This is a genomic window from Bradyrhizobium sp. ERR14, from assembly GCF_014198235.1.
Classification (GTDB): domain Bacteria; phylum Pseudomonadota; class Alphaproteobacteria; order Rhizobiales; family Xanthobacteraceae; genus Bradyrhizobium.
This window is the reverse complement of sequence record NZ_JACIHD010000009.1, coordinates 1-55370: the sequence shown is the minus strand read 5'-3', so window position 1 is coordinate 55370 and position 55370 is coordinate 1. Positions and strand designations below refer to the sequence as shown.

The following is a 55370-nucleotide window of genomic DNA, read 5'->3' as shown; positions in this document are numbered from 1 at the left end:
GTCATGCGAGGTGCGGACAAGGTGATTTGCCAGGCGGCCGCCGTGCTGCTGCTGTTTTCCGTCGCGAGCTCGCCGGCGAAGGCGCAGTTCTTCGGCGGCGGAGGTGCCGGCGGCGAGGACATGATGACCCAGATGGCCCCGATGCTGGAGATGATGAAGGCGAAGATGGGCAAGCGCCGCTTCGCCATGATGATGCAGACCATGGGCCCAATGATGAGCCGCATGATGGACAATGGCGGCGGAGGGCTTGGTGGCATGATGGGCAGTGGCCTCGGCGGCCATCTCGGCGGCGGCTTTGGCGCACCTAATTACGGCGGCTACACCCCGATGGCTGGCGGCACCATGCCGGCCGGTTATGGCGGCGTTGGTGGCGGCGACGTCATGGGCATGCTCGGTGGTGCCGGAGGCGGCGACATGATGGCGATGATCCCGCAACTGATGCGGCTCGCCAATGTCGGCGGCGGCGGCCATCGCCGCCACAGGCATCGCTAATCGGCGACGCCCGAGAGAGCCGGCCTGATCGCAGCCTTGCTCGCGCGCGGTCCCCAGCGCGTCAGCACCACGCTGGAGAATGAGAGCAGGCCGAGCACGACCATCGAGCTTGCGGCCAGCCAGAAAAAGCTCTGTGCAGTCGCATCGTGCGTCGATAGCCACCAGCCGGCCGCCGAGATGTAGATCAGCCGCGCCGTCTGCGCCAGCACCGGCCCGATCACCTTGGCCGCGCCTTGCGATGAGAAATACATCGTCGTGGCAATGCCGAAAAAGGCGTAGAACGGTCCGACCGTCGAGAGATATTGATGGCTCGCCGCGCGCACGGCCGCGCTATCGGTGAAGATGTTGATCCAGAGATCGGGGAACATCGCAACGACGCATGCCGGCGCGCCGACGGCCACGAAGGCGGCAGCACTGGCGATCCAGGCGACGCGCCGTGCACGCGCGATGTTGCCTGCGCCGATTGCCATGCCCACCATCGGCACGCAGGCGATGCCGAACGAGAACGCGATCGAGGTCAGCAGGAATTCCAGCCGCGCGCCGATGCCGTAGCCGGCGAGGATCGTGGTGCCGAATGTTGCCAGCATGTGGGTGAAGATCGAGATCGTCAGCACCGATTGCAGCGGCGAGAAGCAGGCGATCGCGCCGACCTTCAGGATGTCGAAAAACATCGCCCACTGAATGCGCAGGCCACGCAGCTTTGGTGTAACCCGGGCGCGGCCGGAGAACAGGTACCAGCCCATGATGCAGATATTCATGGAATAGGCGATCAGCGCGCCGGCCGCGACGCCGCGCATGCCGAACTGCGGCACCGGCCCGAGCCCAAGGCCCAGCGTGCCACCGAGCACGATCTGCCAGGCCGCCGAGTTGAGGATCAGGAACGACGGCAGCTTCATGTTGCCGGTGCCACGCAGCACGCCGGCCATGGTGTTGAGCAGCCAGGGCAGCACGGCGCCGCCGAAAAATACCTGCGTGTAGGCGACCGCATGAGTCAGCACATCGCCGCGGCCGCCGAGCATTTCCAGCACCCGCGGCCCGAAGATCAGCATGCCCAGCATGAAGACGAGACCGAAGCTGATGCCGATCAGGATCGCATGCATGGCAAGCGTGCCGGCGCGCTCGCGATCGCCGGCACCGAGCGCGCGTGCAATGGCGGACGCCACCGCCCCGCCCATGGCGCCGCCCGACATCGTCATGGTCAGAATGATTGTTGGAAACACCAGCGCCATCGCCGCCAAAGCCTCGACGCCGAGCCGGCCGATATAGGAGGTCTCCGCGATTACCGTACAGGTGCCGGCAGAGAGCGCGATCACGTTTGGCCATGCGAGGGAGAGCAGCGTGCGCAGAATCGGCCCGTCTACAAGCGCGCTTCGCACCGGCCGCGGGGGCGGCGGCAGCGGACGCTCTTGCTCATCGACCGGGATTTCGGCGATGTCGGACATGTCCTCTCCGGGGCACGGGGCGCCATTTGCGGCGCGGCAATGCGTAGCTGTGCCAATTATTTTCTTCGCGCAGAAGGCGCGGCGAGAGGCTTGTTAGCACGGCCCGCAGCGATTTCTCCTGCGCCAGTTGCAGGCGTGCCCTGCGGCAGCGCATTTCAGCCCGTGAATAGCGGCTGTTGTTCTCCCTCTCCCCGCACGCGGGGAGAGGCGAAGCGCGCGGCGGCGCCATCGCCTATTCCACGACCCAAACCAGCGGAGGACGGCCGCCAGCAGCAGTGCGCATGTGCACGCCGATGTGCCGCCCGCATCCCGCAGCCAGGCCTTCGAACAATCCCTCCAGGACCTTGGCGCAGGCGCCGTGATAGTCGGCAACGTCGTCCATCAGCTTCCAGCTCTGCTGGCGGATTTCGAACGTGCCCTCGGATTGCGAGGTCTCGGCCGTGTCATCCTGCGCCGCGAACAGCGCGTTCAGGAACGACGCGAATTCGCTCGCGCCGCCGCGGCTCATCGCCAGTGCCGTCGCGACCTCTTCGAAATATTGCATGCCGATCAGCTTGCCGGTGAGGCGCAGCAGATAGCCGGCGTCTTCCGGGCCAAACAGCTGCACCATCACGGGCGCGGCGGTGCGGACGTATTCCATCGCGTAATTGCGATAGGCTTTTTCCAGGCGCGGTTTCGGCCAGCTCGCAACCGGCAAAGCCGGCGCAGTCTTCGCATCGAACAGCGGCGCTTCGAGGTGGCGCGCGAACACCATGCGCTGATCAAGTTCTAGCGGATGATCGTATTGGCAATAATAGCCTTCCAGCCCATCCTGGCCGTCGACGCTCTGCTTGGTGCAGACGAAGCCGAGCCTGAGATCGCCGAGCGCAACGCCATTATTGGCGTGCCATCCCCGCAGCATCGCGCGGGAGACCTCGCCCGGCACGCCGCAGATCGCCGTGCCTTTCCAGATCCAGCGCGGCGGCGGATAGCGGATCCAGGCCTTAGCGTCGCTCTCATACATGTATTCGACGTGCACGCCGCCGATCCAGTTGGAGAGATAGTGATATTGCGCGGCCGCCACCGCCGGCGGCAGATGATCGATCCCGAGCTTCCTAAGCCCCGGCAGGAAGCGCTCCTGCTGCTGGCGGCGGAATACGCGGAAGACGAACTCCGCTGCATCCGCAGTGCCGCGCCGCGTGACGACGGTGAGGATGAGGCCGGTGAAATAGGCGTGGTAGAGGTCGGCGACCGCCCGCCAGCGCTTCCATTGGGCTTCCTGCGCTGCGTCAGCTGCGGCGGTCATTCGTTTCGCTCCCGATCGTTGTTGCGATCGAGTGTGTCACCGCGCCTTCCGGCAGGCAACACGACGCCCGTGCAGAGCGCCCTGCGCGGCCACCCGTCAATTCCGCATCACGAAGTTTACTGCGGTGGCGTCTTGGCCGCGCGCTCTCGCTCGACCCGTTCGGTGACATCGCGCGCCATCGCGACCGATCCCAGGACGGTGCCGCCGAAATCCCGCACCAGTGCGAACGTCATCTCGATGTAGAGCTTGCGCCCGCTCTTGTGCAGCGCGCGGGTCAGGGTCGGCCTGCCCGCAAGCTTCATGCTGCCGCTGGCCAGCGCAGCTTCAAAGCCCTTCCAGTGCGCGGCGCGCAGATGCTCGGGAATGATCAGGTCGAGATTCTGGCCGAGCGCTTCCGTCGCAGAGAAGCCGAACAGCGCCGCCGCTGCACGGTTCCACCGCATGATCGTGCCGGAGCGATCCGAATAGATCAGCGCATCCGCGACGTCGTTGAGGATGTTTGCGTCGAGCTGGGATTGATCGGTCATGTCACCACCTCGTGTGGACTGTAGCCCGGATGGAGCGAAGCGTAATCCGGGATCGTGCCACAAGCGAGGGTGTCCCGGATTGCGCTTCGCTCCATCCGGGCTACGGAATTACACCCGAAAATGCTTGCTCAGCTTCAGGCCCTGGGCCTGGTAGTTCGAGCCGATGCGCTGGCCGTACATCGCGTCGGGACGGGCTAGCATCTTCTCGTAGACGAGGCGGCCGACGATCTGGCCGTGCTCGAGGATGAACGGCACTTCGCGCGAGCGCACTTCCAGCACGGCCCGCGCGCCTTGCCCGCCGGCGCCGGCATAGCCGAAGCCGGGATCGAAGAATCCGGCATAGTGCACGCGGAATTCGCCGACCAGCGGATCGAACGGCACCATCTCCGCGGCGTAATCGGGCGGCACCTGCACGGCTTCCTTCGACGCCAGGATGTAGAACTCGCCGGGATCGAGGATCAGGCTGCCGTCGGGACGGGCCGAGATCGGCTCCCAGAAATCTTCCACCGCGTAGCCGGAGCGACGATCGACGTCGACGACGCCGGTGTGGCGCTTGGCGCGGTAGCCGACGAAGCCGTTTGCCTTCTCGCCGGAGAGATCGACGGAGACGGCGACGCCGCCCGAGAGATCAGCATCGTCGATGTCGACGAGGCGCTCGGCGGCATGCAAGCCATCGAGCTCGTCGGCGTTGAGGATGGCGTCGCCGGTGCGGAAGCGCACCTGCGACAGACGCGAGCCCTCGCTGACCAGCACCGGAAACGTCTTCGGGCTGATCTCGGCATAGAGCGGGCCGTGATAGCCGGCGCCGATCATGTCGAAGCGGCGGGTGCCGTCGGCGATGACGCGGGTGAAGACGTCGAGCCGGCCGGTCGAGCTCTTCGGGTTCGCCGCCGCGACGATCTCCGGCGGCAGCGCGAGGCTCTCCAGCAGCGGCACGATGTAGACGCAGTTGGTCTCCAGCACGGCGCCGTCGGCGAGGCTGAACTCGTGCAGCTTCAATTCGTCGATGCGCTCGGCGACGGTGGCGCCGGGACCGGGCAGGAAGCTGGCGCGGACGCGATAGGCAATGTCGCCGAGACGCAGATCAAGGCTCGCCGGCTGGATCTGGCTCTCGACGAAGTCATAGGCGGGCAGGATGAGCCCCGCCGCCGCCATCGCCGCGATCATGCGGTCGGGCAGGATACCATTGGCGTCGGGCGCAACCGTGAACGTCAACCGGGGGTCCTCATCAGGGGTCAGATGCATCCAGACATGCCGGAAATACAAGTCTTTTACGGCTATCCGATGGACGCCTTGACGGAAAGGGCATTGCGGAATATGAGCATCACTTATCCCGTGGTGATTTGAGCCGGCCGGCTTGCAGCCACGTTAAATAAGTCGCTAAACAGGCCGGGGACCTCTGTGATCCCGGCCCGTGGATATATCCAGGCCGGTTTTTTTGTGACCGTTTTCGACGAGACGGTCATGTCGGAGGTACTTATGTCGAAGTCGACCACCAACTACCGTCCCGAAACCCGCCTGGTCCATTCCGGCACCCTGCGCTCGCAATATGGCGAGACGTCGGAGGCGCTGTTCCTGACCCAGGGCTACGTCTACAACAGCGCCGAGGAGTGCGAGGCGCGGTTCAAGGGCGAGGATCCCGGTTTCATCTATTCGCGCTACTCCAATCCCACCATCGCGATGTTCGAGCGCCGCATGATCGAGCTCGAGGGCGCCGAGGCTGCGCGCTCGGCGGCGACCGGCATGGCCGCGGTGACGACGGCGATCCTGGCACCACTCAAGGCCGGCGACCACGTGGTGGCCTCGCGCGCCCTGTTCGGCTCGTGCCTCTACGTCGTCCAGGACCTGCTGCCGCGCTACGGCATCGAGACCACGCTGGTCGACGGAGCCAATCTCGATGAATGGCAACGCGCGGTGAGGCCCAACACCAAGACGTTCTTCCTGGAGAGCCCGACCAACCCGACGTTAGATGTGCTCGACATTCCCGGGATTGCCGAGATCGCGCACAAGGGCGGCGCGCGGCTCGTCGTCGACAACGTGTTCGCGACCCCGATCTGGCAGAGCCCGCTCGCGCTCGGGGCCGACGTCGTGGTCTATTCCGCGACCAAGCATATCGACGGCCAGGGGCGCTGTCTCGGCGGCATCATCCTGTCATCGGAAGCCTTCATCGCCGAGCACATCCACAATTTCATGCGCCAGACCGGCCCGTCGATCTCGCCGTTCAACGCCTGGGTCCTGCTCAAGGGCCTGGAGACGCTGGGCGTGCGCGTGCGCGCGCAGACCGAAACGGCCGCGCGCATCGCCGACGTGCTGGCGAGCCATCCGAAGATCTCGCGACTGGTTTTCCCGGGCCGCGCCGATCATCCGCAGGCAGCGCTGGTGAAAAAGCAGATGCGCGGCGGCTCGACGCTGGTCGGCTTCGAGGTGAAGGGCGGCAAGGCCGCGGCGTTCCGCGTGCTCAATGAATTGAAGCTGGCGAAGATCTCCAACAATCTCGGCGACGCCAAGAGCCTCGTCACGCATCCGGCGACCACGACGCATCAGCGCCTGAAGCCGGAGGACCGCGCCGCGCTCGGCATCAGCGAAGGGTTCATCCGCTTCTCGGCGGGGCTCGAGCATGCCGACGACCTGATCGAGGATCTGACTGCGGCGCTGGAGAAGGCGTGAGGCGAAGCGAGATCTCGTAGGGTGGGCAAAGCGAAGCGTGCCCACGCCTTCTTCCTTCGTATCACTGAGCGATGGTGGGCACGGCGCTTTGCGCCTTTGCCCACCCTACGGCAGCGTGCCTACATCGGCCGATACGTTCTTACGTCCGCGGGCACGTTCACGCCCAGCTTGATCTGCCCCACCGAGCGGATGATGTCGTCGCCGAGCAGCTGGGCGAAGCAGGCATAGCCCCAATCGTTCATGTGCAGACCGTCGGCGATGACGAAGCTCTCGACCGGAATCGACTGGTTCTCGTGCCAGTCGCGCATCACCTCGAAGCGCGGGAAGATGCCGACGTGACGAAGCTCGGCGACCTTGCCGAGCAGCTTCACCATCTTGCCGGCGCTTTCGCCGCGCTGGTTGACGGCCGGCGAATATTGCGGATCGACCAGCACGATGTCGGCGCCGCCGGCGGCCTGGATGCGGCTGATGCCGTCCTCGACCAGTTTGGCGGTGTCGCCGGGATCGAGATTGCGCAGCACCGCGTTGGTGCCGACCTGCCAGATCACGAGATCCGGATGCACGTCGATCACCTGGGTCTGGAGGCGCTTCATCATCTCGGGCGCATCCTCGCCGCCGACGCCGGCATTGACGACGGTGATGTCGGCGGTCGGATAGTGTCGGCGCAGCTGGGCGGCGAGACGGTTCGGATAGTTGAACTCCGGCGAGCTCGCGCCGAATCCTGCGGTCGACGACGAGCCGAACGCGACGATGAGGACGGGCTGGCCGGCGACGAGCTTGCCCGCGACATGCGGCAGCGAGCCCATCGCCTTCGAGCCGCCCTTCGGCGGCAGGCAGGGCACGCGGTTGAAGACGTCGCCGGCGGATTTGGCGACCTGCTTCACCTTGTCGATGGCGCGCGCGGTGATGCCGCGCTGCTCGGGCGAGGTCACGGCAACGGTGGTCTGGGACGGCGAAGCGGGAGCGGGATCAGCCGACTGCGCCGGTGCTTGTGTCGCCTGCGCGGCTTGGGTCTGCGCATGGGACTGCGGGGCCGGCGCCAGCAACAACAGCACTGCTGCTGCAGGCGCGGCCAGCCATGCCGTCAGGCAAAAAGGGCGGAGAGAACTCATTAACGCTAGACCTCAATTTTGCTGCTGGGCCGGCTCCAGATGGGCTGCGTCGATCACGAACTGTGCCAACGCCCGGCCAAGGCAATCATGAACCTGCTTCGCCAGTTCGGGCCCGCGGGACGGGCTGAACAGGTCGAACTGACCCTGATCATTCCACTGCCGCATGATCGTGAAACGATCGAACAGCGGAATATCATGCTCCTGCGCCACGACGCGCATATTATCGAGAAACGGTTGGGCCGAGATCATCGTTTCGGTACGCGGGCTGTACTGCAAATTCATCAAGACGACGTCGGCCCCTGCCTTTTGCAACGCAACAACCCCCTCGGTGACGGCGCTGCGAAATTCGTCGGGATCGATGGATCGGATGGCATCCACGGTCCCGGTCTGCCAGACGACCAAAGTAGGCGTTTTTGCTTCCATCAGCTTAACGAAGGTCGAGGCGGCCTCCTCCGCCGTTCGCTTGCTCTGTATTTCTACGGAGACGTGCACCGCTTCCGACGGCGGCAGCTTTTCCTTCAGAATCGCTTCCATGCGCGCCGGATAGGAGCTGCCCTCCGAGGATGGAATCGTGGTCGAGCGGCTGCCGATGACCAGGATCTCGAGCGGCTTGCCGGCCTTGACGGCCTCGGCGACCTTGGGAAGCTGGCTTTCGCTGGTAAGCAGATAAGACGGCAATTCGCACGCGGGCGCGGTGGCAGCGCCAGACGCAGCATCGCCCGCGCGCGCCACAGGCGCGGCGAGGCTACCGCATAGCAGGACCAGGCTCAGGAGAACCTTCGCCTTCATCAGCCCCCTCCCGCCAGATCGGCGTTGCCGACGGCGTTTTTGGTTTTCGAACCGCTCTTGTCAGCCACCCGCTTGTACCACGAAATCACCCAGGCCACGCCCCACATGATCAGGACCCCGGAGAGACTAATCAGCGCATGCATGGCTGCGCCGCCGGAGACTTCGGCGAGAATGAAATGCCCGGCGAAGGCCAGGAAGACGCCGAGGCAGAAGATCTCGAGAGAATGCTGGCCACATAGAATCAATGGTCGTAGCCAGCGCGATTTCAAGCCCGGCCAATCCCGGGGTAGGAAGCGTACGGTGAGCGCGGCCAGCGCCAGGAAATGCGTGAAGCGCAGCACGTCGAGATCGGTCTTGTCGATCGGATACATCCACTTCTCGACCCGCTTCGGCATGAATTGGGAGAGCTGCGGCACGTACCAGGTCAGCGTCACGTAGAACGCCGCGGCGAGGTATGCGATCGCGATCCACATTGTCACGGGCGAAGCCAGGATACGCGACATCCGTCGCGCACCTCCGAGCGCGCACCATGCACCGAAGACGAACAGCAATTGCCAGGCGAAGGGATTGAAGGCCCAGAAGCCGTTAGGATAGGCCGACAGGTAAAGATCGTATTCCCAGGTGACCGCGTAGAGCGCGACCGAGAGGCCGAGCGTGACGTCGGGACGCCATTTCATCGACCACAGGATCAGCGGCAGCGCCAGCATCAGCACGATGTAGAGCGGCAGCACGTCCATATTGACGGGGCGGAAACGCAGCAGCAGCGCCTGCACGATCGTGACGTCGGGCTGCTTGAGGAAATCCATGATGCCCATCTCTTCGGTGTAGAGCGGGTTCTCGAACCTGGTCGCGACATAGGAGATTTCGGCGAGGAAGATCGTGAACAGGAAGACGTGGGCGACGTAGATCTGCCAGACCCGGCGCAGGATGCGCGCGGTGGCGATGACGACGCCGCTCTCCAGCATCGCCCTTCCGTAAACGAAAGCGGCGGTGTAGCCGGAGATGAAGATGAAGATCTCGGTGGCGTCGCTGAAGCCGTAATTGCGGATCGTGAACCAGGTCAGCAGGCTCGGCGGCAGATGGTCGATGAAGATCAGCCACAGCGCCAGCCCGCGAAACAGGTCGAGCCGGAGCTCGCGCTCGCCGATGGCAGGCAGCGTGATGGCCGGCGCGGTCGCGCGCGGCTTCGCCCCCGCGGGCTTGCTGTCCCCAGGCGTGCAATCTACAGGCTTACTGTCTACAGGCTTGGCGTCTGCAGGCTTGGCGGTTCCCGCGATCGTCGATCCCGTCACATGGTCGGCAATGGTCATCGGGGCCTAGAAACCCTTCCGCAAATCGCGACGTTGAGGAGTGTACCGGTCCGGTCGTCATCTCGCAAAGCGGCCGGATCACGTCCGGGTGTCATTCCCCTCGAATTCTGGCGGGACGATGTCGCCAAAGCCGTCTCCGGCGTTTGGTTCCAGCGCCGGATTTCGGTATGATAGCAACCATGTACCGCGCCGTGACCCGCCAGATCGAAGTGACCGTCGAGCCGAACTTTGTTCCGGAGCAGTCGTCGGCCGACCGCTCCCGCTACTTCTGGTCCTACACCATCGTCATCGTCAATTCGGGCGAGGAGACCGTGCAGCTCAAGACGCGGCACTGGATCATCACGGATGCCTCCGGTCGCCAGCAGGAGGTGAAGGGCGAGGGCGTGGTCGGCGAGCAGCCGATCCTGGCCCCCGGCGAGCGCTTCGAATACACCTCCGGCGTCCCGCTCTCGACCGCCTCCGGCTTCATGACCGGCCGCTACCAGATGGTCACCGAAAGCGGCGAGCGCTTCGAGATCGACGTGCCGGCGTTTTCGCTGGATAGCCCGGACAATAAGAGGGTGTTGAATTAGGGCTTCGCTCTCGTGTCCCGGACGCGCTGCGGCACGTAGTGGCGCTGCGCAGAGCCGGGACAAAGGGGCGCCACGGCACGCGGCGAGATGGGCCCCGGCTCTGCAGCGCATCACTTCGTGCTGCGCAGCGTCCGGGGCACGAGATCGGAGAGGGCGCATGCATTGCGATGCTCCCCTGCACATCCCAGCGGCGGTGCCGTAGGGTGGGCAAAGGCGCATAGCGCCGTGCCCACGATCTCCGTCCATGAGCAACAAGGCGTGGGCACGCTGCGCTTTGCCCACCCTACGAGATCGAGATTGTGGCACGCAGCTCAGCTTGCAGACACGCCTTGGCGGCCTCGCGGCTTGAATCGCCCGAGCTTTGCTTCGTCGCTTCACCCTCTAAAGCCAAGAGGGCGCAGGGAAGGCCGGGTGCCGGCTGGCACCCGCGGTCTGCTGCGCGAAAAGCGCACGCAAGAAGACCGCACAGCAGCATACAGGTGTCGCCGATCACTCGGCCTTCCCTGCGCGATGGTTGGACGGCTTATGCCGTGATCTCCCGGGAGCCGAACTTTCCCTCTGGCCTCCCTCGCCGTTCGAATTGACGATGCCGTCTGCCCGGTTGGGCTCGCGCGCATCTTCGAACGGCTTGACCGTAGCAACGACGGCCAGGACCACACGGTTTTGCCGTACGCGCATTCGCTGGTCACCACATTATCTCCCGGCCTTGTCGACGTTGCCGAAAGAATGTGGCGAGACGAACTGAACAGCGCCGCTCGTCCGCACGAAGCCTCGGGCTCACAGGGACTACCCGCCCTGCCCGCACCTCTCGTGCCGACGCTGCCGCGTCCACCGCAAGCCCGGCTCGCGACAGTGACGACCACATAGTCGCCCCTCTTGGGTGAGCCGGGATGGGCAACACATACGCCGAAACCGAATTTCGGTAAAGTGGAATATTTTTAGCGAAGCGGATTGACAGAGCGCGACACAGGGCAGGCGCCGTAGGGTGGGCAAAGCGAAGCGTGCCCACGTCTTTCGCCGCCGTCGAGCGCTCGTGGCCACGGCGCAAATGCGCCTTTGCCCACCCTACGAGAGCTCGCTACGCGCCTTCGACGCCCGCCTCGTCCGGTGTGAAATCATACACCGAGCTGCAGAACTCGCAGGTGACGACGACCTTGTCGTCCTTGACCATGGCGGCGCGGTCGTCGGGTGAGAAGCTCTTCAGCATCGCGGCGACCGCATCGCGCGAGCAGGAGCATTGCGCCTTGAGGACCATCGGATTGAACACGCGCACGCCGCGCTCGTGAAACAGGCGGAACAGCAGCCGCTCGCCGGAGAGCTCGGGATCGATCAGCTCGACGTCCTCGACGGTCTCGATCAGCGAACGCGCCTCGACCCAGGCGTCGTCCTCCGCGACGCTGTGCACCTCGACGCCATCAGGGGCATCGCCGGGATGCAGATCGGCCTGCCGCGCGCGCTCCGCCGCCTTGGGCAGAAACTGCATCAGCATGCCGCCGGCGCGCCAGCGATGCTTGCCGCCGTCGTTGGAGCGCCATTCCTCGCCAACCGCGAGGCGCACGCGCGTCGGGATCTGCTCGGAGCGCAGGAAATATTCGTGGGCGGCGTCTTCGAGGCTGCCGCCGTCGAGCGCGACCAGACCCTGGTAGCGACTCATGTCGGGGCCCTGGTCGATGGTCATGGCGAGATGGCCGCGGCCGAGCAGCGTGCCGGAATCTTTGGTATCGCCGAGACGCGCGGCATCGAAGCGCGCATAGGCCCGCAGGCGATCCGGCGCCATGTAGTCGACGACCAGGAACGACACCGGGCCGTCGGTCTGGGCCTGCAGGATGAAGCGCCCCTCGAATTTCAGCGCCGAGCCGAGCAGCGTCGTCAGCACGATGGCCTCGCCGAGCAGCTTGCCGACCGGCGCGGGGTAATCGTGCTTGGTCAGGATCTCGTCGAGCGCCGGGCCAAGCCGCACCAGGCGCCCGCGCACGTCGAGCGCGTCGACCTCGTAGGGCAACACGGCGTCATCGATCGGAACCGCTGATGGCGCGCGAACCGGGCCTTCGGGGCCGGCTTTCATCTGAGGGGATTGGGAAACCATGGGTCGTTATCTGGGGTCGGTCGGTGGGAAATGGAAGGGGCGCGGGGTGGTGGGTTCGGGGGCGATAAGGTTGCACAACGTTGCGGCAAATTCGATGTCGTCCCCGACAAGCGTAAGCGCAGCTCCGGGGCCCATAACCACAGGATGCGGTTTGGCGAAGACCGCTCGCCTCCGCCAGCCCGCCACAAGAGAGATTCCGCGGTATGGGTCCCTGCGTTCGCAGGGACGACAGTTGTGTGTGAGGCGGCCGTCGGGCTTGCAGCGCCCTTACTTCACCGCATCGAAGCACCAGGCCAGAATGCCCTTCTGCGCGTGCAGGCGGTTTTCGGCCTCGTCGAACACGACCGATTGCGGACCGTCGATCACGTCGTCGGTGACCTCCTCGCCGCGATGGGCGGGCAGGCAGTGCATGAACAGCGCATCGGGCTTGGCCAGCGACATCAGCTTGCCGTTGACCTGATAGGGCTTGAGCACGTTGTGGCGGTGCTCGCCTTCCTTGTCGCCCATCGACACCCAGGTGTCGGTGACGACACAGTCGGCGCCGCGCACGGCGGCTTCCGGATCGGTGCCGAGCATGATCGGCGCGCCGGTCGCCTTGATGAAGTCGCGCATCACTTTTTTCGGCGCGAGCTCCGGCGGCGTTGCGACATTGAGCTGGAACTTGAAGCGCTCGGCGGCGTGAGCCCAGGACGCCAGCACATTATTGTCGTCGCCGGTCCAGGCCACCGTCTTGCCCTCGATCGGGCCGCGATGCTCCTCATAGGTCATGAGATCGGCCATCACCTGGCAGGGGTGCGAGCGCCGCGTCAGGCCGTTGATGACGGGCACCGTCGCGTTGGCCGCAAGCTCCAGCAGCGCGTCATGGTTGAGGATACGGATCATGATGGCATCGACATAGCGCGACAGCACGCGCGCGGTGTCGGCGATGGTCTCACCGCGGCCGAGCTGCATCTCGGCACCGGTGAGCATGATGGGCTCGCCGCCGAGCTGACGCATCGCGACGTCGAACGACACGCGTGTCCGGGTCGACGGGCGCTCGAAGATCATTGCCAGTGTCTTGCCTTCGAGCGGCCGCACCGGCTGCTGCGCCTTCTGCTTCGCCTTCATGGCGGAGGACGCCGCGAGCATGGTCTTGAGCTCCGACAGCGGCAGCTCGTTGATATCCAGGAAGTGCTTCGGGGACTTGCTCATCAGCTTGCCGCCCGCTTGGTCTGGCTGGACGAGATCGCGGCGCAGGCGCGCTCTAACCGCCCGACGCTGTCCTCGATCTCGGCTTCGGTCACGATCAGCGGTGGCAGGAAACGCACGACATTGTCGCCGGCCCCGACCGTGAGCAGTTTTTCATTGCGCAGCGCCGCGACGAGATCGCCGGAGGGCACCACGGCCTTGATGCCGATCAGGAGGCCCTCGCCGCGCACTTCGCTGACGACATCGCCATGACGGTCGATCACGGCGGCGAGCTTCTGCTTCAGCAGCAGCGACATCTTCTGCACGTGGTCGAAGAAGCCGGGCTTGAGCATGACGTCGAGCACCGCATTGGCCGCGGAGATCGCCAGCGGATTGCCGCCGAAGGTCGAGCCATGCGAGCCGGGCCCCATGCCGGCTGCCGCATCCGCGGTCGCCAGCACAGCGCCGATCGGGAAGCCGCCGCCGAGCGCCTTTGCCAGCGACATCACGTCAGGCGTGACGCCGGTGCGCCGATAGGCGAACAGATCGCCGCTGCGGCCCATGCCGGTCTGCACCTCGTCGAAGGCGAGCAGCAGGCCCTTCTCGTCGCAGAGCTGGCGCAACGCCTTGAGGAAGGTCGGCGTTGCCGAGCGCACGCCGCCCTCGCCCTGGATCGGCTCGATCAGGATGCCGGCGGTGTGCGGGCCGATCGCCTTCTTGACGGCCTCGATATCGCCATGCGGCACCTGGTCGAAGCCTTCCATGGGCGGACCGAAGCCTTCGAGATATTTTGCAGAGCCGGTCGCGGCCAGCGTTGCCAGCGTGCGGCCGTGGAAGGCGCCTTCGAAGGTGATGATGCGATAACGTTCCGGATGCCCCTTGGAGAAGTGATGATGGCGGACCAGCTTGATCACACCTTCCAGCGCTTCGGCGCCCGAATTGCAGAAGAACACGAAGTCGGCAAAGCTTTCGTTGCAAAGCCGGCTCGCGAGCTTCTCGCCGTCCGGGCTCTGGAACAGGTTCGACATGTGCGAGAGCTTGGTCGCCTGCTCCTGCAGCGCCTTGATCAGATGCGGGTGGCAATGGCCGAGCGCATTCACTGCCACGCCCGAGGTGAAATCGAGATAGCGATCGCCATTGGTCGCGATCAGCCAGCAGCCTTCGCCGCGCTCGAAGCCGAGGTCGGCTCTGGCGAAAACGGGGAGCAAATGCGGCGCTGCGCTGTTAGTCATGATGTCACTTGAATGTTGCGGACGGTGTGACGCGTGCATTGCGCAACGCACCATCGACCGGCCCGGAAAACGAAACGTGCCGCCTTTTAAGGGCGGCACGCGGGACTATCTTATGCTTGGCAAGACGGGTGTCAATGCCGCCCGGAAAGCCTCAGGAAACGCTGAATCCGTAGTCTTGCGGTGCCGATTTTGCGGGTTTTCACCACGGAACATGTGGAAGCGAGTCGGCGGACTCTTGCGCGGGAGTCACGCCATATTGTAGCGTTTGGATTGTCAGATACGACATCTCGTGCAGCGGTTCTGATCCCAAGAGTCCTCTTGTACCGGCGTAAACGTTCGGGCGTCAGTCACGCGCCCGGCGAGCCTTAAGGGATTCTGACGGCACGGGTTTTTGAAGGCTTAGGCAATCGCTGCGAGGCCCCAGGATGGCTGGCGCGTAGCGAGGGAAAGGGTGCAATGACGGTTTTGACCTGGTCCGACGATCGCGTCGAGCAGCTGAAAAAGCTCTGGGAGGCCGGACTTTCGGCCAGCCAGATCGCAGCTGAGCTCGGCAATGTGACCCGCAATGCCGTGATCGGCAAAGTGCACAGGCTGGGTCTGTCCGGCCGCGCCAAGAGCCCTTCATCGGCAGCGCCCCGGCCGCGCAAGGCGCGTCCCGCGCAGCACATGATGCGGGTGACCCGCCCCATCGCGCGCGGCAACACCGCGCTGGCGCAGGCCTTCGAGGTCGAGGTGGAGGCTGAACCCGTCACCTACGACAACGTGGTGCCGATGGGCCAGCGGCTGTCGCTGCTTGAGCTGAACGAGGCGACCTGCCACTGGCCGGTCGGCGATCCCTCGAGCCCGGATTTCTTCTTCTGCGGCGGCAAGGCACTGTCCGGCCTGCCCTACTGCGCCCAGCACTCGCGCGTGGCGTATCAGCCGGCGGCGGATCGCCGGCGCGCGCCGGCGAAGCCGGGTCCGCGCTGAGTTCGCGGAATTCTCTGATCGCCAAGACGGCAGCCGTCACACGATGACGGCTCAACCAACTCGGTGTCATCCCCGCGAACGCGGGGATCCATAACCACAAGGCGCAGTTGTCGCGCGAGATGGTCACTCCGGGTATTCGCCAAACCACTGCCTGTGGTTATGGGTCCCTGCTTTCGCAGGGACGACGCCGGAGAATGCGGCGGCAGCCCGCCAAAGCCAACGCCAGCAAACCTTACGTCTGCTCCGCCTTCGCGAAGCGGTCGTCGAGCGCGTAGCCGGCGCCGCGGACGGTGCGGATCGGGTCCTGCTCGCGGCCGAGATTGAGCAGCTTGCGCAAGCGGCCGATATGGACGTCGACAGTGCGCTCGTCGATGTAGATGTCGCGACCCCAGACGCTGTCGAGCAGCTGCTCGCGCGAGAACACGCGGCCGGGATGCTCCAGGAAGAACTCCAGCAGGCGATATTCGGTCGGGCCGAGATCGATCGGCCGGCCCGAGCGCGCCACGCGGCGCTTGTCGCGGTCGAGCTCGATGTCGCCATAGGCCAGCACCGTCGCGAGCCGCTCAGGACTGGCGCGCCGCAGCAGGCCCTTCACGCGCGCCAAAAGCTCCGGCACCGAGAACGGCTTGACGATGTAGTCGTCGGCGCCGGTCGCAAGTCCCCGCACCCGCTCGCTCTCCTCGCCGCGCGCGGTGAGCATGATGATCGGGAGCTGCTTGGTGTCGGGCCGGGTGCGCAGGCGGCGGCACAGCTCGATGCCCGACAGGCCCGGCAGCATCCAGTCGAGCACGATCAGGTCCGGGATGTGCTCCTTGAGGCGGGTGTCGGCGTCGTCGCCGCGCATGACCGTCTCGACGTCATAGCCGTCGCCTTCGAGGTTGTAGCGAAGCAGCTCGGTTAGAGCTTCCTCGTCCTCAACCACCATAATGCGTGCGCCCATCGGGTCGTCGCTCCTTCAAGTCTTCAGGTATTCGGGACCGTCGTGGCGAAGGTGGTCATGTCGCCCTTCGGCCGCTTGTCGGTGATCGCCTGGCCTTCGATCATGTAGAACACGGTCTCGGCGATGTTGGTGGCGTGGTCGCCGATCCGCTCGATGTTCTTGGCGCAGAACATCAGATGGATGCAGAACGAGATGTTGCGCGGATCCTCCATCATGTAGGTGAGGAGCTCGCGGAACAGCGAGGTGCAGATCGCGTCGACCTCCTCGTCGCCCTTCCACACCGCCATCGCCGCCGGCAGGTCATGCGCGGCATAGGCGTCCAGCACCGACTTGACCTGCTGCTGCACGAGGTCGGTCATGTGCTCCAGGCCGCGGAACAGCTTCAGCGGATGGAAGTCGGTCTCCAGCGCGGCGACGCGCTTGCCCATGTTCTTGGCGAGATCGCCGATGCGCTCGAGGTCGGTCGCAACGCGCATGGCGCCGACGATCTCGCGCAGATCCACCGCCATCGGCTGCCGGCGGGCGATGGTGAGCACCGCGCGTTCCTCGATGCGCTTCTGCAGCGCGTCGAGCTCGGCGTCGATGGTGACGACGCGCTGGCCGAGCGCGACGTCGCGGCGGATCAGCGCGTCGACGGAATCGACGATCATGCGCTCGGCGATGCCGCCCATCTCGGCGACCAGGCGGGTGAGCTCCTGGAGGTCGGTGTCGAAAGCCTTTGCGGTATGTTCAGTACCCATGTCGCGTCTCCTCAGCCGAACCGGCCGGTGATGTAATCCTGCGTGCGCCGGTCGCTCGGCGACGTGAAGATCTTGCTGGTGTCGTCGAACTCGATCAGCTCGCCGAGATACATGAAGGCGGTCTTGTCGGAGACGCGCGCCGCCTGCTGCATGTTGTGGGTGACGATCGCGATCGTGTAGTTCTCGGACAGTTCCTGGATCAGCTCCTCGACCTTGGCGGTCGAGATCGGATCGAGCGCCGAGCAGGGCTCGTCGAACAAAATCACTTCAGGACGCACCGCGACGGTGCGGGCGATGCACAGGCGCTGCTGCTGGCCGCCGGAGAGCGACAGGCCGGAGGCGTTGAGCTTGTCCTTGACCTCGTTCCACAGCGCGCCGCCGCGCAGTGCCTTCTCGACGCGGTCGTCCATCTCGGACTTCGAGATCTTCTCGTAGAGGCGGATGCCGAAGGCGATGTTCTCGTAGATCGTCATCGGGAACGGCGTCGGCTTCTGGAACACCATGCCGACCCGGGCGCGCAGCAGATTGAGGTCGAGCCTGGGGTCGAGGACGTTGGTCTGGTCCAGCATGAGCTGGCCGGTGGCGCGCTGGCCCGGATAGAGGTCGTACATCCGGTTGAAGATGCGCAGCAGGGTCGACTTGCCGCAGCCCGACGGGCCGATGAAGGCCGTGACCCGGTTGGCACCCAGCGTCAGGTTGATGTTCTTCAGCGCATGGTGCTCGCCGTAATAGAAATTGAGATTGCGCACCGTCACCTTGGCCGGGGCTTCCGGCAGCGGCTGCGAGGCCAGATGAGCGTTGGAACTCATGGATACGGACAGGTCGGTCATTTTGCAGTCCTCTCGGCGCCGAGGATGCGCGCGCCAATGTTCAGGGCAAGCACGGTGAGCGTGATCAGCAGCGCGCCGCTCCAGGCGAGCTGCTTCCAATAGGCGTAGGGGCTCTGGACGAAGTTGTTGATGGTAACCGGCAGGTTGGCCATCGTCTTGTTCAGGCCGAGGCTGAAGAACTGGTTCGACAGCGCGGTGAAGAGCAGCGGCGCGGTCTCGCCGGCGACGCGGGCGGTGGCGAGCAGCACGCCGGTGATGAGGCCCGACCGGGCCGCACGATAGGCGATACGCTTGATCACCAGCGAGCGCGGCAGGCCGAGCGCCGAGGCCGCCTCGCGCAGGGGATTCGGCACCAGCAGCAGCATGTCCTCGGTGGTGCGCAGCACGACCGGGATCACGATGACGGCGAGCGCGAGCGCGCCCGCGATCGCGGAGAAGCCACGCATCGGCACCACCACCGCGCCATAGATGAACAGGCCGATGATGATCGAGGGCGCCGAGAGCAGGATGTCGTTGATGAAGCGGATCACCGAGGTCAGCTTGTCGTTGCGGCCGTATTCGGCAAGGTAGGTGCCGGCGAACAGGCCGAGCGGCGCGCCGATGCCGACGCCGATCAACGTCATGATGATCGAACCGACGATCGCGTTGCGCAGGCCGCCTTCGGTCGAACCGGGAGGCGGCGTATCCGCGACGAATATCTGAAGATTGAGGCCGGCCAGGCCGTTGAAGAGCAGCGTGACCAGGATCAGCGCGAGCCAGGTGACGCCGAAGGCGGCCGCGGCGAAGCAGAGCCCGCGGATGACGATGTCCTTGCGGCGACGACGCGAATAGATCGGATTGAGCGCCATGACGTTACTTCCCCGCCTTCTTGTCCAGCCGCATCAGCATCAGCCGCGCTGCGGCCAGCACGAAGAACGTCAGCACGAACAGCAAGAGGCCGAGCAGGATCAGGCCGGACTGGTGCAGGCCGTCGCTCTCGGCGAACTCGGATGCGATCGCCGCCGAGATCGTGGTGCCCGGCGCGAAGATCGATGAGGAGATGCGGAACGAATTGCCGATGATGAAGGTCACCGCCATGGTCTCGCCGAGCGCGCGGCCCAGCGCCAGCATGACGCCGCCGATGATGCCGACGCGGGTGTAGGGGATCACCACGCTGCGGACGACTTCCCAGGTGGTGCAGCCGACGCCGTAGGCGGCCTCCTTCAGCACCGGCGGCACCGTCTTGAACACGTCGACCGAGATCGAGGTGATGAAGGGCAGCACCATGATGGCGAGGATCAGCGCGGCGTTGAACGTGCTGAGATAGGACGGCGGACCTGCGAAGATCGCACCCAGCACGGGCACGCCGTCGAAGATCCTGATCATGAAGGGCTGGAAGGTGTTGGCCAGGAACGGGCCCAGCACGAAGAAGCCCCACATGCCGTAGATGATCGAGGGAATGCCGGCGAGCAGCTCGATCGCCATGCCGATCGGGCGGCGCAGCCATTGCGGGCAGAGCTCGGTGAGGAAGATCGCGATGCCGAGACCGACGGGAATGGCGATCAGCATCGCGATGAAGGAGGTGACGAGCGTGCCATACATCGGCCCGAGCGCGCCGAGCACGGGCGGATCGGCCGACGGCGCCCAGCGCTGCGTCCACAGGAAGGAGAAGCCGTATTCCTTCATCGCCGGGAACGCGCCGACGATCAGCGAGACGATGATGCCACCGAGAATGAGGAGCACCGAGATCGCGGACAGCCGCGTGATCCAGTAGAAGGTGACGTCGCCGAGCTTGAACGCGCTCAAGGCCTTGGCGCGGTCATACGGTCCGGCGTCGTCGATTACATCGCTCTGAACGGCCATTTCTGCCACGCCGATCCCCTGTGCCCGATAATATACGCTTGTTGTCAGTCTTTTTGTCGGTCTCGCGCTCCGGACACGGCGCGCGCCGATCCGGAGCGGAAGTCTTGTAGTCCCGGCCCTCGCGGAGCGGCACACTGGACGATGCTTCGTATCGCCAGGGCCGCGCCGCGTCCGGGACGCGAGAGCCCTACTTAGCTCTTGATCTCGGCAGCCCAGGTCTTCTCGATCAGGGTCACGACGCCTTCGGGCATCGGGATGTAGTCGAGCTCTTCAGCCGCCTTGCCGCCGCTCTTGAAGGCCCAGCGGAAGAACTTGATGGCTTCCTGCGAGGCCGCCTTGTCGGTGGCGTCCTTGTGCATGAGGATGAAGGTCGCCGCCGTGATCGGCCAGGACTTCTCGCCGGGCTGGTCGGTCAGGATGACGTAGTAGCCGGGCGCCTTGGCCCAGTCGGCGTTGGAGGCGGCCGCCTGGAAGGCTTCGACGGTCGGCTGCACCGGCTTGCCGGCCTTGTTGACGAGACCGGTGTAGGTCAGCTTGTTCTGCTTGGCATAGGCGTACTCGACATAGCCGATCGAGTTCTTGGTCTGGCTGATGTTGCCCGACACGCCTTCATTGCCCTTGGCGCCGACGCCGACCGGCCACTCGACCGCGGTGCCCTCACCGACCTTGCTCTTCCAGTCCGCGCTGGCCTTGGAGAGGTAGTTGGTGAAGTTGAAGGTGGTGCCCGAACCGTCCGAGCGGCGCACCACGGTGATGGCGTCCGAGGGCAGCTTCACGTTCGGATTGAGCTTCTTGATCGCGGCGTCGTCCCACTTGGTGATCTTGCCGAGATAGATGCTGGCGAGCGTCTCGCCGTCGAACACCATCTCGCCGGGCTTCACGCCCTCGAGGTTGACGACGGGGACGATGGCGCCCATCACCATCGGCCACTGGACGAGGCCGTCCTTCTCGAGCTGCTCGGCCTTGAGCGGCGCGTCGCTGGCGCCGAAGGTCACGGTCTTGGCCTGGATCTGCTTGATGCCGCCGCCGGAGCCGATCGACTGGTAGTTCAGACCGTTGCCGGTCTCCTTCTTGTAGGCGTCAGCCCATTTGGAATAGATCGGGAACGGGAAGGTGGCACCGGCACCCGTGATGTCGGCAGCGAAGGCCACCGTCGTCGATGCGGCGAGCAAGCCGGCAGCGACCATGGTTTTGATGAAATTCATGCTGGTCTCCATACAGGGGAGCGAAGCGCCAACCGCGCCCGATCGCGCTCCCCGCGCCGCCCCTTTAGGAGCGGTCGGCTGTGCTTTTACGAAGGTTTCGTGACAGTCGGATGACACACTCAAGCGATTGAAATCGCTGGAGTTTCAGGCTTAAACTAAAGTCTTAGCCTGGGGAAAACAGGCGGTGAAAGTGGCACCCTGACGGGGCACGCTTTCGATCAAAAGCCGGCCGCGATGGCGGTTAAGAATATGTTTCACCAGCGATAATCCGAGCCCGGTGCCGCCCTGCGAGCGACTGTCGCCGACGTCGACCCGGTAGAACCGCTCGGTCAGCCGCGGCAGGTGCTCGGGCGCGATGCCTGGGCCGAAATCGCGGACCATGATCCGGATTTCCTGAGTTCCATCAGTGGCTGCGGCTGAGGTCAGCGACACGATGACGCGTCCGCCGGAGGCACCGTATTTAAGCGCGTTCTCGATCAAATTCTCGAACAGGCGGAGCAGCTCCTCGCGGTCGCCCGCGATCATCACCGGTCCCTCGGGCAGATGGATCTCGACCTCGACCTGACGCTCGCGCGCCAGCGGCTCGAGCCCGTCGGCGACCTGGCGGATGATCGGCAGCAGGTCGACCAGGGTGTCGGGCCGCACATGGGCCGACAGCTCGACCCGCGACAGCGACAGCAGATCGTCGATCAGGCGCGCCATGCGGGTGGCCTGGTTGTGCATGATGCCGAGGAAGCGCTCGCGCGCCTTGGGATCGTCCTTGGCCTGGCCCTGCAGCGTGTCGATGAAGCCCGACAGCGCGGCCAGCGGCGTGCGCAGCTCGTGGCTGGCATTGGCGACGAAGTCGGCCCGCATCTCCTCGACCCGGCGCAGCGGCGTCTGGTCGTGGAAGGTCATCAGCATGCATTTGTCGGCGCCGCCGAAGCTGGTCGGCACCGGCACCGGCGTGATCATGAGCTCCAGCCAGCGGTCGACCGGGACGTGGTCGAGATAGGTGGCGCGCCGCGGCTCGGTGGTCGCGATCGCCTCGCGCAGCGCGGTGATGATCTCCGGCGAGCGCAGCGCGAACTGGGCCAGCTCGTTCCGGCGCAGCGCCGGTGCGAGCTGGGCGGCGGCGGCATTGAGGTGGATGACGCGGCCGGCGCGGTCGAGCAGCACCGCGGGATCCGGCATGCCGGCGACGACGGCGGCCACCGCCGCGCTCTCGACCGGGTTGATGCGCCTGACGTCGTCGCGCGAGGCGGCTGGATCGTGCAGCCGCCACGGGATCAGCGCGGCCGCCGCGATACAGAGGAACACGATCGCGGCGTGCAGCGCCGACAAGTCGCCGAGCGAGACGACGACGGACAGCGCCAGCGCCGCGGCGATCAGGATCACGGTCGAATGCCGCAGCCGGTCGGACCAGGGCTGCGCGGAGGGAGAAGATGGGGCGTCGATCGCCATCGGGGCGGACTTCTCCTGGGGCTTGTCTGAAGGCCTGTCAAATAAGGCTTGGCGCCGTCAGGCACCGCTGTCGCTGCGCTCTCTCACATAAGCGGCTTCACGCGCCGGGCCGGGGTCGAGCTTGAGCGCCGCCTGCTGCAAGCGCTTCGATCGTGCGCCGATGATAACTTCGCGAAACGTCAGCAAGATTACAGATATGACGAAGGGCGACAGATAATAGAGGACGCGGAACAGCAGCATGCCGCCCAGAAGTTCCTCGCGATCCATCTGCCAGAGACCGACCAGCATGGCGGCATCGAACACCCCGAGCCCGCCGGGCGAGTGGCTGGCGAAGCCGAGCAGGGTGGCCGAGACGAAGATCACCGCGACCACCACGAAGCCGAGATTGGGCTCGTCCGGGACCAGCACGTACATCGCGAGCGCGCAGAAGCCGAGATCGACGATGCCGATCGCGATCTGGAGCAGCGTCAGCGGGCCGCCCGGCAGCACCACGGTCCAGGGCCCGCGGCCGACCACGCGCGGCTGGGTCCAGACCCAGACCACGTAGCCGACCAGCCCGACGATGATCATCAGCGCCAGCGTCCGGTTCAGCCATGGCGGCAGCTGGTCGATCGAGGCGGCGGCCTCCGGATGATAGGAGATGCCGAGGCCGAGCACGGCGGCATTGCCGAGCCAGAAGGTCAGGCCGGCGAGGAAGCAGATCTTCGCGACGTCGATCGCGTTCAGCCCGTAGGCCGAATAGATGCGATAGCGCACCGCGCCGCCGGTGAAGACGGATGCGCCGACATTGTGGCCGATCGAATAGCTGGTGAAGGCCGCGAGCGCGTTGATGCGATAGGGCACATGGGCATGGCCGATCGCGCGCACGGCGAACAGGTCGTAGAAGGTCAGGGTGAAATAGCCCGCGGTGACGAACAGCGCCGCCATCGCGATCTGGGTCGGCTCGGTGCTCTTGATCGCTTCGAGGACTTCGTTGAAATCGATGCCTCGCAACATGTGGTAGAGCACATAGCAAGCGATGCCGATGACCGCGACGCTGATCACAACGCCAAGCTTATGCAGGACTTGCTTCTGGCGCAGAAACGACGTCGCCCTGCGTATGGCTTCCAGCATCTAGACCTCGAACAACGCTTCAGCGGCCAGGGTGGCCGGCGAACAGGCGGACGACGCACTGGCACTCAACGAACCCTCGCCGCCGGCTCCGGTATCGCGCATGCCCCCTGCCCCTCCACTAGCGCGTTTTGGGACGAAGTGGAATTCGCCAATTCGAACAAAAACACGTGCATTCAATATTTTAGGCAGGGTTGCGGGCTCCTGATGCACGGTTTGGCGCCTTCGGCGGCAGGACTTGAGGCGAATCTCCATGGCGATCCTGCGCAGGTGCCATGAAGTTTTGATGATTTCGGCCGCACAATGTTCCTTCACGCCTTAAGCCGACGTCAATCTATGGACCGCGCCCGCCTGTTGAAAGAGGGGGCAATCCCGGCGTCCGTCCGACGGGTTGTCCGATGCGCCGGAAGGTCGCGGGCCCCGGGCGCAGCCTCAAGGCGCGGTCAAATAGCCGCGGCCATGGGCTGCGGCCTGATCCTCGAAGATCGCCATGGCCGTGGTCATCCGCCTGAAACCCAGGCGTTCATAAAACCCTTCCTTGCCCGGGACGGCGTAGAGGATGATCTTGCGATGGCCGCGGCAACGCACAAGCAAACGCTCGATAATGTCGCGGCCGAGACCTCGCCCCTGGCGGTCCGGGTGCACGGCGATATCACAGAGATAGGCGCAGTCGCGGCCGTCAGCCAGGACGCGTCCCGCAGCCACGATGCGACCATCCTCATTGGCGAAGGCGCGAAACATGCTGTTGCCGAACACCAGCGCGAGATCGGCCGGCGCCTTGTTGCCGAGCGGCGCGATGCGATAGAGATCGGATAGCTCATCCCAGTCGATCCCGGCGAGATCGTCGGCCCAGACAATCGACATCGCGAAGGCCTCCCCGGCTCAGTGCCGCGCGGCGGTGACGGCAGCGACGATTTCGTCGCCGTCCGGAAAATGTCCTTTGCTGCGGCTGGCGACGATCCGGTCGCCGAGCTTGACCTGGAAAACGCCGCCCTTGCCGGGGACGAGATCCGCTTCCAGCCCTAGCTGCCGGCGCAACGCCGCGGCCGCCTCCTTGGCACGCTTCTCGTATCCGCACGGCCGGCAATAGATGATGGTTACCTCGGACATCTCGTCCTCCTTCAGGCCGCAAGCTGGGGACGCACCGCTTCAATGCCGGCGATCCAGCCGGCAACGGAACGGCCGATCGCGTCGGGGTGATCCTCCTGGAGGTAATGCCTGCCAGGCCCGAGGCGGACGAGCGCGCAGTGCTGCAGCGAGGCCGCAAAGGTCTCGGCAAATTCGGGAGCGACGACGGCCCCCGGCTCCCCTGCGAACAGCAGCTTCGGATATGCAGACGCCTTGAGCGACGCATGAGCCGATTGCAGCGCTTCATAGACATCGGCGGGTTCGCCGGCGATCGGCAATTCCCGAGGGAATGCAAGAACGGGACGGCGGCTGTCCGGCGTCGGAAAGGGCGCGCGATACGGCTCCATCTCGTCGTCGCTCAGGGTGCGCATGATGCCGCCGGGCAGCACGCGTTCGACGAAGGCGTTCGCCTCCAGGATCATGGCCTCTCCCTCGCTTTGCGTCCTGAATTTGCGGAAAGCCTGGCGCGCGGGTTCGGCCTGGTGGAAATCCTGCCAGGTCGGCATCGGCCGGATGAACTCCATGAAGGCGAGCCCGCGCACGAAGGCCGGCCGGCGCGCCGCGAGATGAAATGCGAGCGCCGTGCCCCAATCCTGCGCAACGAGATAGGCCGAGGTGAGGCCGAGCTCGTCGATCAACGCGTCGAGATAGCGGACATGGTCGAAGAAGCGGTAGGCGATGTCGGGCTTGCCGGACCGGCCGAAACCGATGAGATCGGGCGCGATGCAACGCGCCACAGGCGCCACCAGCTGCAGGATGTTTCGCCAGATGTACGACGACGTCGGATTGCCGTGAAGGAAGAGCGCGACCGGCGCATCCTGCGTGCCTGTGTCGCGATAGGCCATCGTGCTTCCCAGCACGGAGGCGCTGCGGATCTGGATCTCGGAATGCTGGCTCATGTCGGCTCCTTGAAGACGGTCTTGAATGCGATGGTCTTGAAGCGCTCGAGCGCCTTGGGCGTGCGGTCGACCTTCATGCGCAGGATCGCGCCCTGCCAGGACGCGAGCAGGAAATCGGCAAGCTCCTCGGGCTCGAATTCGGAATCGATCTCGCCGCTTCTCTGCGCCTCGCTGATGCAGGCGGCGAAGGGCATGCGCCATTCGGCGAAAATTTCGGCAAGGCGGGTGCGCAGCATCTCGCTGCTGCCGGCCGCCTCCAGGCTGAGATCGCCGATCAGGCAGCCGCGTCCGTAGCCGTCGGCTTCGAGCCGGCCGGTGATGATGTCGAGATAGCGTTTGAGCCGCGCCCGCGGGGTCAGGGAGGCGTCTTCAAGGGCCTCCGCGACCAATCCCTTCGTGATCTCGAAATAGCGATCGAGCACCTCCGAGGCGAACGCTTCCTTGGAGCGAAAATGATTGGTGAAGGACCCCTGCGGGGCGCCTGCCGCAGTAGTGACATCGCGCACGCTGGTGCCGTGATAGCCGGTCCGGAACATGACCTTGAGACCGGCGTCGAGGATGGCGTCTTTGAGCGAGGGCTTGGGCATGGAGGAATAATACGCACGTACGTATTATTGTCAAGCGGAGCGTTTGACGTCTCTCTCGACGACGTGTCCGAACAGAAAGGGGGCTTCAGCCGGTCCGCATGCTCCGCGCCACCACGCGGTCGCGCAGCCAGGCGCCGATGGTGCAGCCGACCAGGTAGCAGGCGAACATGATCAGGCCGAGATCGAGCCAGTAGCCGAAGCGGCCGGGGACGATGTGTGCGAACGAGGCCGCGACCAGGGCGGCAGCAAGCGCGGCGAGCCAGCGCGCCGTCACCTTCGAGGTGCCGTTGCCGCGCTGGACCACCGAGATCCAGCCCATGCAAAAGCCCAGCAGCAGCGAGCCGATCAGCCAGCCCAGATGGAACGAGACGAGATAGGGCATCGTCACCTCACCAGGAATTCGATACGGCGGTTTTGCGCCTTGCCTTCGTCGGTGTCGTTGCCGGCGAGCGGCTGCGTGCTGCCATGGCCGACCGCGGTGAAGCGGCTGGCGGGCAGGCCGGCCTTAACCAGATAGTCGATCACCGCCTGTGCGCGCTTCTCCGAGAGAGCGCGGTTGAAGCCGTCCTCGCCGTCGGCATCGGTATGCCCGGCGACCTCGACATTGGTGGTGGGGCAGCGCAGCGCCGTCTCGATCAGATGATCGAGAATGGCGGCGGAATCCGGATCGATGTCGGCGCGCTTGGCCGCGAAGCGGATCTTGCCCTTGGCCAGAAGGTCCGTGAACAATTGCTGGCACACGGTGCCATCGACCGGGCCTGCCGCGGGCTTCACGGTGATCTCCGGCTTGTACTGCCAGTTTTTCGGGAACTCCTTGCCGAGGCCCGCGCGGATGTCGTTGGCGGCGCCCTCGTAGAGCGCATCGCCCGACAGCTTCACCTCGCGGTCGGAGACGACGAGCGTGCCGGTCGACAGCCGCGACAGCGCGCCGAGGGCTGCGATCACGGCGGTGTTGAAGGAGCCGGGCGCGCCGATGCTGGCCTTGAGATTGTCGACGACCTTCTCGGTGAAGAATTTTCGCGCGGCGCTGGTGGCGATTGCGGCGTGGATGGTGTTGTCGGGAACGTAGCCGGTCAGCGTCACGGTCGCGGCGACCGGATCCTTGTAGGCCTGGAAGATATAGGGCGGCGCCTTGACGTCGTTGGCGGCGATCGAGAAGCCCTCGGGCAGGTTCTTCAAAGCTGCCACGATGGCCTCGCGGCCACCGAGATCGCGCGCCATGCCCGACAGATTGACCTTGGTGTCCGTGATCGTGATCTTGCCGTCCTTCAGCTTGCCGATCTGGTCCAGCAACAGCGTCGCTGCGGCCTCGAACCGCGGCGGCGCACCGCGCGCCAGCCCCATCTGATCGGCCACCTCGACGCCGCCGACCTCCTTGCGGGCCGCCTCGGTCAGCCGGCCCTTCATCGACGGCAAGGGCGCGGAGCCTGACAGCGTCACCCGCACCACGTCGCGCTCGGCGTTCCAGATGAAGGGTTTGGCCTCGGGAACAAGGCGGGTCCGGTCGTCGACCAGGCGGACGCCGGGGACGGTCTCGACCGCCATCACGGCATCCCGCCGCCCCTCCTCGGAGAAGGCGTCCGCGGCCAGGCTGACATCGCGGCCGTCGACCGCGATCCGGGTCTTATCCAGGACGGTGTCCTTCAGCGCAGCCGAGCTGCGCGCCGACAGGTCGGCTTCGACCGGTAAGGTATTATTCCAAGCCGCAAATCCCCACATGACGGCCAAGGGGATCAGCCCAGGCCACCATTTGCTGGCCCACCTAAAAAGCTTCTTCATTCGACGACCCGAACTCTGGAACCGGAGACAAAACAAACCCTTGGCAGGCTGTCAAACCGGAAATGTTGCCCTTGCGAAGGCCTCACCCGGACAATCGGAATAACTTTTTCTTCAAGGGTTCTTCCGTAAGTTGAAAGCGGAATGCCAGAGTCCGCCAGCGGGTCATGAAACAACTGCGTAACAACGTCATCCGCGCCGGGCTGGGAGCACTCTATTTCAGCGGGGCGCACCACCTGCTGCGCCCGCTTTTGTCGGGCGTCGGCGCCATTTTCATGCTGCACCACGTGCGACCGGCCCGCGAGGCCGCGTTCCAGCCGAACCGGCATCTCGAAGTCACCCCCGAATTCCTGCGCGCGACGCTGTGCCATCTGCACTCGCGCGACATCGACATTGTCAGCATGGACGAGCTGCATGAGCGGCTGGTGCAGGGCCGGTTCGACCGCCGCTTCGCCGCCTTCACCTTCGATGACGGCTATCGCGATAATCTGGACTACGCGCTGCCCGTGCTGCGCGAATTTGACGCGCCTCTGGCGGTCTATGTCGCGAGCGATTTTGCCGAGGGCACTGGACGGCTGTGGTGGGTGGCGCTGGAGGCCGTGATCGCCAAGGCCGAGCAGGTCGATGTCAGAATAGGCAATTCCACACTGCGGCTCGATGCGACGACGCCCACCGCCAAGCAGGCAACCTTCGACCGCCTGCACGACTGGCTGCGCGCGCTGCCGGGCGAGCACGATCTGGCGCGAGAGATCGAGGCGCTCTGCACGACATACGACGTCGACATGGCAGCGCTGTGCCGCAGCCTCTGCCTGTCCTGGGCCGAGGTGAAGAGCTTTGCCGCCGACCCGCTGGTCACGATCGGCGCGCATAGCGTCAGCCATTGCAATCTCGCCAAGGTGGCCGAAGACGTCGCCGCGCAGGAGATCGCCACGAGCCGCGCGCGGATCGAGCAGGCGCTGCAGCGCCCGGTGCTGCATCTCGCCTATCCCTATGGCGACCGCGAGGCCGCGGGGATGCGCGAATTCGGCCTTGCTGCAACCGCGGGCTTCAAGACCGCGGTGACGACGCGGCCCGGCATGCTGTTCGCCGACAATGCCGCCCACATGACGGCGCTGCCGCGCGTCTCCCTCAACGGCAATTACCAGGACGCAAGAATCCTCCCCGTTCTGACCTCGGGCGCCGCGACCGCAATGTGGAACGGCTTCCGCCGGATCGCGGCGGCGTAGGCGCTGCTCCAATCTCCGCCGTCGTCCCTGCGAAAGCGGGGACCCATACCGCGTGATCTATCGATTGCGATCGGTAGACCTACCGAACGACCAGCCTTCGCCAAACTAGTCCTTGTGGGTATGGGTCCCCGCGTTCGCGGGGACGACACCGCCTTGGATGGAGCGCTCTCGCGCCACACTCCTATCGCATCCAGCGCCTTTCTTGACTCCCCACCCCTCCCCGCCCAAAACATCGCCAACCAAGGGAGGAGGCACCATGTTCAACGATCTGTTCTCGCTCAAAGGCCGCGTCGCACTGGTGACCGGAGGCTCGCGCGGCATCGGCAAAATGATCGCGGCGGGATTTCTCAGCGCCGGCGCCGCGAAGGTCTACATCACCGCGCGCAAGGCGGGACCGTGCGAGGAGACCGCCAAGGCGCTCACCGCGCAATATGACGGCGAGTGCATCGCGCTGCCGATCGACATCTCGACGCTCGCCGGCGCCGAGCTGCTGGCAACCGAGTTCAAGAAGCGCGAGCCGAAGCTCGACATCCTCGTCAACAATGCCGGTGCCGCCTGGGGCGCGGAGTTCGACGAATTCCCGGAGAGCGGCTGGGACAAGGTGATGAACCTCAACGTCAAGGCGCCGTTCTTCCTGACCAAGGCGCTGGCCGGCCCGCTGCGCGCAGCCGCAAGCGCGGAGCGGCCGGCGAAGGTGATCAACATCGCCTCGATCGACGGCATCTTCGTCAACCCGATGGAGACCTATTCCTACGCCGCGAGCAAGGCCGGGCTGATCCATCTGACCCGGCGCATGGCGGTGAAGCTGATCTCCGACCACGTCGTGGTCACGGCGATTGCGCCGGGCCCGTTCCAGTCCGACATGAACCGCGCCGCGCGCGACCATGGCGACGAAGTCGCAACGCGCGTGCCTGCGGGGCGCATCGGCACCGACGAGGACATGGCGGGCGCCGCAATCTATCTCGCCTCGCGCGCGGGCGATTACGTGGTGGGCGCGACCATCGCGGTGGACGGAGGCATCGTCTATGCCAACCCGGGGATCAAGGGGAGCGGGTGGGAATAGCTGAGGGGGCGAATGGTAGTTCGCCCTCACCTCACCCTCCGCGGTCATGCCCCGGCTTGACCGGGCATCCAGTACGCCGCGGCCTCTCGATTTATCTCTGACGCCTCTGGAATTCTGGATCACCCGCTTTCGCGGGTGATGACACCATTTGTGTTGCGCCGGCGGCGGCCCTGACGCCTACGACTCGATCTTCACGTACTCGAAATCGCCGGGCTTGTTGTCGATACCGACCTTCGGCGGCGAGATCCAGGAGGCGAACTTGCCGCTCTCGGTGACGGGCTGCATCAGGGAGGTGATGAAGTCGCCGTCGGCGGTCGAGGGCAGCCATTCGTCCTTGCGCTTCGCCCAGGTGGCATCGTCGATCAGAAGGCCGTCGGGCGTCGCGTGCACGTCCTTGAACTCGCCGATGTGGCGGTGGAAGGCGACGTTGGGCAGGGTCAGCTTGAAGTCGTAGCCCGCGGTCGAGATCACCTTGTTCCAGCGCAGCATGCCCTTGACGCAATCCTGGCTGTAATCGTCGCGCAGGCGCATGTTGAGCGCGGTCAGCGCCGGCTCGTCGACCAGCTTGATCTCGCCGTTGATGAACTTCAGCACCGGATAGGTGGCGTTCTTGAGCTGGTGATCGTCCTCGATCTGGGTCTCGTGATAGCGGCCCTTGATGCCGGCATTGAAGGCGTTGGCTGCGTTGGTCGAGACCTCCGAGCCAAACAGATCGAGCGACAGCGTGTAGTGCAGGTTCAGCTTCTTCTGGATGGTCGGCAAGTCGATCACGCCGAGCGCGCGGACTTTTGCGATATCGGTAGGATCGGTGATGCCGGCCTCGCGCATCGCATCGCAGGTGCGCTGCACGACGCGGGTGATGCCGGTCTCGCCGACGAACATGTGGTGCGCTTCTTCCGTGAGCATGAAGCGGCAGGTGCGCGACAGCGGATCGAAGCCGGACTGCGCGAGCGAGTGCAGCTGCATCTTGCCGTCACGGTCGGTGAAATAGGTGAACATGAAGAAGGACAGCCAGTCCGGCGTCGCCTCGTTGAAGGCGCCGAGCATGCGCGGCGCATCGGCATCGCCGGAGCGGCGGCGCAGCAAATCATCTGCTTCCTCACGGCCGTCGCGGCCAAAATATTTCTGCAGCAGATAGACCATCGCCCAGAGGTGGCGGCCTTCCTCGACATTGACCTGGAACAGGTTGCGCATGTCGTAGAGCGAGGGCGCGGTCTTGCCGAGATGGCGCTGCTGCTCGACTGAAGCAGGTTCAGTGTCGCCCTGGATCACGATCAGGCGGCGCAGCATGGCGCGATGCTCGCCCGGGACTTCCTGCCAGGCCGGCTCGCCATAATGCTCGCCGAACGGCACGACGCGGTTCTCTTCCTGCGGCGCAAGCAGAATGCCCCAGCGATAGTCGGGCATGCGGACGTAGTCGAACTTGGCCCAGCCGCGCGGATCGACCGAATAGGCGGTGCGCAGATACACCAGCGATTCCTGGAAGCCTTCCGGCCCCATGTCGCTCCACCAATCCATGTAGCCGGGATGCCAGCCCTCGAGTGCTTTGAGCACCTGGCGGTCTTCGGCGAGATTGACGTTGTTGGGAATCTTGGTCGAGTAGTCGACGTTCATGATGTTCATGTTCATGTGGACCTCCCGTGGGGGACTAGCTCGTTAAAGGGGCGAATGGCGAATGGCGAGTAGCGAATGGAAACTCCTATTCGCCATCCGCCACTCCCTACTCGCTAGACTCGCGTCATATCGAATTTCGGCTTCTGGCCGCTGCCGTAGCGGCGCAGCGCGCCTTCCTCGCCGACCGCGTTGGGGCGCTGGAAGATCCAGTTCTGCCACGCGGTCAGGCGCGAGAAGATTTTCGATTCCATCGTCTCCGGGCCGACGAAGCGCAGGCTTGCTTCCATGCCGGTGAGGCTGTCGGGCGAGAAGCTGGCGCGCTCCTCCAGGAACACGCGGACCTCGTCGTCCCAGTCGATGTCGTCGAGCGCGAAGGTGACGAGGCCGAGCTCTTCGGCCTGCTCGGCATCGAGCGCGGTGCCCATCGTGGCTTCGGCGCGCTCCACATCGGACGGATCGGCCTGGAAGCGCGACTCCAGCCGCGTCAGGCCGTGGCTCATCGGATACGGGCCGAAATTCATGGCGGAGAGCTCGATCGACGGCGGCGGGCGGTTGTCGCCCTGGCGCGTGCCGATCAGCATGTAGGAGCGGTCGGCGGCGAAGACGAGCTCGGCGAGCGTGCCGGCAAAGCAGGAGCCGGGCTCGACCAGCGTCACCAGCGTGCGCGAGGTGACGTCGATGCGCTTCAGCACGCGCTTCCAGTAATGGCGGATTTCGTTGACCAGCCAATGCGCCTTGTTGGCTTCGAGGAACGCGTCGTGCGCGAGCACATGGGCGCGGTCGCCATGGCTCTTGAACACCAGCATCGCGATCTCGAGCTCGTTGATGCGCAGATGAAGGATGGCGTCGTCGAGCTCGCGCGCCACTTGCAACGGCCAGAACGAGGCGCCTTGCGCCATCATGCCGTCGATATCGGCGGGTGCTGCAGCCTCCGGCGCCTTGATGGAGATGGTGGCGATGCGGGCCGTGCGATCGATATCGACCGTGACGAAGCCGTAGCGGATGCTGTTTTCGTCGATGAGGCGCTTGAGCTGCGTCAGCGCGATGCCCTTGCCGCTGCCCTTGCGCTTCGAGGCGGCCGCGAACTCCTTGGCACGCTCGGTGATCTTGGCCTCTAACTTCGAGTTCGGTGCGATCTCGTCGACGAGGCGCCATTGCACGGCGCGCTTGCCCTTGACGCCTTCCTCGATGGTGCAGAAGAAATCGGCATGATCGCGGCGCACCTTGCGCTTGTCGACGACGCGGGTGAGACCGCCGGTGCCCGGCAGCACCGCGAGCAGCGGCACCTCAGGCAAAGCAACGGCAGAGGAGCCGTCGTCGGCGAGGATGATGTGGTCGGTCGCGAGCGCCAGCTCGTAGCCGCCACCGGCGGCGGAGCCGTTCACCACCGTGATGAAACGCTGGCCGGAATTCTCCGACGAGTCTTCCATGCCGTTGCGGGTCTCGTTGGTGAACTTGCAGAAGTTCACCTTGTGGGCATGGGTCGAGCCCGCGAGCATGCGGATGTTGGCGCCGGCGCAGAACACGCGGTTCTTGGCCGAGCGCATCAGCACGACCTTCACTTCCGGATGCTCGAAGCGCAGCCGCTGGACCGCATCCGCCAGCTCGATGTCGACGCCGAGATCGTAGGAATTGAGCTTGAGCAGATAGCCCTCGAACAGGCCGCCATTCTCGTCGACGTCCATGGTCAGGGTCGCGACGTCACCCTCGACCGCGAGCTTCCAGTGCTTGTAGCGGGACGGTTCGGTCTGGAAATCGATGAATGTCGCGCCGCCTGCGAGGCGCCGATCTTCCCCGGCCATGGGCCACCCTTGAGCTCGTTTTGGTTTAGCGTTAGATGCACAATAGTGCATCTTTTTGGATGCGTCTAGCCCTTAACCGCCGGCGCATGCACTTTGTTTCATGCAGTCGGCCAGGACCGCACGATCGCACCAAGCGCGATCCAGTCGGCCTTTGCGAGCTGCGGGCGGCCGATCTTGGCCTGAAGCAGCGCCATCAGGGCCGCGACTGGAAAGCTCTCGACGAAACCGTCGCCGCCGCTGGCGACCTTGCGTGCGCTCAACGCGCGCAGCTCGGTCAGAGCGTCGCCGAACAGGCGCGCGGCCGAATGCGCCTTCTGCATGCGCAAACGCAAATTGGCATTGGCGATGTGGATGCAGGCGCGCAGCAGGATGCGTTCGCGGCCGCTCTGCGGGGCTGCGGCCCACACCGTCTCCAGCACCTCCTGCGCTTCCCAGAAATAGCCGCGATCGTTGAGCGCGAGCCCGTAGCGCAGCGCCGGATGGCGGGCCGGCACGTAGCCGCGAAAGGCCGAGGGCACCAGCGCCTTGGCCAAGCGAAGCGTTTCGTCATCGGCCTCGATGGCGCCGGTCTCGCCCGGCACATAGGCCCATTGCGGCCATGGCAATTGGCCGGTCGCATGTGAAGGCACATTCATCGATGTGCCTCCGCATGGTCATGCGGCGCGTCCCTGGAGTCCCTGATCGTCGCGCAGGGCCGCTTTTGCAAATTGCTCAATCGCGTCAAGCGTCGCCCCCGGCGCCTCACGATGCGGGGAATGGCCCGCGTCTGAAATGACTTTAAAATCTATCGGACAGTAACACTCTTCCTGCGCAATTTCGACCTGACGCAATGTCCCATATTGGTCGCCTGCACCTTGCAGGACCATCATGGGGACGCGGATATAGGCCAGATATTCCGAGATGTCCCAATCGCGGAATTTCGGATCGAGCCAGGCGCCGTTCCAGCCGTAGAAGGCGTTGTCGACATCCTTGTGCCAGCGCGACAGCTTGGCCTTGAGGTCGGTGGTCTCGAAGCTGGTCTTGATCTCCGCGATGGATTTCACCGAGATGTCCTCGACGATGAAGTGCGGCGCGATCAGCACGAGGCCGCTCAGGCGGTGATCCTGATGCGCGCCGGCATAGATCGTCGCGATCGAGCCGCCGTCGGAATGGCCGAGCAGCAGGCCGCGCTTGAAGGGAACTGCGTCGAGGATTTTCGGCAACACGTCCAGCGCCTCGCGCTGCATGTAGTCGAGCGGCCGCGGCAATGTCACCGGGCTCGACTGGCCGTAGCCTGCCCGCGAATAGGCGAAGATGCCGGCACCGGTGGCTTGCTGCAGCTTCTCGGGAAAATCGCCCCAGAGCCCAACCGAGCCGAGGCCTTCATGCAGCATGACGATGGTGGGGGCGTCGGCCGATGCAGGCGCGAGCCATTTGTATTCGAGGCTGGCGCCGCCGATGCTGAGGAAGCCGGTGGGGGTGAGGTTGGTCATGGTCGAAGTCCCATTCCTGGCCAAGGCCGAGATGCCCACCCTCCCCTGGAGGGGGAGGGTCGATTCACAGCGAGCGTAGCGAGATGTGAATCGGGGTGGGGTGACAGTCTCTCCGCAGATGCAGCGCCCGCGTGGAGAGATCACCCCACCCCGTCACGCATCTCGCTGCGCTCGATCGCGTGCCGACCCTCCCCCTCCAGGGGAGGGTAAGCAAGTGCAGTTCGCACACTCAATTCGTCCCTTCCCGCAGCTTGAACCGCTGGATCTTTCCCGTCGCCGTCTTCGGCAGGGACTCCACCACGTCGATCCAGCGCGGATATTTCCACGGGCCGATCTTCTGCTTGACGTGCTCCTTCAGCATTTCCTGAAGATCGCTAGTCGTCGCGCCGGGGCGCAGCACGACGAAGGCCTTCGGCTTGAGCAATCCTTCCGGATCGGCCTCCGGCACGACGGCGGCCTCCAGCACGGCGGGATGGGTGATCAGCGCGCTCTCGACCTCGAACGGCGAGACCCAGATGCCGGAGACCTTGAACATGTCGTCGGCGCGACCGCAGAAGGTGTAGCGGCCATCTGCATCGCGAACATATTTGTCGCCGGTGCGGGTCCACGGTCCCTCAAAGGTCCGGCGGCTCTTGTGGCGTTGATTCCAGTAGCCGTCGCCGGCCGAGGGCGCATCGACCAGGAGCTCGCCGACCTCGCCGTCGGCAACGTCTTGCCCAGCCTCGTTGACGAGCCGCACCGCATAGCCCGGCACCGGCTTGCCGGAGGAGCCATATTTGATGTCGCCGGGCGCGTTCGACAGAAAGATGTGCAACAGCTCGGTCGAGCCGACGCCGTCGAGAATGTCGACGCCGAAGCGCGCCTTCCAGCTGGTGCCGACGGATTCCGGCAGCGCCTCGCCGGCCGAGGTGCAGATGCGCAAGGCGCCGCCGCCACGCTCGGCCTTCATGGTCTCGTCGTTGAGCATGGCCGCGAACAAGGTCGGCACGCCGTAGAAGATCGACGGCCTGTAGCGGTTCATCAGATCGAACATGCGCGCCGGCGTCGGCCGTTCGCTGTTGAGGATCACGCTGGCGCCGACCGACATCGGGAAGGTCAGCGCATTGCCGAGGCCATAGGCAAAGAACAGCTTTGCCGCGGAAAGACACACATCGCTCTCGCGGATGCCGAGCACCTGTTTTGCGTAGGTGTCGGCGGTCGCCTGCAAATTCGAATGGATATGGCGCACGCCCTTGGGCATGCCGGTCGAGCCGGACGAATAGAGCCAGAACGCCGGCTCGTCAGGATGCGTCGCGGCGGTGGTGAACTGATCGCTCTCGCCCGCAAGCTCTTCAGCGAGCTGCTTGTGCCCGTTCTGCTTGGCGCCGGAGACCACGACATGCTCGAGGTCGGGCATGCGGCCGACCACGTCCTTGATGACAGGGTAGAGCGCCTCGGAGACGAACAGCACACGCGCGCGGCAGTCGGCGAGGATGTAGGCGTATTGATCCGCGGTCAGCAGCGTGTTCAACGGCACGGGCACGATGCCGGCGCGGATCGCGCCCAGGAACACGACCGGAAAGTCGATCGTATCCAGCATGATCATCGCCACGCGCTCCTCGCGGCGGACGCCGAGCCGGCGCAGCACGTTGGCGGCGCGTCGGCTCTCGCGCTGAAGCTCGCCATAGGTGAGCCGCGAGACGGTGTCGTCGAAGGCCAGCTTGTTGCCGCGGCCCTCCTCGACGTTACGGTCGAGCAGCCAGGTCACCGCGTTATAGGATCCCTCGCTCACTGGACTTCTCCCCCGAATTTAGAATTATAATTCATAGAAAGACACCACGGCGGCTTGCTGTCAATGCTAGCAGGCATTATGTTTCATTAAAATGCGCCGCAGGACACCCTTCAAAAAGACATCCCTTAAAGAAGGCTCATGACCGACAGTCCCGACGCCGAATCCCGATTTCTCGAACAGCTCGGCCAGCGCGTGCGCACCATGCGCGCGTTGCGCGGTATGTCGCGCAAAGTGCTCGCCAAGGTATCAGGAATCTCGGAGCGCTACATCGCGCAGCTCGAAAGCGGCAAGGGCAATGTCTCCATCGTGCTGTTGCGCCGCGTCTCGGACGCGATGGGCGCGCATCTCGAAGATCTGCTTCCCAGCGCCGACCCGACGCCGGACTGGCAGATGTTTCGCGACCTGTTGCGCAAGGCCACGCCTGCGCAGATCGCGCAGGCAAAAGATCTGCTCGCCGGCGGCAGCGCCTCGGCGCCGCGACGCGCTCCGTTCTGCGGCATCGCGCTGATCGGCCTGCGCGGCGCCGGCAAGTCGACGCTCGGGCGCATGCTGGCGAAGAAAGTCGGCTGGAGTTTTGTCGAGCTCAACAAGGAGGTCGAGCAGCAGAACGGTCTCTCGGTCGCCGAGATCATCGCGCTGTACGGCCAGGAAGGCTTTCGCCGCATGGAGCAGGCGGCGCTGCAACAGCTGCTAGCGCGCAACGAGCTGATGGTGCTGGCGACCGGCGGCGGCATCGTGTCCGAGCCTTTGACGTTCGACCAGATCCTGACCTCGTTCTACACGATCTGGCTGAAGGCCGAGCCCGAAGAGCACATGGCCCGCGTCCGTCGCCAGGGCGATTTGCGCCCGATGGCCGACGACCGCTCTGCCATGGCGGAGCTGCGCAACATCCTGCTCAGCCGCGAGCCGCTGTACTCGCGCGCGACGGCGGTGGTGGACACGGCAGGTCTCTCCGTCGATGCAGCGGCCGCACGGCTGATCGATGCGGTACGGCCCGTGCTGCAGAACGAGGCCCGCAGCTTCGGCCTGCGGAGTGTGGCGCTGTAGGGCGAGCTGCATCGAAACGCTCTGCTGTCGTCCCTGCGAACGCAGGGACCCATACCGCGTGATCTATCGATTGATCCGGGCTGCTAATCCCAAACGGCCAGCCTTCGCCAAACTGCTCCCTGGGGTTATGGGTCCCTGCGTTCGCAGGGACGACAGCGGAGGATTTTGCGCGACCGTTAGCAACACTATATTGACGCCCATCAATAGGCATTGAGACCCACGATGACCTCCACCGACGTCACCACCTCCATGTTCGAGCGGATCGGCGGCAGCGCTACGATCGACGCCCTGGTCGATCGCTTCTACGAACGCATGGACACGCTGCCCGAGGCGAAGATCATCCGCGCAATGCATACGGACGACCTCGGCCTGATCAGGGATGTGCTGAAGCGCTATCTCACCGAATGGACCGGCGGCCCGCGCCTCTATACCCCCGAGAAGGGCCATCCGCGGCTGCGCCAGCGCCACATCGGCTTTGCCATCGGCGATGCCGAGCGCGATGCGTGGATGCTCTGCATGCGCGGCGCGATGGAGGAGACTGTGACCGACACGGCGGCGCGGCTGGAGCTCGACAAGGCGATATCGGGCCTCGCCGACTGGATGCGTAACCGGCAGTGACAGGGCGGCAGCGCCTCGACGCAATTCGAAGGCGTATCATGGACCCGCATCGCGTGATTTGAGTTCCGCGGCGATCGCCTGCTAAGCTCCGCGGGCCAGGGCTATTGCGTCGGCAAGGCCGCGCTCTATGCCGCCGCCTGCCGCGCGCACGGCATTCCGGCACGGGTCGGCTTTGCGGACGTGAAGAACCATCTCACCACCGAGAAGCTGCGCACGAGCATGGGCACGGACATCTTCACCTGGCACGGCTTTACGGAGGTGCATGTCGATGGCGCCTGGCGCAAGGCGACGCCGACCTTCAACGACACGCTCTGCGCCAAGGTCGGCGTAGCCCCGCTCGATTTCGACGGTCATACCGACGCACTGCTGCATCCCTTCGACGGCGAGGGGCGCGCCTACATGCAATATGTCAATGACCGCGGCACCTATCACGACGTGCCCGCAAAATTCCTGATGCGCGAAATGGCGCGCGACTACGCCAACATGCAGGGCGAAGATCTGTCGGGCCGTGACATGGAGCGCGAAGCGGCGGAGCGGTAGCACACGATGGACGCACCTGCCGATGTCATCCGTCGACCGGCCTCGCCGCGCCTTGCACGGCTGATCTCGAGCATCTCGTTCTATCGCGAGCGCGGCCTCGGCCTTTCCGCCTTCCGGCACGCCGCGCCGCTTGCGCTGCCGCTCCTGGTGAATCTGGGAACGCCCTTCCGCATTGCGCTCGGACACCAACCGGATCGTGCCGACGCGCAGCCGAGCTTCGCGGCGGGTCTGTTTCCCGGACCGGTCGTGATCGAATCCGACGGCCGCGCCGAATGCGTTCAGGTCGATTTCACGCCGCTCGGGGCGTATCGCTTCTTCGGAGGCGCCGTGCCCGACCTGACCGCGCGCATGGTCGGCCTCGACGACATTCTGGGACGGGATGGCGAGAACCTCCGCGCCAGGGTGGCCGAGGCGGTCGGCTGGCAGCGGCGGTTCGAGATCGTGGAAGACTTCGTGCGTCGCCGCGCCGTGCACGAGCCCTCGCCTGCGGTGGCTTTCGCCCTAGAGACGCTCTGGCGAGGCGCGGGCGCGGTCAGGATCGCCGACATCGCCTCCGACATCGGCTGGAGCCGCAAGCATCTCACGCGCCGTTTCCACAACGAGATCGGCGTTGCGCCTAAAACGCTGGCCCAGATGCTGCGCTTTCATCGAGCCTGCGCGCTGGCCCGGACGGACGGCACGGGCGGCTGGGCGGCCATTGCCGCGGACGCCGGCTATGCCGACCAGGCACATCTCGCGCGCGATTTCCGGATCTTCAGCGGCGAGACGCCGACCGGATGGGCCGCGCGGCTCGACGTCGTCGATCCCCGCCTGAAGCGCGACGGCGGGGGCTAGCGCCAAACGGCGGCCAGGACGGCGCGAGACGGTCAATCCCATTTGTTCAAGCCGGCTGCCGCGATCCGAACTAGGGTCAGCTCTGCAGCAAGCTTGCACGCACTTGCATCGAACGTCTTGCATCAAACCTTGCATCAAACCTGGAGAGTTTCATGAACCAGCCGAACGGCTATGAAGCGCCGCGCCTCTACCACACCATGCGCTGCAGGGATGCGGAGGCGATGATCGCCTGGCTGAAGAACGTTCTCGGCTTCGCCGAACGCGTGGTGTACCGCAACGAGGGCACGATCGTTCACGCCGAGCTGGCGTTCGGATCGTCGATCCTCATGCTGGGCGCACATCGCGACGATGCCTACGGCAAACTGGTTGGCGATATCGGCGGCCGGCGGACGGATGCCGTCTATATGGCCGTTGATGATCCCGACGCGCTCTATGCGAAGGTGAAAGCCGCTGGTGCAGAGATCGAGATGGAGCCCTACACGACCGATTATGGCAGCCGCGATTTCGCCGCGCGCGATCCGGAGGGCGGCCTCTGGAGCTTTGGCACCTATTGGCCCAAGGTCGGCGAACAGCCGCTCGCCGGATAGGTGGACGCTCACGTCAGCGACTGCTCGGCGGCCGCGGCTCGAGCCCAGCCGCGTCCGCGCCGGGAATGCGGGCGGCCCGGCCGTCTTGCTTGCTAGATCGACCAGTAGTTCGGATGCTGGTAGGGCCGCGAGCGGTCGCCCCAGTCGAACTCATCGCCATCGAATTCGCAGGGACCGCTGCTCAATTGCTCCGGCGTCAGGTCGGCCTGGAAGGCCTGGCGTCCCGGATCATATTTCAACGCGCTCCACTGCACGGGATAATGGTGATGTGTCCCGAGCAACCTGCCGGTCTTGACCACCGCGTAAGCGACCGTTCCACTGACCTTGTCGAGCATCAATCGCTCGATCGTGCCGAGCTTCGTGCCGTCACACCCATAGACGGCGACGTGTTCGACGCGATCACTGGGAACCATGGTGTGTTGCATGGCGTGCTCCCTGGGTTCTTGCGTTGCGGGCATTATAGTCCTGTAGCCCGGATCAGCGAAGCGACATCCGGGGCCTTGCGATGCTTCCCGGGGTATCGCGACGCTCGCCCGGGCTACAGCTAGAGCAGTTGCGAACGCACGGAGTCCGCGCCTTCCCGCAACAGCGGCAGGAACCGGTCGATCAATTCCTGCGCCGGCACGCGGTCGACATGGGCGCCCATGTTGATGGCGGCGACGATCACGTCGTCGTAGCGGCGCACCGGAACCGAGATCGAGCGGAAATGCGGCTCGGCCTCGCGGTCGACCAGTGAATAGCCTTGCGTGCGATCGGCGGCGATGCGCGCGAGCAGCGCCTCCGGGTCGGTCTGCGTCTGCGGCGTCAGCGCCCCGCGCGTCATCGCCTTCAGGCGCGCGGCAAGGTCGGCATCGTCGAGCTGGCCCAGCATGGCGCGGCCGACCGAGGTGCAGAATGAAGGCAGCCGATAGCCGATCTCCAACCCGCCCGAGAAAACGCGCGCCGGGCTGCCGCGGGCAATGAACACGACATCATCACCGTCGAGCACGGCGAGCGAGGAGATTTCGTTCGCCGCGGTCGCAACGCGATCGAGCACGGGTTGGAGCACCGCAACGAGCTGATTGGAACGCAAGTAAGATGCCGCCAGCGTCAGCACATGCGGTGTCAGCGAGAACAGCTTGCCATCGCCGCTGACGAAGCCGCCGCGCTGCAGCGTGAACAGCATGCGCCGGGCGGTCGCGCGCGGCAGGTCCGCAGCGCGGGCGAGATCGCTCAGCGTCATCGGGCCTGCATTGCTGCCGAAACATTGCAGCAGGCGCAGGCCGCGATCGAGCGCCTCGACGAAATCCGTCGCACGCTCGTCGCTCTCACTGCGCTTCAGCTTGGGCATGGGACGGGACAATCCTGCAAAATAGTGCTTGCTGCTGCCCCAAGGCATGTCATAATTCGCCCATTCGTTCAATAGGCGAACAAGCGCCACTCCACAAGGATGCACCGCCATGATGAGCCAGGAGCAGAACGACCTGATCACCCGCACCGGTCCGAAGGATCCGTGTGGAAAGCTGATGCGGAGCTATTGGCAGCCGGCGGCGCTGGTGGATGAGCTGGAGGGCGAGCGGCCGATCCGTCCCATCAGGCTGCTCGGCGAGAACCTGGTGCTATTCCGCGACGAGACCGGACGCTACGGCCTGATCGACCGCCACTGCGCCCATCGCGGCGCCGACCTCGCGTTCGGACGGCTCGAGCACGGCGGCCTGCGCTGCGCCTTCCATGGCTGGCTGTTCGACGCGACCGGCCAGTGCATCGAAACGCCGGCCGAGCCGAAGGACTCAAAGCTCTGCCAGAACATCCGCCAGCGCTCCTATCCCGTGGTCGAGAAGAGCGGCATCCTCTGGGCCTATCTCGGCGAGGGCGAGCCGCCGGCTTTTCCGGAGCTCGACTGTTTCGTCGCGCCCGGCACGCACACCTTTGCGTTCAAGGGCCACATGGCCTGCAACTGGCTGCAGGCGCTCGAAGTCGGCATCGATCCCGCGCACGCCTCCTACCTGCATCGCTTCTTCGAGGACGAGGACACCTCGACCGCCTACGGCAAGCAGTTCCGCGGCGCCTCCGCAGGCTCCGACCTGCCGATGACGAAAATCCTGCGCGAATACGACCGCCCGATCATCAATGTCGAGCACACCGAATACGGCCTGCGGCTGATCGCGCTGCGCGAGATCGACGAGGAGCGCACCCATGTGCGCGTCACCAACCAGCTGTTCCCGCACGGCTTCGTCATTCCCATGAGCACGGAGATGACGATCACGCAGTGGCACGTGCCGGTCGACGACGAGAACTGCTACTGGTACGCGATCTTCACCAGCTATTCGAACCCGGTCGACAAGCAGAAGATGCGCGACCAGCGGCTCGAGCTCTATGAGCTGCCCGACTACGTCTCGCGCAAGAACAAAGCCAACGATTACGGCTTCGATCCGCACGAGCAGCAGACCGCGACCTATACCGGCATGGGCACCGACATCAACGTCCACGACCAATGGGCGGTGGAATCGATGGGCGCGATCCAGGATCGCACCAAGGAGCATCTCGGCTCGAGCGACAAGGCGATCGTGCAATATCGCCGCGTGCTGCGGCAGGAGATCGAGAAGGTCTCCGGCGGCGAGAAGCCGATGCTGTTTCTCGACGAGAGCAGAGCACGCAGCATCCAGGGACCGGCCACCATGGACGGCATCGGGCCGACCCAGGGGTGGGAGCTCTACTGGATGGAGGTCGACGTCAAGCGCCGCCGCGGGGCACCTTGGGCCGCACCGGTGCCGAAGGAGATCGCGGACAATGTGCACCGGCTGACGGCGGCGGAGTGACGTTCGTGCACGGACCCCGTAGGGTGGGCAAAGGCGCAAAGCGCCGTGCCCACCGCACTTGCGTTCAGATGATAGACTGCGTGGGCACGCTTCGCTTTGCCCACCCTACGGCGGTTGAGGGAGTAGCACAGTGACTTTCGTCGCGCGTCATGCGCTGTGGTCGGATGAGCAGAGGGACGCGGCGACGCGCATGCGCCGCATCGTCGAGGACAAGAATCTCGAGGTCATCCGCCTCGCCTTCCCCGACCAGCACGGCATCCTGCGCGGCAAGACCATCATCGCCTCCGAGGCGATCGCCTCGCTGGAGAGCGGATGCTCAATCACCACCACCATGCTGGCCAAGGATACTTCGCACCGCACGGTATTCCCGGTGTTCACCGCGGGCGGCGGCTTCGGCATGAAGGAGATGGAAGGCGCGGCCGACGTGCTGATGGTCGCCGACCCCACCACGTTTCGGGTTTTGCCATGGGCGCCGACCACGGGCTGGGTGCTGTGCGACCTCTGCTTCAATGACGGCCGCCCGGTGCCGTTCGCGACGCGCGGGCTCTATCGCAAGGTGCTCGACGAGCTCGCGGGCCGCGGCCACGATTTCGTCGCCGGCCTCGAGGTCGAATTCCACATCTTCAAGCTCGACGACCCGCATATGCGCCCCGAGGACGCCGGCCAGCCGGGCACGCCACCATCAGTGAGCCTGCTCAGCCACGGCTATCAATATCTCACCGAGCAGCGCTTCGATCAGATGGAGCCGGTGCTGGAGATCCTGCGCCGCGACATCGTCGCGCTCGGGCTGCCCTTGCGCTCGGTCGAGGTCGAGTTCGGGCCGAGCCAGTGCGAGTTCACCTTCGCGCCGCGGAAGGGGATCGAGCCCGCCGACAACATGGTGCTGTTTCGGAGCGCCGTGAAGCAGATCGCGCGGCGACACGGCTATCACGCCACCTTCATGTGCCGGCCGAAACTGCCGAACGTGTTCGCGAGCGGCTGGCATCTGCACCAGTCGATCGTCTCGCGCGCCAGCGGCGAGAATCTGTTCATGGTGAAAGACGGCGGCGAGCCGCTCAGCGCCTTCGGCCGCTCATACCTCGCCGGCCTGCTCGACCACGCCCGCGCCTCGACGGTGTTCACCACTCCGACCATCAACGGCTACAAGCGCTACCGCTCCTACTCGCTGGCGCCGGACCGCGCGATCTGGGGCCGCGACAATCGCGGCGTGATGATCCGCGTGCTCGGCGGCGCCAATGATGCCGCAACGCGCCTGGAGAACCGCATCGGCGAGCCCGCCGCCAATCCCTATCTCTACATGGCCTCGCAGATCCTCTCGGGCCTCGACGGCGCGGACCGCAAGCTCGATCCCGGTCCCTCCGCCGACACGCCCTACGAGACCAAGGCGCCGCTGCTGCCGAAATCGCTGCGCGATGCGGTCAGCGCGCTGAAGGACGATCCGTTCTTCCGCGAGAAGTTCGGGGCTGAGTTCGTCGACTATTACACCCACATCAAGAACGCCGAGATCGACCGCTTCCTGTCTGAAGTGACCGACTGGGAGCACCGCGAATATTTCGAGGTGTTTTGACATCCTGTCCTGGGGATTCCTCTCAAGGCGAGTACGGCTCACGGCCGTGTGAAGCGGCTTCGTCGCGCCGGTTCCGACGACATCCCACCGCTGCCGGACGAAGCCATTTTCCATCCCCGCGAAAACCCACGGAAAGAGTCCTGCGCTAGGGTTGCTGCATGTGATCAACAGTGGAGTTCGATCATGTGGGAACAATTATTCAGCCTGATCTACCGTCTGTCCTGCCGGACAACCTTGATCAACATCGGTGTGCATCGTCTGGCGCGCTGAAACTCAATGGATGCGCGATAGGTAAGACGGATTGACCAGATTAGGAGCGTTTCCATGCGCAAGCTGGTCCTGATCGCAACGGTGTCTTTGCTCACAAGCCAGGCCTATGCGGGTGGGTCGCGGAGCCTCAGCTTGGCAGCCAACAATTCAAGCCAGCAGGCGACTGAGCAGCCCGCCACGGCGGCAGCGGTCTCGCCGCAAACCACCCAGGCGCCGTCGCAGCCGGCAAACGTCCAGACTGCGACCACCGCACCAACCTCAGCGACGGCACCGGCGGCCACGACGGCACCAGCCACGAAGGCATCAGCCACGCCATCACCGCCGCCGGCAAGCACGGCCGGAACGACCAAGCCGAAGCGGCGCCAGTCGCCCACCGAGGCCCGAATCGTGCGCGAGTTGCACCGTCACGGGATCTATTGGTGATCCCGCTCACCAGCGATAGCCGAGCGTTGCGATGACGGTCAGTGGTGCGCCGCGGTAGCAGTACCCAACCTGGCACGTCGTGTAGTGCAGATTGAACAGGTTCTTGGCGTTGACCTGGAACTGCAGGCCCTTCAGCTCATTCGCCGCCTGGCCAAAATCATATTTCAGCGCAGCATCAACCAAGGTCACCGAGCTGTTCTTGAACGTGTTCAGATCGTCACCATAGCTCCAGGACATGTATCGCACGCCGCCACCGATGCTCAAGCCGGCAAACGGGCCGGCGAGCGGCAGGGCATAATTGCCCCACAGCGTCGCGGTGTGCGGAGGATTGCCCGACGGAAACTTGCCGATCTGCGCGCTGTCGCCGGCCTGCTTGGTGACCATGTCGAGATAGGTGTAGGACGAGGTGATGTCGAAACCACCGCCGAGGCTCGCCAGCGCCTGCAATTCGAAGCCGCGGCTTTGAATCTCGCCGCGCTGGACCGTGACGCCGGTCCCGGTCGTGACGAGGCCCCCGCTCTGGGTCAGGTCGAACACCGCAGCAGTGATGAAGCTCCTCGTCCCCAGCGGCTGGTACTTGACGCCGATCTCGGTCTGCTTGCCGGTGGTAGGCTTGAAGAAGGCGCCGGTGGGATCGACGCCGAGATTGGGAAAGAACGAGGTTGAATAGGCGACATAAGGCGCAACCCCGGAATCGAATACATAGGTCAGCCCGGCGCGCCCGCTATAGGCCTGTTCGGACTGCTGCTGGCGGGTCAGCGCGAACTGATCCTCGCCCGTGGTGCGAACCCAGTCGCTGCGGCCGCTCAGTGTCAGGATCCAGTGGTCGAGCTTGGCCTGGTCCTGAATGTACACGCCGGATTGGGTCTGCCGCTGCTGCGTCGAGGACGAGATCGCGGGATCGGGAATGGATTCCGGCGCGTAGACCGGGGCGGCCAGATTGAGGGGGGAAACCCCGAAGCCAAATCCCTGCTTGTCGTCGAATTTCGACGCCGTGTAATCGGTGCCGACCAGGAGCGTGTGCTGCACCGGGCCGGTCGAGAGCTTTGCCTCGACCTGGTTGTCCATGATGGCCGATTGCAGCGTGTCGTGGACGTAGCCGGTATAGCGCGAGACGACATTGCCGACGGGAGCGCCGAGAAAGCCGACATAGCGCGTGACCGCATCGACATCGACATAGCGGAATTTCTGGCGAACGGTCACGGCGTTGTTGAACGCATGCTCGAACAAATAGCCGACGCGTCCCTGCTCCTGGTCGAGCGAATTGTAGGACGGACTGCCGGTGAAGATGTCCGTCGTGGTGCCGGTGCCCGTGGAATAGGTGAACATCGAGCCCGGCGTCTTCGATTTCTGGTAGGCGCCGAGAATGGTGAGGGTCGTCGATTGGTCCGGCTTCCAGGTGACGGCGGGAGCGACATAGACACGATTGTCCTTGCCGCCGGGCACGAACACGTCGGCGTCGCGCACGACGCCGGTCAATCGATAGGAAAATTGACCGTTGGGATCGACCGGACCCGAGAAATCGAAATTGCCCTGCACGCGCTCGCGGTCGCCGAACACCGTCTGCACCTCGTGGAACGGCTGGCTGGTCGGCGGCTTGCTTTGCAGGTCGATCAATCCGCCGGGCGAGCCGAGGCCGTAGAGGGCCGAGCTCGGCCCGCGGACCACGGTGATGCTGTCGACGCCATAGGGCTCGGTCTTGAACACGCCGAGACCGGCGCCGACGAGGCGCAAGCCGTCGAGATAGATGCCGTTATAGGTGATGTCGAAGCCGCGGATCGAGATGGCATCGAAGCGCGGATCGTAACCTGAAGCATCGATGCGGACGCCCGGTTCATAGCCGACCGCCTCGGTCAGCGTCTGCACGGCGCGATCGTTGAGCTCCTTGCGGGTCACGACCGAAATCGACTGCGGCGTCTCGAGCAATGGCGTGTTCGTCTTGGTGCCCGCCGAGCTGCTGCTTGCGACATAGCTGTTCTCGCTCGACGGATTGGCGCGGCCGCTTCCCGCCTCGCGCGTGTCCGCGTTTCTGGCTTGTCCGGACCCGGCATTGCGCGGCGTCGCGGCGCGGCCACGCTGCGATTGTGAGGCGCGCTGGACAGATTGGGCACGCGGACGCGCCTGGCTCGGTGCCTCCACCGTGACCGGCGGCAATGTGCCCGCCGTCGAAGGCGAATTGGTTCCGGAGACCTGTGCGGCCGAGGGCGTCGCGTGCAGGACCATTCCCAAACCGGCCGCTCCCAGACCAGTTCTCACCAACCGTTCCCAGCCGAGCGTCTGCCCGTCGTTCCGCCTCATCGTCTTCCCCGAGTTCCGTGTTCAACAACCCGGGTGTAACCAGATCAAAGCAGCCGCCGCCTTTGCGCGCGCGCAAATCACCTTTGATCCCACGTGGAGGCTTTCAAGTTTTACTGATAGTGGCTCGGCGAATGGCCGAAGCGCCTGCGGAAAGCCGTCGCGAAATTTGCCGGATGGGCGTAGCCGACCCGATAGGCCGCTTCGGTGACGGACAAGCGCTGATGAATCAAAAAGGCACGTGCGGCATCGAGCCGCTGAGCCCTGAGATAGTCGATCGCGCTCTGGCCATATGCCATCCGGAATTTCTGGTTGAAGGACCTGCGGCTCAGCCCCGCGTTCCGCGCCAGTTCGTCGATGCTCCAGGGATAGGCGAGATCGGCGTCCATCCGCTGCTTCACCGATTGCAACCGCGTCCACTGCAGATCGGTGGCGGGATCGGCGGCAATCCAGCCGCGCTCGCCGAACAGGGCGTGGACCACGATCTCGGCGGCATGCGCCGACAGCAGCAATTGCGCCGCGCTGCCGGTGACCGGCGGCGAAAACATTTCTGCCGCGACCGCCTGTATGCGCGCAGATGCCCTCAGCGAGACGATCGCTGCGCCCGAGACGTCGTTCGCAAACAGCGCCCGAAACTCATCGCCGAGTCCAAGTCCATCAGGTTTGGGGAAACGCCAGGCCGATTGCGGAACGCTCGCCGGAATGAACCGCGCGTTCCGCTGCGCAGGTCTCGCGCACGGCAATTGCCGTCATCTGCCCGTCGCAGCCAGCGCTGCGCGTCAGAATGCCGCGGCCTGCGCCACCATCAACGGAGACCGAGATGAACAGACCCGGGGCTGCGATCGCAGAGCCTTCGGCATCGGCTCGAAACTCACCTCTGACAAACACGCAGCCCGGAAAATCCAGCCATTGCGCTGTCGAAGCGCCCGGCTGTGCGGAACCGATGTCGTCTTGAGGCCGTCCGACAATTTGATCGTAGAAGTCCCGCATCGAATCCGCTTACGCCGCGGCTTCTTTGACCGCTTGACGGCGGCGCGCTCAAGAGCTCTGCGCGCGGTTTGGAGGGATTCGAAACTGGATTTGCTCGAAGAGAATCTTGCGCGTCGCGCGCGGTCGGCAGGAACGCGCCTCAGATGCCGAGATATTTGTGCTGGAGATCCGGTTCCGCCATCAGCTGATCGGAGGTGCCGCTCCACACCGTCTTGCCGCGCTCGATGATGGTGTGGCGGTCGCAGATGCGAGCGAGATGGTCGACGTTCTTGTCGACGACCAGGATCGACTGTCCGCGGCTCTTGAGCAGCGACAGGCAGTTCCAGATTTCCTCGCGGATCAGCGGCGCGAGGCCTTCGGTCGCTTCGTCCAGGATCAGGAGTTTTGGATTGGTCATCAGCGCGCGGCCGATCGCGAGCATCTGCTGCTCGCCGCCGGAGAGCTGGTTGCCCATGTTGGCGGCGCGTTCGGCAAGGCGCGGAAACAACACGTAGATCGCGGCCAGCGTCCAGGGATTGGGGCTGCCGAAGCGGTCGGCGGCGGCCGCGACCAGGTTTTCGCGCACGGTGAGGTTCGGGAAGATCTGGCGTCCCTCGGGGACCAGGCCGACGCCGAGCTTTGCGATCCTGTAGGAGGGAAGCTGCCTGACCTCGGCGCCCGCGAAACGAATGCTGCCGGCGCGCGCCGGCGTCAGGCCCATGATGGAGCGGATGGTCGTGGTCTTGCCCATGCCGTTGCGGCCCATCAGCGAGACCATCTCGCCCGGCTTGATCGACAGCGATAGGCCGAACAGCACCTGGGAGAGGCCGTAGCAGGTCTCGATGCCGTCGACCTCGAGCAGCGTGTCAGCCATGATGCGTCACCACGTGCTGGTCGCCGAGATAGGCGCGCTTGACGTCTTCGTTGGCACGGATCGCGGCCGGATCGCCCGAGGCGATGACGCGGCCATAGACCAGCACCGTAATGCGGTCGGCAAGCGCGAACACCGCCGGCATGTCGTGCTCGACCAGCACGATCGAGACTTCCTTGCGCAGCTCCTGGAGCAGCTTCACCATGCGCTGGGATTCGGTGACCCCCAAGCCGGCCATCGGCTCGTCGAGCAGCAGGAGCTTCGGCTTGCTCGCGAGCGCCACCGCAAGCTCGAGCTCGCGCCGCTCGCCATGGCTGAGCCGGTTCACCACGACGTCGGCGCGATGCAACAGGCCGACGCGATCGAGCGCGGCGTGGGCGGCATCGCGCAGGGATCGCTCCTTGCGCGCATTGGCAAAGAAGCGAAACGAGGTGCCGGCATGGGCTTGCGCCGCCAGCGCGACGTTGTCGGCGGCGGTGAAGTCGAGCAGCAGCGAGGTGATCTGGAACGAGCGCGCAAGGCCCAGCGCGCAGCGGCGATAGGCCGGCAAATAGGTGATGTCGCGTCCCGCCAGCGAGACGCTGCCGGAATGCGGCTCGAGATGTCCGGTGAGCTGGCTGATCAGCGTGGTCTTGCCGGCGCCGTTCGGGCCGATGATGGCGTGCAGCTCGCCCGCGGCGACGTCGAGCGAGACATTATCCGTCGCAACGATGCCGCCGAAGCGCCGCACCAGCTTTTCGACGCGAAGCAAGGGTTCAGCCACGGCCGGCCCTCCCCAGCATGCCCATGATGCCGCCGCGCCCGAACAGCACGATCAGCAGCAGCAGCGGGCCCATGATCAGCGCCCAATATTCGGTGATCTGCGACAGGAATTCCTCCAGCAGCAGGAACACCACCGCGCCCATGATCGGGCCAAACAGCGTGCCCATGCCGCCCAGGATCACCATCACCATGAGATCGCCGGAGCGCGTCCAGTACATCACGGCCGGGCTGACGAAGTCGGTGTTGTTGGCGAGCAGAGCGCCGGCGAGGCCGCACATGGTGCCTGAAATGACGAAGCAGACCAGCTGGTAGCGCTTTGCCGGGAAGCCGATCGCCTGCATGCGCTGCTCGTTGGAGCGCAGGCCCTGCACGACGAGGCCGAAGCGCGAATTGACGATGCGCCAGATCAGGAAGATGACACCGAGGAGGCAGGCGAGGCAGAGATAATAGAACTGCGTGCGGTTCGACAGGTTGATCAGCCCGGAGAAGTCGCTGCGCTTGTAGACGGTGAGGCCGTCATCGCCGCCGTAGCGCGCGAGGCCGGAGGCGACGTAATAGGCCATCTGAGCGAAAGCGAGCGTGATCATGATGAAATAGACGCCGCGGGTGCGCAAAGAGAGCGCGCCGATCACGAGCGCATAGATCGCGGAGGCCGCGAGCGCGACCGGAAACTGGATGAAGCCGGAACCGACGCCCTCCTGTGCCAGCATGCCGACGGCGTAGCCGCCGATGCCGAGATAGGCGGCGTGGCCGAAGCTCATCATGCCGCCAAAACCCATGATGAGGTTGAGGCTCGCCGCCGCCAGCGCCAGGATGATGATGCGGGTGAACAGCGTCAGGATGAAGATGTTGCCGGAGAGCTGCGAATAGAGCGGCAGCAGCAGGAGGCCCGCCAGCATCAGGGCCGTGACGGCCTTGCTCACAGTGAAAGACTTCATCGACGGTTGGCCGGAAACAGCCCCTCCGGCCGCACCACCAGCACGATCGCCATGAGGAGATAGATCAGCATGGAGGACAGCGCGGGCGCGGCGGTGGAGGCGGCGGCGCCGCTCAACACTTGCCGCAGCAGATTGGGCAGGAAGGCGCGGCCGAGCGTGTCGATCATGCCGACGAAGATCGCGGCCAGGAACGCGCCGCGGATCGAGCCGATGCCGCCGATCACGATGATGACGAAAGCGAGGATCAAAATGTTCTCGCCCATGCCGATCTGCACGGTGAGGATCGGCGCCTGCATCAGGCCCGCAAGGCCGGCGAGCGCGGCCCCCAGGCCGAACACCAGCGTGTAGAGCAGCTTGATGTTGATGCCGAGCGCGCCGATCATCTCGCGGTTGGAGGCGCCGGCGCGGATCAGCATGCCGATGCGGGTGCGCATCACGCCGAGATAGAGCAGCAGCGCCACCAGCAGCGCCACGATGATGATGGCGAGGCGATAGGCGGGATAATGAATACCGGGCAGGATTGGCACCGGCACGGTGAGCCAGGCCGGCAGCGGCAGCGCAAGGCCGGCCGGGCCCCAGATCAGCCGCACGGCTTCGTTGAAGAACAGGATCAGGCCGAAGGTCGCCAGCACATGGTCGAGATGGTCGCGGCCGTAGAGATGCCGCAGCGCGCTCATCTCGAGCACGATGCCGAGCACCAGCGTAGCCCCCAGCGCCATCAGCGCCCCGAGCAGGAAGCTGCCGGTCCACGCCGCGAAAGTCGCGGCGAAATAGGCGCCCATCATGTAGAGCGAGCCGTGCGCGAGGTTGACGAGATCCATGATCCCGAACACCAGCGTCAGGCCGGCGGCGAGCAGGAACAGCAGCAGGCCGAACTGCAATCCGTTCAGGAACTGTTCGACGACGAGCAGCATCAAGACTCTTTCAGGCGCACGCGGTGTCGCGCCGATGTTCGAACACGGTCGCCATCAGTGAAAGAGCTCCCCCTGCCTGTTCAAGGCGGAAAAATGGGTAATGGCAGTATCGTTCAGAGGCAAGAGCGATTCGACACCAAACATGCACTTTGTTGCATGCGGGTGCATGCGGTCGAGACGCTCCGGCAAGAAGGCTGCCGTGCAGGCTGGGGCAACCTGCCGCACCCAAACGATGACCCCCTCGCCGATGGCCGGCGAGAGGGTGCGACTTCGTCGGAATGCAAGGAAGGATTACGTCTAGTGCGACGTCATCTGCTGGGGAAGATCGTCCGGTTCAGCGAGCACGCTGTTGGCCGTCGAGGCCTCCAGCGCCGCCATCCGGAACAGATAGGCGAGCGTCGCCAATCCGGTGTCTTCCGCCATCTGCGCCAGCTCGAGCGCCATGTCGGACATGTAGCCGAGATTCTCGTCCCTGATCTGCGCCATGATCTGGCTGTCCCGCATCATGTTCGACATCTCAGGCGCTCTTTCGTTGCGCGGCAGCAGCGCCGCAGAGGTTGGCACGGGCGACGGCGTCCAGACGCGGGCCGTCCTGGCGCACGACCGAGGTCATGCCGATACGATCGTGCAGGGCATCGAGGGTCTCGCGACGAATGTCGATGGTCGCCGCCATGGTCCATGCATCCTCCACCAGAGCCGGCAGGCCAAGCGGGGTCACCATGAAGCCGGCCTCGTGGAAGCGCGGCAGCCACCAGGTCTCCATGATCGCGCTGACCTGCGCGATCCCCTGATTGAGGCAGAACTCCTGCACCGCCGCCATCAGTTGCAGGTTGAGCGCGCCGTCGCGGCGATCACGCACGACGAAGTAGCGCGACCATTCCCAGACCAGCGGATCCGCGGGGCAGCCGCGCACCGACGCCAGATGCGGGAACACCTCGCTCATCATCGAGGGCTTGGTCGTCGGGTAGAGCCGGTGGCCACCGATGACGCGCCGTCCCTCCAACGCAAGCAGATAGACAGTATCCTCGTCGTCATAGGAATCGATCTCGCGGCAATCCGGCCTGCGCAGCGTCTCCCAGCGCCGCTCCTCGACGAAGATATCGTGGCGCAACCGGAAATGCTGTTCGATCACGTCTTCATAAAGGTGGCGATTTACCGCAGAAATTGCGTGAATCATGAAAACCCCCAATCATCCTCAATGGGGGCAGAGTCTGCGAAAAGAGCCGGATTCGATATTGGGAAATTTCCCAGTACGGCGCTTACGGATTGATGATTTTGTTCCGAATCGCCAGCGCTACCGCATGCGTGCGGTTGACGGCACCGAGCTTGCGCGCGGCAGTTGCAAGATGCTCTTCCGCCGTGCGCTGCGTGATGTGTAAGATCTCACCGATCTCCCAGGCCGACTTGCCCTGCGAGGCCCAGGAGATCACCTCGCGCTCGCGCGGGGTGAGGCGCGTCGAGGGATAAGGCGTCGGCTCGAGCAGACGGCGTATGTGGTCGAAGCCATACATCGCCATCAGATGCAGTGCCGGCTTGCTGCGCGGATTGAGGTCGAGATGAACGCCGCCAAGCGACACCGCCGCTTCATAGCCGGTGAGCCCGTGGATCGGCACGATGAAGCCCCGCGACATGCGAAAATCGGTGGCGCGGTTCATCACCTCGGCCGCGTTCGGCTCGAGTTCGGCGTCATAGGGCGCTTCCGACCATTCGAACGGATTGACCGATTGCCGACACAGCCGCACCACCGGATCGAAGCGATCGTAATTGTTCTGGGTGTAGAGGCTGAACCAGCCCGCCGGCCAGCGCTTGGCAAGCACCATCTGCGCAAACCGCTGGTCGGGATTGGGCAATCCCGTCACGATGATGGTTTCGAAGCCGAAACGACCGAACGCCGTCTCGAGCGCATTCATGGCATCGGGCACCTTGCGATAGGTCCCCAGGCCTTCAATGAAGTCGAGCGCCTCCCGGCCATAATCTACGGCGGACATCGGTGCGTTTCCTGCCCCACACCGCCTCGTATAGCACGTATTTGGGGACTGCCTCAATTCGCTGCGGCCGTAGTTTCCCGGTGCTCATCTGCTCTGAAGATTTAAACTACTTGTGGAAGAATTGCCCTCACGATACACCTGAGCGACCGAAGCGGGAACACCACGATGGAAGACGAGGATATTGCCCTCAACAGCGTGCTCGGCCTGGAATTGAACCGCGTGTTTTTCGCCGTCCGCGAAACCGCAAACAAGCAGAAGATCATCGAGTTCGCGCGCGCGGTGCTGGAAGGCGAGCGCGAGGAGCTGGCCGAGAGCGTATTGCCCGAGGGCCCGGCGAGCTGAGACACGGCCGCAGCGCCGACGAACCAATTCGAGCGCCGCCGCCCTTCTGTTCGAACGCGCTGATTTTAGTCGAAAACAATCTGACAGCGAACTTGAGTTTCCCTTCTTCCCTTGTGGGAGAACGTGGCATAGGCGGCCTTCGGCCGCCGTTCTAAATGGACGCCGAAGCGAAACTTCGGCTATGGCGCCGAATGAGGGTCTCTATCCACAAGTGCAGTATCGTAGGGTGGGCAAAGCGACTTGTCCGCCATAGCTCGAAGAGCGACGGCGGAAGCGCGCCCACGTCCTGCCTATTTGGTGAGACGACGTGGGCACGGCGCAAGTGCGCCTTTGCCCACCCTGCGATTCCGGACTCGCTGAGAGAGACCCCTCGCCCGTCTCGCCGCTTTCGCGGCGAGCCACCCTCTCCCCCAGGGGGCCTGTTGCGTTATCGGTCTTGGAGGCTGAGGACATGAGGAGAGAGGGGCGCGGTCACGGCAATTGCCAGCGAGGTCTCTAGTGTTCGCCCT

Annotated in this window: 56 protein-coding genes and 1 riboswitch; of the genes, 14 read left to right on the top strand and 42 right to left on the bottom strand. The window is 64.8% G+C overall.

What is annotated here, in order from left to right:
- Positions 1–3 precede the first annotated feature (3 nt).
- Positions 4–492, top strand: coding sequence for a hypothetical protein (locus GGD62_RS24175; protein WP_183710580.1), 489 nt, complete (start codon positions 4–6; stop codon positions 490–492).
- Here the strand turns inward: GGD62_RS24175 and GGD62_RS24170 are convergent.
- The 4 genes from GGD62_RS24170 to GGD62_RS24155 form a co-directional block, all read right to left on the bottom strand.
- Complete coding sequence (locus tag GGD62_RS24170; protein WP_183710578.1) at positions 489–1934, bottom strand: MATE family efflux transporter; 1446 nt, start codon at positions 1932–1934, stop codon at positions 489–491. The two genes, GGD62_RS24175 and GGD62_RS24170, sit on opposite strands and share 4 nt — an antisense overlap.
- 232 nt (positions 1935–2166) lie before the next feature.
- A complete protein-coding gene (locus GGD62_RS24165) occupies positions 2167–3219 on the bottom strand; it encodes a hypothetical protein (protein ID WP_183710576.1) in 1053 nt (350 codons plus the stop codon).
- Positions 3220–3335: 116 nt separating this feature from the next.
- Positions 3336–3746, bottom strand: a complete 411-nt coding sequence (locus GGD62_RS24160) for a PAS domain S-box protein (protein ID WP_183710574.1) — start codon at positions 3744–3746, stop codon at positions 3336–3338.
- A 108-nt stretch (positions 3747–3854) separates the two neighbouring features.
- Complete coding sequence (locus tag GGD62_RS24155) at positions 3855–4991, bottom strand: 2'-deoxycytidine 5'-triphosphate deaminase (RefSeq protein WP_409333963.1); 1137 nt, start codon at positions 4989–4991, stop codon at positions 3855–3857.
- Between the two features lie 80 nt (positions 4992–5071).
- Positions 5072–5151: riboswitch (SAM riboswitch) on the top strand.
- Between the two features lie 74 nt (positions 5152–5225).
- Between GGD62_RS24155 and GGD62_RS24150 the strand changes: the two genes are divergently transcribed.
- The gene (locus GGD62_RS24150; RefSeq protein ID WP_183710782.1) at positions 5226–6413 is read left to right on the top strand and encodes an O-succinylhomoserine sulfhydrylase; all 1188 of its coding nucleotides are present in this window, start codon (positions 5226–5228) and stop codon (positions 6411–6413) included.
- A gap of 119 nt (positions 6414–6532) precedes the next feature.
- Here GGD62_RS24150 and GGD62_RS24145 read toward each other — a convergent pair whose 3' ends face one another.
- The 3 genes from GGD62_RS24145 to GGD62_RS24135 are packed head-to-tail and all read right to left on the bottom strand — an operon-like array spanning position 6533 to position 9624.
- The gene (locus GGD62_RS24145; protein ID WP_179739981.1) at positions 6533–7525 is read right to left on the bottom strand and encodes an SGNH/GDSL hydrolase family protein; all 993 of its coding nucleotides are present in this window, start codon (positions 7523–7525) and stop codon (positions 6533–6535) included.
- A 12-nt stretch (positions 7526–7537) separates the two neighbouring features.
- Positions 7538–8314 carry an SGNH/GDSL hydrolase family protein gene (locus GGD62_RS24140; RefSeq protein WP_183710572.1) on the bottom strand — a complete coding sequence of 259 codons (777 nt, stop codon included), beginning with the start codon at positions 8312–8314 and terminating at the stop codon, positions 7538–7540.
- Complete coding sequence (locus GGD62_RS24135; RefSeq protein ID WP_183710570.1) at positions 8314–9624, bottom strand: OpgC domain-containing protein; 1311 nt, start codon at positions 9622–9624, stop codon at positions 8314–8316. Before GGD62_RS24135 ends, GGD62_RS24140 begins: the two co-directional genes overlap by 1 nt.
- Before the next feature lie 179 nt (positions 9625–9803).
- On the opposite strand from GGD62_RS24135, the gene apaG reads away from it, so the two are divergent.
- Positions 9804–10196, top strand: a complete 393-nt coding sequence (apaG, locus tag GGD62_RS24130) for a Co2+/Mg2+ efflux protein ApaG (protein ID WP_026202434.1) — start codon at positions 9804–9806, stop codon at positions 10194–10196.
- A 1078-nt stretch (positions 10197–11274) separates the two neighbouring features.
- Here apaG and GGD62_RS24125 read toward each other — a convergent pair.
- From GGD62_RS24125 to GGD62_RS24115, 3 genes are all read right to left on the bottom strand, one after another.
- Positions 11275–12282, bottom strand: coding sequence for an Hsp33 family molecular chaperone (locus GGD62_RS24125; RefSeq protein ID WP_018316917.1), 1008 nt, complete (start codon positions 12280–12282; stop codon positions 11275–11277).
- Positions 12283–12549: 267 nt separating this feature from the next.
- Complete coding sequence (gene argF / locus GGD62_RS24120; RefSeq protein ID WP_179739976.1) at positions 12550–13473, bottom strand: ornithine carbamoyltransferase; 924 nt, start codon at positions 13471–13473, stop codon at positions 12550–12552.
- Positions 13473–14681: an aspartate aminotransferase family protein gene (locus GGD62_RS24115; RefSeq protein WP_183710568.1), complete on the bottom strand. Its 1209-nt coding sequence runs from the start codon at positions 14679–14681 to the stop codon at positions 13473–13475. The genes argF and GGD62_RS24115 overlap by 1 nt, the downstream gene beginning before the upstream one ends.
- Before the next feature lie 456 nt (positions 14682–15137).
- Between GGD62_RS24115 and GGD62_RS24110 the strand changes: the two genes are divergently transcribed.
- Complete coding sequence (locus GGD62_RS24110) at positions 15138–15650, top strand: GcrA family cell cycle regulator (RefSeq protein WP_018316914.1); 513 nt, start codon at positions 15138–15140, stop codon at positions 15648–15650.
- A gap of 232 nt (positions 15651–15882) precedes the next feature.
- On the opposite strand, the gene phoB is transcribed toward GGD62_RS24110, so the two are convergent.
- From phoB to GGD62_RS24040, 14 genes are all read right to left on the bottom strand, one after another.
- A complete protein-coding gene (phoB, locus tag GGD62_RS24105; protein ID WP_018316913.1) occupies positions 15883–16590 on the bottom strand; it encodes a phosphate regulon transcriptional regulator PhoB in 708 nt (235 codons plus the stop codon).
- A gap of 23 nt (positions 16591–16613) precedes the next feature.
- The gene (phoU, locus tag GGD62_RS24100) at positions 16614–17330 is read right to left on the bottom strand and encodes a phosphate signaling complex protein PhoU (protein ID WP_018316912.1); all 717 of its coding nucleotides are present in this window, start codon (positions 17328–17330) and stop codon (positions 16614–16616) included.
- Positions 17331–17341: 11 nt separating this feature from the next.
- Positions 17342–18160: a phosphate ABC transporter ATP-binding protein PstB gene (pstB, locus tag GGD62_RS24095; protein WP_018316911.1), complete on the bottom strand. Its 819-nt coding sequence runs from the start codon at positions 18158–18160 to the stop codon at positions 17342–17344.
- Positions 18157–19008 (bottom strand): phosphate ABC transporter permease PstA, encoded by an 852-nt coding sequence (gene pstA, locus GGD62_RS24090; RefSeq protein ID WP_018316910.1) that lies wholly within the window; start codon positions 19006–19008, stop codon positions 18157–18159. The genes pstB and pstA overlap by 4 nt, the downstream gene beginning before the upstream one ends.
- A gap of 4 nt (positions 19009–19012) precedes the next feature.
- Complete coding sequence (pstC, locus tag GGD62_RS24085; RefSeq protein ID WP_026201750.1) at positions 19013–20002, bottom strand: phosphate ABC transporter permease subunit PstC; 990 nt, start codon at positions 20000–20002, stop codon at positions 19013–19015.
- Between the two features lie 191 nt (positions 20003–20193).
- Positions 20194–21207 (bottom strand): phosphate ABC transporter substrate-binding protein PstS, encoded by a 1014-nt coding sequence (pstS, locus tag GGD62_RS24080; protein WP_179739972.1) that lies wholly within the window; start codon positions 21205–21207, stop codon positions 20194–20196.
- A gap of 150 nt (positions 21208–21357) precedes the next feature.
- Positions 21358–22650 carry an ATP-binding protein gene (locus GGD62_RS24075; protein WP_018316907.1) on the bottom strand — a complete coding sequence of 431 codons (1293 nt, stop codon included), beginning with the start codon at positions 22648–22650 and terminating at the stop codon, positions 21358–21360.
- A 57-nt stretch (positions 22651–22707) separates the two neighbouring features.
- Positions 22708–23763, bottom strand: coding sequence for a lysylphosphatidylglycerol synthase domain-containing protein (locus GGD62_RS24070; protein ID WP_018316906.1), 1056 nt, complete (start codon positions 23761–23763; stop codon positions 22708–22710).
- 429 nt (positions 23764–24192) lie between these two features.
- Complete coding sequence (locus GGD62_RS24065) at positions 24193–24624, bottom strand: GNAT family N-acetyltransferase (protein WP_183710566.1); 432 nt, start codon at positions 24622–24624, stop codon at positions 24193–24195.
- A gap of 18 nt (positions 24625–24642) precedes the next feature.
- Positions 24643–24870: a SelT/SelW/SelH family protein gene (locus GGD62_RS24060; RefSeq protein WP_018316904.1), complete on the bottom strand. Its 228-nt coding sequence runs from the start codon at positions 24868–24870 to the stop codon at positions 24643–24645.
- Positions 24871–24881: 11 nt separating this feature from the next.
- Positions 24882–25787 (bottom strand): haloalkane dehalogenase, encoded by a 906-nt coding sequence (locus tag GGD62_RS24055; RefSeq protein ID WP_179739966.1) that lies wholly within the window; start codon positions 25785–25787, stop codon positions 24882–24884.
- Positions 25784–26374 carry a TetR/AcrR family transcriptional regulator gene (locus GGD62_RS24050; protein WP_018316903.1) on the bottom strand — a complete coding sequence of 197 codons (591 nt, stop codon included), beginning with the start codon at positions 26372–26374 and terminating at the stop codon, positions 25784–25786. The genes GGD62_RS24055 and GGD62_RS24050 overlap by 4 nt, the downstream gene beginning before the upstream one ends.
- 85 nt (positions 26375–26459) lie before the next feature.
- Positions 26460–26756 (bottom strand): hypothetical protein, encoded by a 297-nt coding sequence (locus tag GGD62_RS24045; RefSeq protein ID WP_179739962.1) that lies wholly within the window; start codon positions 26754–26756, stop codon positions 26460–26462.
- Between the two features lie 2 nt (positions 26757–26758).
- Positions 26759–28153, bottom strand: a complete 1395-nt coding sequence (locus GGD62_RS24040) for an OmpA family protein (protein WP_183710564.1) — start codon at positions 28151–28153, stop codon at positions 26759–26761.
- A gap of 164 nt (positions 28154–28317) precedes the next feature.
- On the opposite strand from GGD62_RS24040, the gene GGD62_RS24035 reads away from it, so the two are divergent.
- Both GGD62_RS24035 and GGD62_RS24030 read left to right on the top strand, forming a co-directional pair.
- A complete protein-coding gene (locus GGD62_RS24035) occupies positions 28318–29376 on the top strand; it encodes a polysaccharide deacetylase family protein (protein ID WP_183710562.1) in 1059 nt (352 codons plus the stop codon).
- A gap of 256 nt (positions 29377–29632) precedes the next feature.
- Entirely contained in the window at positions 29633–30439 is an 807-nt protein-coding gene (locus GGD62_RS24030; RefSeq protein WP_183710560.1) for an SDR family oxidoreductase, read from the top strand.
- 177 nt (positions 30440–30616) lie between these two features.
- Here the strand turns inward: GGD62_RS24030 and boxB are convergent, their stop codons facing one another.
- From boxB to GGD62_RS24005, 5 genes are all read right to left on the bottom strand, one after another.
- Positions 30617–32068: a benzoyl-CoA 2,3-epoxidase subunit BoxB gene (gene boxB, locus GGD62_RS24025; protein ID WP_018316898.1), complete on the bottom strand. Its 1452-nt coding sequence runs from the start codon at positions 32066–32068 to the stop codon at positions 30617–30619.
- A gap of 98 nt (positions 32069–32166) precedes the next feature.
- Positions 32167–33855, bottom strand: coding sequence for a 2,3-epoxybenzoyl-CoA dihydrolase (gene boxC / locus GGD62_RS24020; protein ID WP_183710558.1), 1689 nt, complete (start codon positions 33853–33855; stop codon positions 32167–32169).
- A gap of 98 nt (positions 33856–33953) precedes the next feature.
- Positions 33954–34490, bottom strand: a complete 537-nt coding sequence (locus GGD62_RS24015; protein ID WP_183262175.1) for a DUF309 domain-containing protein — start codon at positions 34488–34490, stop codon at positions 33954–33956.
- 18 nt (positions 34491–34508) lie between these two features.
- A complete protein-coding gene (locus GGD62_RS24010; RefSeq protein ID WP_018316895.1) occupies positions 34509–35327 on the bottom strand; it encodes an alpha/beta fold hydrolase in 819 nt (272 codons plus the stop codon).
- 229 nt (positions 35328–35556) lie between these two features.
- Positions 35557–37098, bottom strand: coding sequence for a benzoate-CoA ligase family protein (locus GGD62_RS24005; RefSeq protein WP_183710556.1), 1542 nt, complete (start codon positions 37096–37098; stop codon positions 35557–35559).
- Between the two features lie 138 nt (positions 37099–37236).
- Here GGD62_RS24005 and GGD62_RS24000 point away from each other — a divergent pair, with 138 nt between their 5' ends.
- From GGD62_RS24000 to GGD62_RS23980, 5 genes are all read left to right on the top strand, one after another.
- On the top strand, positions 37237–38145 hold the full coding sequence (locus tag GGD62_RS24000; protein ID WP_028139766.1) for a helix-turn-helix transcriptional regulator: 909 nt from the start codon (positions 37237–37239) through the stop codon (positions 38143–38145).
- 222 nt (positions 38146–38367) lie between these two features.
- Entirely contained in the window at positions 38368–38763 is a 396-nt protein-coding gene (locus tag GGD62_RS23995; RefSeq protein ID WP_179739941.1) for a group II truncated hemoglobin, read from the top strand.
- A 78-nt stretch (positions 38764–38841) separates the two neighbouring features.
- Complete coding sequence (locus GGD62_RS23990; protein ID WP_246800282.1) at positions 38842–39303, top strand: transglutaminase domain-containing protein; 462 nt, start codon at positions 38842–38844, stop codon at positions 39301–39303.
- A gap of 6 nt (positions 39304–39309) precedes the next feature.
- Positions 39310–40137, top strand: coding sequence for an AraC family transcriptional regulator (locus tag GGD62_RS23985; protein WP_183710554.1), 828 nt, complete (start codon positions 39310–39312; stop codon positions 40135–40137).
- A 152-nt stretch (positions 40138–40289) separates the two neighbouring features.
- On the top strand, positions 40290–40724 hold the full coding sequence (locus GGD62_RS23980; RefSeq protein ID WP_183710552.1) for a VOC family protein: 435 nt from the start codon (positions 40290–40292) through the stop codon (positions 40722–40724).
- A 92-nt stretch (positions 40725–40816) separates the two neighbouring features.
- Here GGD62_RS23980 and GGD62_RS23975 read toward each other — a convergent pair whose 3' ends face one another.
- Positions 40817–41149, bottom strand: coding sequence for a PRC-barrel domain-containing protein (locus GGD62_RS23975; protein ID WP_018316888.1), 333 nt, complete (start codon positions 41147–41149; stop codon positions 40817–40819).
- A 119-nt stretch (positions 41150–41268) separates the two neighbouring features.
- Positions 41269–42054: an IclR family transcriptional regulator C-terminal domain-containing protein gene (locus GGD62_RS23970; RefSeq protein WP_026201748.1), complete on the bottom strand. Its 786-nt coding sequence runs from the start codon at positions 42052–42054 to the stop codon at positions 41269–41271.
- Positions 42055–42163: 109 nt separating this feature from the next.
- Between GGD62_RS23970 and GGD62_RS23965 the strand changes: the two genes are divergently transcribed.
- Positions 42164–43522 carry an aromatic ring-hydroxylating dioxygenase subunit alpha gene (locus tag GGD62_RS23965; RefSeq protein WP_183710550.1) on the top strand — a complete coding sequence of 453 codons (1359 nt, stop codon included), beginning with the start codon at positions 42164–42166 and terminating at the stop codon, positions 43520–43522.
- A 130-nt stretch (positions 43523–43652) separates the two neighbouring features.
- Positions 43653–45089, top strand: a complete 1437-nt coding sequence (locus GGD62_RS23960) for a glutamine synthetase family protein (protein WP_183710548.1) — start codon at positions 43653–43655, stop codon at positions 45087–45089.
- A 374-nt stretch (positions 45090–45463) separates the two neighbouring features.
- On the opposite strand, the gene GGD62_RS23955 is transcribed toward GGD62_RS23960, so the two are convergent.
- The 11 genes from GGD62_RS23955 to GGD62_RS23910 all read right to left on the bottom strand — a co-directional run bounded on the left by GGD62_RS23955 (position 45464) and on the right by GGD62_RS23910 (position 54519).
- Positions 45464–45709 (bottom strand): hypothetical protein, encoded by a 246-nt coding sequence (locus GGD62_RS23955; protein ID WP_183710546.1) that lies wholly within the window; start codon positions 45707–45709, stop codon positions 45464–45466.
- A gap of 79 nt (positions 45710–45788) precedes the next feature.
- On the bottom strand, positions 45789–48080 hold the full coding sequence (locus tag GGD62_RS23950) for a TonB-dependent siderophore receptor (RefSeq protein ID WP_246800277.1): 2292 nt from the start codon (positions 48078–48080) through the stop codon (positions 45789–45791).
- A gap of 110 nt (positions 48081–48190) precedes the next feature.
- Positions 48191–48625 carry a helix-turn-helix domain-containing protein gene (locus tag GGD62_RS40910; RefSeq protein WP_246800276.1) on the bottom strand — a complete coding sequence of 145 codons (435 nt, stop codon included), beginning with the start codon at positions 48623–48625 and terminating at the stop codon, positions 48191–48193.
- Between the two features lie 109 nt (positions 48626–48734).
- Positions 48735–49067: a hypothetical protein gene (locus tag GGD62_RS40905; protein ID WP_246800275.1), complete on the bottom strand. Its 333-nt coding sequence runs from the start codon at positions 49065–49067 to the stop codon at positions 48735–48737.
- A 139-nt stretch (positions 49068–49206) separates the two neighbouring features.
- Complete coding sequence (locus tag GGD62_RS23940; protein WP_092251679.1) at positions 49207–49920, bottom strand: ABC transporter ATP-binding protein; 714 nt, start codon at positions 49918–49920, stop codon at positions 49207–49209.
- Positions 49913–50680 carry an ABC transporter ATP-binding protein gene (locus GGD62_RS23935; protein ID WP_018316880.1) on the bottom strand — a complete coding sequence of 256 codons (768 nt, stop codon included), beginning with the start codon at positions 50678–50680 and terminating at the stop codon, positions 49913–49915. The genes GGD62_RS23940 and GGD62_RS23935 overlap by 8 nt, the downstream gene beginning before the upstream one ends.
- Positions 50673–51617 (bottom strand): branched-chain amino acid ABC transporter permease, encoded by a 945-nt coding sequence (locus tag GGD62_RS23930; protein ID WP_183710544.1) that lies wholly within the window; start codon positions 51615–51617, stop codon positions 50673–50675. Before GGD62_RS23930 ends, GGD62_RS23935 begins: the two co-directional genes overlap by 8 nt.
- Positions 51614–52531 carry a branched-chain amino acid ABC transporter permease gene (locus GGD62_RS23925; RefSeq protein WP_018316878.1) on the bottom strand — a complete coding sequence of 306 codons (918 nt, stop codon included), beginning with the start codon at positions 52529–52531 and terminating at the stop codon, positions 51614–51616. The genes GGD62_RS23930 and GGD62_RS23925 overlap by 4 nt, the downstream gene beginning before the upstream one ends.
- Before the next feature lie 297 nt (positions 52532–52828).
- Complete coding sequence (locus GGD62_RS23920) at positions 52829–53047, bottom strand: hypothetical protein (protein WP_018316877.1); 219 nt, start codon at positions 53045–53047, stop codon at positions 52829–52831.
- A 1-nt stretch (position 53048) separates the two neighbouring features.
- Positions 53049–53708, bottom strand: coding sequence for an acyl-homoserine-lactone synthase (locus tag GGD62_RS23915; protein ID WP_177236864.1), 660 nt, complete (start codon positions 53706–53708; stop codon positions 53049–53051).
- 82 nt (positions 53709–53790) lie between these two features.
- A complete protein-coding gene (locus tag GGD62_RS23910; protein WP_092251675.1) occupies positions 53791–54519 on the bottom strand; it encodes a LuxR family transcriptional regulator in 729 nt (242 codons plus the stop codon).
- Positions 54520–54684: 165 nt separating this feature from the next.
- Between GGD62_RS23910 and GGD62_RS23905 the strand changes: the two genes are divergently transcribed.
- A complete protein-coding gene (locus tag GGD62_RS23905; RefSeq protein WP_092251674.1) occupies positions 54685–54861 on the top strand; it encodes a hypothetical protein in 177 nt (58 codons plus the stop codon).
- Positions 54862–55370 lie beyond the last annotated feature (509 nt).

Coding starts and splice junctions, on each gene's coding strand:
- GGD62_RS24115 (WP_183710568.1), bottom strand. CDS start 14,681: ATGACTAACAGCGCAGCGCCGCATTTGCTCCCCGTTTTCGCCAGAGCC.
- pstB (WP_018316911.1), bottom strand. CDS start 18,160: ATGACCGACCTGTCCGTATCCATGAGTTCCAACGCTCATCTGGCCTCG.
- apaG (WP_026202434.1), top strand. CDS start 9,804: ATGTACCGCGCCGTGACCCGCCAGATCGAAGTGACCGTCGAGCCGAAC.
- GGD62_RS23910 (WP_092251675.1), bottom strand. CDS start 54,519: ATGTCCGCCGTAGATTATGGCCGGGAGGCGCTCGACTTCATTGAAGGC.
- GGD62_RS40905 (WP_246800275.1), bottom strand. CDS start 49,067: ATGCGGGACTTCTACGATCAAATTGTCGGACGGCCTCAAGACGACATC.
- GGD62_RS40910 (WP_246800276.1), bottom strand. CDS start 48,625: ATGTTTTCGCCGCCGGTCACCGGCAGCGCGGCGCAATTGCTGCTGTCG.
- phoB (WP_018316913.1), bottom strand. CDS start 16,590: ATGGGCGCACGCATTATGGTGGTTGAGGACGAGGAAGCTCTAACCGAG.
- GGD62_RS23930 (WP_183710544.1), bottom strand. CDS start 51,617: ATGAAGTCTTTCACTGTGAGCAAGGCCGTCACGGCCCTGATGCTGGCG.
- boxC (WP_183710558.1), bottom strand. CDS start 33,855: ATGGCCGGGGAAGATCGGCGCCTCGCAGGCGGCGCGACATTCATCGAT.
- GGD62_RS23970 (WP_026201748.1), bottom strand. CDS start 42,054: ATGCCCAAGCTGAAGCGCAGTGAGAGCGACGAGCGTGCGACGGATTTC.
- pstS (WP_179739972.1), bottom strand. CDS start 21,207: ATGAATTTCATCAAAACCATGGTCGCTGCCGGCTTGCTCGCCGCATCG.
- GGD62_RS24110 (WP_018316914.1), top strand. CDS start 15,138: ATGACGGTTTTGACCTGGTCCGACGATCGCGTCGAGCAGCTGAAAAAG.
- GGD62_RS24040 (WP_183710564.1), bottom strand. CDS start 28,153: ATGAAGAAGCTTTTTAGGTGGGCCAGCAAATGGTGGCCTGGGCTGATC.
- GGD62_RS24065 (WP_183710566.1), bottom strand. CDS start 24,624: ATGTCGATTGTCTGGGCCGACGATCTCGCCGGGATCGACTGGGATGAG.
- GGD62_RS24165 (WP_183710576.1), bottom strand. CDS start 3,219: ATGACCGCCGCAGCTGACGCAGCGCAGGAAGCCCAATGGAAGCGCTGG.
- GGD62_RS24170 (WP_183710578.1), bottom strand. CDS start 1,934: ATGTCCGACATCGCCGAAATCCCGGTCGATGAGCAAGAGCGTCCGCTG.
- GGD62_RS24155 (WP_409333963.1), bottom strand. CDS start 4,991: ATGCATCTGACCCCTGATGAGGACCCCCGGTTGACGTTCACGGTTGCG.
- GGD62_RS24070 (WP_018316906.1), bottom strand. CDS start 23,763: ATGCTGGAAGCCATACGCAGGGCGACGTCGTTTCTGCGCCAGAAGCAA.
- GGD62_RS23915 (WP_177236864.1), bottom strand. CDS start 53,708: ATGATTCACGCAATTTCTGCGGTAAATCGCCACCTTTATGAAGACGTG.
- GGD62_RS24075 (WP_018316907.1), bottom strand. CDS start 22,650: ATGGCGATCGACGCCCCATCTTCTCCCTCCGCGCAGCCCTGGTCCGAC.
- phoU (WP_018316912.1), bottom strand. CDS start 17,330: ATGGGTACTGAACATACCGCAAAGGCTTTCGACACCGACCTCCAGGAG.
- pstC (WP_026201750.1), bottom strand. CDS start 20,002: ATGGCCGTTCAGAGCGATGTAATCGACGACGCCGGACCGTATGACCGC.
- GGD62_RS23975 (WP_018316888.1), bottom strand. CDS start 41,149: ATGCAACACACCATGGTTCCCAGTGATCGCGTCGAACACGTCGCCGTC.
- boxB (WP_018316898.1), bottom strand. CDS start 32,068: ATGAACATGAACATCATGAACGTCGACTACTCGACCAAGATTCCCAAC.
- GGD62_RS24010 (WP_018316895.1), bottom strand. CDS start 35,327: ATGACCAACCTCACCCCCACCGGCTTCCTCAGCATCGGCGGCGCCAGC.
- GGD62_RS24140 (WP_183710572.1), bottom strand. CDS start 8,314: ATGAAGGCGAAGGTTCTCCTGAGCCTGGTCCTGCTATGCGGTAGCCTC.
- argF (WP_179739976.1), bottom strand. CDS start 13,473: ATGAGCAAGTCCCCGAAGCACTTCCTGGATATCAACGAGCTGCCGCTG.
- GGD62_RS23925 (WP_018316878.1), bottom strand. CDS start 52,531: ATGCTGCTCGTCGTCGAACAGTTCCTGAACGGATTGCAGTTCGGCCTG.
- GGD62_RS24050 (WP_018316903.1), bottom strand. CDS start 26,374: ATGCCCAAGCCCTCGCTCAAAGACGCCATCCTCGACGCCGGTCTCAAG.
- GGD62_RS23965 (WP_183710550.1), top strand. CDS start 42,164: ATGATGAGCCAGGAGCAGAACGACCTGATCACCCGCACCGGTCCGAAG.
- GGD62_RS23995 (WP_179739941.1), top strand. CDS start 38,368: ATGACCTCCACCGACGTCACCACCTCCATGTTCGAGCGGATCGGCGGC.
- GGD62_RS24150 (WP_183710782.1), top strand. CDS start 5,226: ATGTCGAAGTCGACCACCAACTACCGTCCCGAAACCCGCCTGGTCCAT.
- GGD62_RS24035 (WP_183710562.1), top strand. CDS start 28,318: ATGAAACAACTGCGTAACAACGTCATCCGCGCCGGGCTGGGAGCACTC.
- GGD62_RS24000 (WP_028139766.1), top strand. CDS start 37,237: ATGACCGACAGTCCCGACGCCGAATCCCGATTTCTCGAACAGCTCGGC.
- GGD62_RS23920 (WP_018316877.1), bottom strand. CDS start 53,047: ATGTCGAACATGATGCGGGACAGCCAGATCATGGCGCAGATCAGGGAC.
- GGD62_RS24055 (WP_179739966.1), bottom strand. CDS start 25,787: ATGAGCCAGCATTCCGAGATCCAGATCCGCAGCGCCTCCGTGCTGGGA.
- GGD62_RS24030 (WP_183710560.1), top strand. CDS start 29,633: ATGTTCAACGATCTGTTCTCGCTCAAAGGCCGCGTCGCACTGGTGACC.
- GGD62_RS23985 (WP_183710554.1), top strand. CDS start 39,310: ATGGACGCACCTGCCGATGTCATCCGTCGACCGGCCTCGCCGCGCCTT.
- GGD62_RS23905 (WP_092251674.1), top strand. CDS start 54,685: ATGGAAGACGAGGATATTGCCCTCAACAGCGTGCTCGGCCTGGAATTG.
- GGD62_RS23940 (WP_092251679.1), bottom strand. CDS start 49,920: ATGGCTGACACGCTGCTCGAGGTCGACGGCATCGAGACCTGCTACGGC.
- pstA (WP_018316910.1), bottom strand. CDS start 19,008: ATGGCGCTCAATCCGATCTATTCGCGTCGTCGCCGCAAGGACATCGTC.
- GGD62_RS24145 (WP_179739981.1), bottom strand. CDS start 7,525: ATGAGTTCTCTCCGCCCTTTTTGCCTGACGGCATGGCTGGCCGCGCCT.
- GGD62_RS24125 (WP_018316917.1), bottom strand. CDS start 12,282: ATGGTTTCCCAATCCCCTCAGATGAAAGCCGGCCCCGAAGGCCCGGTT.
- GGD62_RS23950 (WP_246800277.1), bottom strand. CDS start 48,080: ATGAGGCGGAACGACGGGCAGACGCTCGGCTGGGAACGGTTGGTGAGA.
- GGD62_RS24060 (WP_018316904.1), bottom strand. CDS start 24,870: ATGTCCGAGGTAACCATCATCTATTGCCGGCCGTGCGGATACGAGAAG.
- GGD62_RS24045 (WP_179739962.1), bottom strand. CDS start 26,756: ATGCCCTATCTCGTCTCGTTCCATCTGGGCTGGCTGATCGGCTCGCTG.
- GGD62_RS24135 (WP_183710570.1), bottom strand. CDS start 9,624: ATGACCATTGCCGACCATGTGACGGGATCGACGATCGCGGGAACCGCC.
- GGD62_RS24175 (WP_183710580.1), top strand. CDS start 4: ATGCGAGGTGCGGACAAGGTGATTTGCCAGGCGGCCGCCGTGCTGCTG.
- GGD62_RS23980 (WP_183710552.1), top strand. CDS start 40,290: ATGAACCAGCCGAACGGCTATGAAGCGCCGCGCCTCTACCACACCATG.
- GGD62_RS24160 (WP_183710574.1), bottom strand. CDS start 3,746: ATGACCGATCAATCCCAGCTCGACGCAAACATCCTCAACGACGTCGCG.
- GGD62_RS24015 (WP_183262175.1), bottom strand. CDS start 34,490: ATGAATGTGCCTTCACATGCGACCGGCCAATTGCCATGGCCGCAATGG.